Below are 54,100 nucleotides of genomic sequence, written 5' to 3' on the forward strand. Positions count from 1 at the left end.
GCTTGCGCCTCATTTTTCGGCAAGGAGTCAGCAGTCAGCAGTCAGTAGTTATTTGTTATTTGTTGGTTGTTAGTTTTAGTTGTTGTTTCTAATAACCAATAACTAATAACCACTAACTAATGACCGATGACTGCTGACTAATGACTGAGGACTATGCTTATTTTAAATCTCAGCGACAGCTCGTTCAATCAAACGGTGGGCGAGAGTTTGAACGCCGGTGTGTTCGTAGTAATTGGTAGTCATGTCGAGGAAAGCGCCCACGTAGTCCACTTTGTCGGCAGAAATTTCGACAAAATTCTGCAAGTGGCCGAGGACGTTTTGGGGAGTCAAACCTCGATCGCTCACAAAAGAGCCCATCCAGCCGGAAACCGAGCTAAAGCTTTCGCCGATAAAGCCGAGTTGGCCTGCGGGATTACCACCAGGAATCATAGAGCCGATCGACTTAAACGCCGGATTGTCTTGCATATCGCTGGGGGACAGCTTGGCAATCCAATCCTGAGTCATCAGGATAAAGTCTGGGCCCAGGGGAATCAAGCCGTCAAAACAAACCAAAGCAGCCATCCGCATCAGGGATTCACCGCCGTAGTCGCCCAAAGCCCCGGCAAAATCGCCGATGCTGTCGCCAGGAATGCCGTTAATTTGGCAAAAAGCGAGCAATTCAGTGACTAACTTTAGAGAAAGGTCGATCGTCTGAGCTTTTTCAGGCTTGGGGGTGAGATTTCCCAGCACGGACAAAAACGGCACATTTTGGGCGACTTTGTTGGCGAGGGCTGCTGTACCGAGGGCGCTAGAGGCACTGTCGATCGTTTGGTAAAGCCACAGAGCGCGCTGGTAGCCTTCCGATTTATCGTTGTAGAGGGTGATAGCACGATCGCCAATTTGCTGGATCATATCTTCGTCAGTTTCCCCAGTAACTGTACGAATCGTATTTTCAAAGCCAACTAAATTGTTCCACTCACCTGGAACCACAAAGTCAAGCGCTCGTAGGGCTTTGACAGTCATGTTGTCTTTAGGCAATTGATCGACTAATTCAAAGACTGTTTTGCTCACAAAAAACTCCTTGTTGAACAGAAATCAAAGGTATTACTTTTGGTAGATGGCAAGAACTTCACAGTCTGATTCTGGCAGACTTAGTTTTGATAGCACCAGAGCTAGAGTCGGGGGAGAAGTTCGATCTCAGACACTGCTATTTCACACTAGCAAGGCCGCCCAGGTTAAATTTTGACAGCCAAGCTTCGCGTTCGCTAGCGGTAAAAGAGGGATCGCGGGATTGAACTTTCACCTGATAGCGGTTTGCCACTAAAACAGCAGTGATGTTAGAACCCTGACTGACGGCGGGATAGCCGCTAATTTGCTTGGTACTTTCCTTAAATTTTTCCCCAGCGGTGGGGTTGCCGGCGATGTCATTAATCGAAAGCACCGCGACATTTTTGCCGCCTTTGTTTAGTTTAGCTTCAGCAAAACCGGATTTTTCTTGAGCGAAAACGCGATCGAATCCGCCGCCAGCAGAAGGGAAGTATTTATTTAATTTGCCACCTGCAACTGCCTTTTTGGGGAGGTTTTGACTTTGAGCAGTTGATTTGTCAGCATTTTTCTGCTTGGTTTTAGCAGGTTTTTGGGTGCTTTCCTCCTGGGCTTTGTCCCAGCGGGATGGGGGCTGAGTCTGACTGCAGGAAGTCACGAGCAGCAGTACCGAGATCAGGAATGGAGCTAAGATTCGGCGTGCGGGGGGAAATTGCATTGCTCTCTCCTCATTAGTAGGTTTCCTTGACACTCCCCGACCTAAAGGTACGAGGATTCTTAAGACTTTTGGGTCAAAATATCCCTATTGCTAGGGTTCCCAGGCTGACCACGTTTGCACAAAAGAGTGCGCAGTCATATCTCCTAAAAAATGTTTTGGGCGTAGACTTTCCCACCGGGAGGGGGTAGGTTTTTACATCTTGTCTGATGTGGTTATTCTACCATATTCATTTGTGGAGATGGATTTGTCATTGTACTTAACAATGGTAAAAAGCCGTCCTGAAAGGACGGGGTTTTTAACCCAATTTTCTGATAACAAGTGTGGCTCACGATTTACCAATTTGTCTTCCCCCAGCGAGTGATTTGTGTTCTTTGCCAAAAAATCCTCTGCCCGCAGGCAGAGGATTTTTTGCAATTGCGAGTTTTGAAGGAAGAAGAAAGAAAGATTGCTCCACAGATCAATTCTGGGGATGGGGTAAAAGAAACTAAGTTTTTTGATTGCCAGCAATCTCAAAACAATTTTCGCTGATTTTCCCTAGATTTATCTAGAGGTTTCAGAGAAATTGTCCGTCAATCATGTTATTTCGGCATTCCAACTTAGCTCTTGCTTTGTGGGTAAAGCTCAGGCGTCGCTTTCAATGTGAATAAACAACAAACCCATTACCACAACCGGCATCAGCCAGCAAACTACCGGAATCAAAATCCAAGGCAAGAAAGAAGCAGCGTAGGAACCTGTCATATCAAATTCTCCAAACTAAAGTTAGTGCGTTCCAACAGGGATATTTGGGAGTGGAGTCTAATTGTTGACTAAACCCCGGAAAATGGCATCAATGCCGTTAAAGTTTTCGAGTAAGAAGTAGGCAGCAAAGACGCCGCTCATCCCGCCAATGAAGAAACCAGCAGTGAGCTGGCTCCAGCCTTCGCCGGTTTTCAGGGCTTCGGGAGTCATGGGATTGGCGCTTGGGTAGCTGCTATTGTCATTTTTGAAAGAGACTAAACCGTAGGCAGACATACCTGTTGTGCCGAGCAGAACTAAGACGAGGGCTGTAATTAATCCGCCGAGATTAGCTGCTTCTGGATAATCCCGCAGTGGGCCTAAGACGATTTGGGGGCCGACAAGGAAATAACCGTGTGCCAAACCGATTTCTAAACCTCGAACTAGGGGTGAGAGTCCTTTGCGGTAGGCGGGCAAATTCCCAATGAATGCTTGTGTGAAATCAGAAGCACTGATGGGAGTTGCGAGATGACCCGTGAAGGGGTCGCCGTTAAAGGGTTTAATAAGCTCTGCATCTCTGGGATCGGCCATATTCTCTTTTTCCTCGCTGTGCGTAAAAATTGAGGCGTTCAAGTCATATTTTACGCAGGGACGTGTTTCCTATTTGCATAATTGGCTGCTAGCTTTAGAAAAGTTCACTATTCTTTAGTTTTGGGAAGAATTTTTCTTTTGTCTCCTATACCAGAAAGCGAGTCGATCGGGCGACACTCCGAAAAAATAAGCAATAATTACTATTTGATTGATGGCGGTGGTTTTGAGTACCCCAAGCTGCTGCCAGCGGCGGGCGGATGTCAGGACTTGTTGGGGTACGATTTGGATGCGGCCTTGTGTTTTCAACCTCCGCACGAATTCAAAGTCTTCCATAAGGGGCAAGTCAGGAAAACCGCCGATTTTGTCAAAGGTAGATGAATAAAGAAAAATGGCTTGATCGCCGTAGGGCATTTGCAGAAAGTGCGATCGGCAGTTTACCCCTATTTCTACCAGCCGCAGAGAGAGCGTACCGGCATCAATCTTGAGTTGAAAGGCCCCGGCGACTGTTTGGGGTTTGGCTAGTGCAAGGCGTGCGCCAGAGTCGTAGCCGGGAGGCAAAAGAGTGTCTGCGTGGAGAAACAGCAGAATATCTCCAGTAGCCAAGGCCACACCTGCATTCATTTGAGTGGCGCGGCCTTGGCTACTGGAGACAACTCGGACGCCCAAAGATGTTGCTATTTCTGCGGTACCGTCGTTGCTGCCGCCGTCGGCGACGATAATTTCGACATTTTTGGCATTTTGGGCGGTGGAGATGACTGAGGCAATTGTAGCTGCTTCGTTTAAGACAGGAATGATAATGGAAATTTTGAGATTGAGATTTTCGGGCGGCATAGAGAATCGATCACCGCTGGAGAGAGAGAGGGCGGGTTTTGTACAAAGCTTATCTGTTATTTCAACAGGTAGCGACAGTTTGATGGCTGACACATGGGGCGGATAGAAACCGGGTTTCTACGAATTTTACTCTCTGGTCACGATAAATATACGAAGAAACCGGGTTTCACTCTTGTCGCAAAGTGCGATCGCGAACTTGCCTTTTGAGTTCCGCGTCTGATAACCCTTGATTTCCCGCAGGTAATTCCTGTGTCTGGCAAGCGTTGCCCTCGTTCTCGATCGCCCTGAAACCCTGATTCTAAGATTGACAATCAAAAACTGTCCCTAGTTTGATTATTTACTAATTTATTTGCTTTTATTTGCTAATTTTTGGCTTTTTCTCGCGCTTGCGACTATTGTCGCAAGCGCTGTCTAACCGCTGCATTTGGTTAGACAAATACAATTACTATATTATGACCTTGTGGTTTCACAATCAAGTATTATTTATAAATAAAAGATCAGAATTTCTGATCGATCGGATCGCATGAATATAGTTTATTTATTTAAAATACTAAGATCTAAACGAAGTAAATCCTCCGGTAAATCGATATCGGCAAGAGTGGGAAGATAAGCAATATTGAGGTCGAGGTTTTGGGCGATCGCCCGCGTAGAAGCAAATACCTCACTGGTTCCCCACTTAATTCCGTTGAACAATTCCGGTATCGATCGGCGCAGCCCGATCAGATAATAACCTCCGTCTGTTGCTGGGCCCAAAACTAAATCGTGCTGGCTCAGTTTGTCAAAAGCTTGTGCCATGATTTCTACTTTCAGGGCGGGACAATCTGTTCCTATAATTGCAGCTTTGTCAATCCCGGAATTAAAAGATTGTTGAAACGCTGCTGTCATTTTTGCACCCAAATCGCCTTCTATTTGATTTTGATAAATAATATCTGTTCCCAACCATTCTTGCATCTGTTGCTGGTTGCCGCCTGTGTAGTGAATTTCAACTGATAATCGCCCGGAGTTTTGGAGGGAGAGGGCGCGGGCGCGGGCGATCGCCTTTTGTGCCATCAAGCGGTGCAGGTTGGCAGCACCTGTTTTTCCTAGCACAGGAATTAGTCGAGTTTTGGCTTTGCCCGGTTCAGGATAGCGGGTAAAAACAATCAGTTTTTCGGAAATCATACAATGTTAGATGTTAGATTTGGGAATGATTTATGAGTTAAGGATTTGGAGTTAGTCCGCCAACTCCAAGTCTGCTAGCGCATTCTTACTTGAATGACCTCTGGAGCATCTCTGTTTTGCATTTATAGTGCGAGCTTAAGATATCGCGAGTTGTACAATACGCTAACTCTTAAGCTCGCATTTAAACAAAGAAATGCTTTTTACAAAAATTAGATTTCCCCAATTGCCTCAGTGTTTAATACAATAGGAAACAGCCAATGAATGCACATCAATGCTAATATTTTATGGGTGGGAGATCTGCTGGTGGAAAAGAGACCTCTTGTATCAGTCTTTGATTGATACAGAAACGGCATATCTCAGACATACAAACACATATAAAGGCAGATAAACGCAGATAATTTCAGGGTGTTTTCCGATTTTTGCAAGAGGTATAATGGAGTCTGTAAGTCAGAGGGTCTTTTGTCAAGTGCCTCCGATTGCGATTAAAAAAGTTGGTAGTAAAAACGAATAATTCTAGTAATTGATGCGGACTCGCATTCCTCACTACTAACCTGATGCGGACTCGCATTCCTCACTACTAACCTGATGCGGACTCGCATTCCTCACTACTAACCTGATTGACAATTATTTATTGATTCTTAGCTCATTTCTAGCATTCGCTGGATAGGTTGCAAGGCGGCTCGTTGCAGGTCTTGAGACATGGTGATTTCGGGGGTTTGATTTTTCATAGCTAGATACAATTTTTCCAAAGTATTTAATCTCATGTGGGGGCATTCGTTGCAAGCACAGGTATTATTGTTAGGAGGAGCGGGAATAAAGCGTTTGTGCGGTGTTTGCTTTTGCATTTGGTGAATGATTCCCGGTTCGGTGGCGACAATAAAAGCTTGGCGATCGCTCGATTGAGAATATTTGAGCAAAGCGGTGGTTGAGCCGATATAATTGGCGTGGCGAAGTACCGGAGGTTCGCATTCTGGATGGGCGATGATTTCGGCTTCGGGATTTTCGATTTTGAGTTGAACTATCTTTTTTTCTGAGAAGTTTTCGTGGACGATGCAGGCTCCTTGCCAGAGTTCCATGTGTCTGCCGCTTTGTTCGATGACGTAGCGGCCGAGATTGCGATCGGGCCCAAAAATTATCGGCTGATTTTTGGGAATTTGGTTGACAATTTTGACGGCGTTGGAGCTGGTGCAGATTATGTCGCTCATTGCCTTGATTTGGGCGGTGCAGTTAATGTAGGAAATAACTAAATGGTCTGGGCGATCGGCTTTGAAGGCTGCAAAGGCTTCGGGCGGGCAACTGTCGGCGAGGGAACACCCTGCATTTAAGTCGGGTAGCAATACTAATTTGTCGGGATTGAGGATTTTTGCGGTTTCCGCCATGAAATGAACTCCGGCAAAAACTATGACATCGGCGTTGGTGTTGGCTGCTTTGCGAGCAAGTTCGAGGGAGTCGCCAATGAAGTCTGCGATGTCTTGAATGTCGGAGTCTTGGTAGTAGTGGGCGAGAATGACGGCGTTTAACTCTTGTTTGAGGGCGTTAATTGCTGCGAACAAGTCGTCGGGCAGTCTGGTTTGGGTCAAGTTTTGAGCAGGTGCGGTGGTAAACACAGTTAAAATATTCCGGGGAAGGTGGCGGCTGGACTTAATATTTTGAATTATAGTTGAATTCACCAAAAACGGTGGTAAGCGGGTGTTGGGTTGAAATAATCTAAAATCTAAAATCTAAAATCTAAAATTGGCTGGGGGAGAGTGCAAAAATTGGTCGCTGTTTCTTATGCTGAAGAAGAAGGGGCTAGGGATCGATCGCGCATGACAAATCAAATGAATCAGACTAAATCTATCAAAATTGCAGTGGTGGGGGACGTTCACGATCGGTGGGAACCAGAAGACGGCGAGGCCCTGAAGCATCTTGGCGTTGATTTGGTGCTGTTTGTGGGAGATTTTGGGAACGAGTCGGTGGATGTGGTGCGGGCGATCGCATCTTTGGACATTCCGAAAGCAGTAGTGTTTGGAAACCATGACGCTTGGTACACGGCGACGGAGTGGGGCCGCAGTCAGTGCCCTTACGATCGCACCGTTGAGAATCGGGTAAAACAGCAGTTAGATTTAATGGGAGAAGCCCACGTCGGTTATGGGAAACGGGATTTTCCCGAATTGGACATAACCGTGGTGGGAAGTCGCCCGTTTACTTGGGGGGGGTCGGAGTGGAAGTACAACGATTTTTATTCGGAGTGGTTTGGTGTAGAAAGTTTTGAGGAGTCGGCGAGGCTAATTGCAGGGGCGGCGGCAGATGCGGACTGCGAAAATGTGATTTTTCTTGGTCACACGGGCCCGACGGGGCTGGGAGAGGCTGCTGAAGACCCCTGCGGCCGTGATTGGAAGCCGCTGGGAGGGGATTGGGGCGACCCAGATTTTGGGGAGGCGATCGATCGAACTCGCAATTCTGGTAAGCGGATACCTCTGGTAACTTTTGGTCATATGCACCATCAACTGCGACACACTAAGCACGAGTTGCGGAAGTCAGTGGTGAGTGCGAAGGGTACGGTGTATTTGAATGCGGCCAGCGTACCGCGAATTGTGGAGAAAGAGTGCTCGAAATTGCGGAATTTCTCGATCGTCCTGCTGGAAAAAGGAACAGTGTCGGAAATGTCTCTAGTCTGGGTAGGGGAAGATTTCGCGGTGCAAAGAGAACAAATTCTTTATCGGCAGACTGAATCTGCAACTGCTTGTAGTTAGCGGCAATTGCTGGTATGATAAAATCTATGCGCCTGGAGAGGTGGCAGAGTGGTCGAATGCGCCTGACTTGAAATCAGGTGAACCGCAAGGTTCCGTGGGTTCAAATCCCACCCTCTCCGTTGTTTTTATCTCTTTTCTATCAAGGCTTCTGGGTTAATTCTATAGTTAGACAAGAATTTTTTCGCTCAATTTTCGCGCTAATGGTTTTCTAGTCCCACCCTCTCCGTTTTTGAGAACTAGCAAAAAAAACACCCCCTCAGGGGCGCTTTTGCTTACCAGGTAATTTTTCTAGCCAACTTACTCCATTTAAGCGGTTTCCTCATCCGCCGGGTCGCCGTAGGGGTCTTCGCTGGCGGGGGTCAGGTTGCCGAACTGTCCGGCATCCGCATAGGAGTCGGCGGGGTCGCCGTAGGGGTCTTCGCTGGCGGGGGTCAGGTTGCCGAACTGTCCGGCATCCGCATAGGAGTCGGCGGGGTCGCCGTAGGGGTCTTCGCTGGCCGGGCGGGCGTTAGCAAAGTCTCCGTAGTCGGCGGGGTCGCCGTAGGGGTCTTCGCTGGCCGGGCGGGCGTTAGCGAAATCTCCGGGATTTGAGGGATCTTCATAATTGGTGTCAGGATCGACTTGCTCGCTGTCTGGCCCGACGATCGCATCTTTTAACTTCCGAAAAAATCCGTCTACCATGATAAAGTTCCTCTGTTTTATGTGTTGAAAAACTGTTGTTTTAGATTGGGAATACCAGAGTTAAGGGAAAATCATGGAACCTGCAATCTAAAATCTCCAATGGTGAGGCTACTGTGCCGGAACAGGACTTGTAGCTTCCGGCAAGCCTTTCAAGTCTCGACCGGTAGTTTGGTTGTTGTATCCCTGGAATTCCCGGTAACGCGCTGCTTCGGACTCAGGAACATTAACCTTAATTCCTTCAGGCGGTGGCGTTACCCAGTGAGCGCGATTTTGGGCATCGCGGTAGTAAACCCGACCGTTTTTGGAAAGGTAATGTTTTCCCTGCGCCCCCTGTTCTTGTTTATTTTTGTGCTGATTGTAGATGTAGTAAAGGGCGGCCGCTCCTGCTAAAGTAATCGCTACTTTTTGAGTATTGCTCAATCCTTTTTTTGCTTCGGGCGTAGGAGTGGCGCGATTAGTTTGCACTGATCCAGCGCGAGTGTCGTCAACGGTCGGCGGGGGAGCCGAACTTTCCTTGCTAGAACCGCAAGCACTCAAAAACGGAAAGGTCAGCAGCGTTGTCAGCAGCAGAGCCATGAAGCGCGATCTTCTGGTTTCGGGTTTGATTGTGTTCATTGCCGCTCCGAATTGTCGGGATTACAGGTAGGGTGTGTTCTGGCGAGGTTGAGGAACCTGAGCTGCTGCTAACCGTTTTGTAAGTACATTAATTACTCAAAGCAATTGTGACAAAAGTAGTTGCCCAGAACTTACAACAGCGCAGGTACGGCATTGCATTTCTCTTTGATCATCCGCAAATTTTTCTAAGATTGGCTCATGCTAGGGATATAAATAAGGTTTCTTTTTTTTCAGCCCGCAGGTATATGCGCATACGTTGCCTGAGGTAAAAAAAGTTTGTTGGTGGGCTGCCCAAAGCGAAGTGAAGCAGACCGACGGGCGAGTCCGAAACCAAAAGCGGCACAGCCGAGGGAGAGAAGGCGGGATTTAATTGTGCGAACCGGCTTATCTGAAATACAGACAATTTTGTTGTGGAAATTCAGGAGAAGTCGATCGCGCTGCTGTATTAATAATTAACCGAGATAGAAAGCCACAGTGGCTTTTAAGAATTTTTATGAAAATCCAAAATATAGTTACTGCTGGATTGTCGATCGCCGTTTTATTGGCTGCGGTCAAATACATACCTGATTTAAACAAGCAAAACCAAGTCAAGCAATTGCTGGAGACCAAACAGTGTCCCGAATGCAATCTCAGCAATGTCAACTTGAAGGGAATGGACTTACAAGGATTTAACTTGCAGGGAGCCAACCTAGAAGGTGCTAATTTGTCGGGAGCAAAACTGGCGAATGCCAACCTCAAAAATGCCAACTTGAATAAAGCCAACCTGACTGGTTCTGATTTGGGATGTAGCGGCATAAGTTTCAATCTTGATACTAACGGTCAAGCAGCAAATATGGATTTTAAAGTCAGTGCCGTACCCGAAAAGAATAACCCAGAAAATGCAGTAGTTGGTTTTAACATGAAATCAACAGACCGAGGAGCCACAATGCGTTTCAATCTTCCGGGATGCGCGGATTTCGAGAATGCTACAATGCAGGGAACTAAAATGCCCGATGGCAACATTCACCCTTAATTCCAGCAAATATAGCGATCGTCAATGAGATAATATCTGCTGCGAAATCCTTTCCTGCTTCTGCTCTTATCTTCCTTCGCGTACTTTGCGCCTTCGCGGTTCAATAATTACATATTCATCCACCGCGTGGCATACACCCAAGACATATAATTGCTTGACAATGCGCTCAAAAAAACAAAAAACCGTCGTCTGAATCACAGGCGACGGTTTTTTTAGGCCAGTAATTGCCAGCTAAAATTAGTGAGCAGAACCGTTACCGTGATACTTGTCACTATCGTAGAATCCGTTTTTTGTGCCGAAGAACAAACAGCACACGGTGAAAACTGCTGTCAAGACTGCTAAAACTAACTTAACGTCCATAATTTACTGTCTCCTGTTTGATGAGTGCAAATACTCAGATTGTAGAATCTTTTTGGCTGGCGCGGCCATCTACCAGCGTAGCGCCTGATTTGCTGGGCTGTACTCTGGTGCGACAGTTTCCTGATGGGGAGATTATTCGGGGAATGATTGTGGAAACCGAAGCTTACGCCCCCGGAGATCCCGCTTGTCACGCTTACCGACAGCAGACTCTTCGCAATCAGGCGATGTTCGGGCGTGCGGGTATCGGCTACGTTTACTTTATCTACGGGATGTATCACTGTTTTAACGTGGTGACGGATGCGGAGGGAGTGGGTAGCGCTGTGCTGATTCGAGCTTTGCAGCTAGATGCGCCTCCTGTCAAGTTTGCTGCTATTCCCGAAAAAAAGCAGTTGCGCCTCGCGGCCGGGCCTGGGAAGCTGTGTAAGGTGCTGGAGATCGATCGAACTTTTAGCGGTTTACCCTTGGATTCCGACCAAGCGCTGCGGTTGGAACACCGGAGTGTCCAATTTCAGGAGGCGATCGAGTCAGGTACGGTTAATATTGTGCAAACTACGCGGATCGGGATTTCGCAAGGGATGGATTTACCTTGGCGTTGGTATATTGGGAACTGTGCGGCTGTATCTACATTCAAGTAATGTCAAAGATGTCACTGTAAATTTTGTCACTTATCTCAATCAAATTATGGCTTATTCTTCTGAAAACCCGATCGTACAACTCAAAAAATGCCTGACACTCGCTCAGGATGTTGGGAGTCACGCCGAAGCTAACCGAGCTTTTGAGCAATTGTGCGGGATTATCGATGCTGAAAATCCGATGGCGGCGCAACTTTTGGAGATGTTGTGGGAAGATGCAATTCTGGCTAGGCGATCGGCTGTATTTTGGCAGCAAATGAGCGAGGTTGAGAAAGATATGGCTAATAGAATGATGGAAAATATGACGCAGATGAGACAAAATTATTTGCGCTTGATGCAAGAAATGTAGGATTTGGGAATGGGGAATTGGGCAAAGAGGGCATGGGGCATTGCTAATTGCCCGGACTTTACCAACAGGCGTAGGGTGCGTCAGTCCAGATATTTAACATCGAGCGAACAGTTGGTTTCTGACCGAATAGCCGGGGTTTGAAGCCCTTACTCAGGTCGGCAGATTGTGATAAGAACGGAGTTTAAATCTCCGTTCTTATCACTTCGCTCTCAACTGTCAACTGTCAACTGTCAACTGTTTAAGCACCCTACGATCAATTTTCCTACTTCATTAAAGCAGCGCCGCGGTTGTAAAGTTCCCGGGCGTAATCAGTCCAAGTTCCCTGTCCCCAATAGCGGAAACAGCTTGTTTGTACCAATAAGTTGTAAAGCAAAGCTTGCTGGTATTCAAACTGCTTGGTAACTGTGGCATCTTGCTGCACCAGCCGATCGTACTTTTGGTGAAATGCGGCGCTGAGTTGATTCATCGGTTCCAGGACGTTTTCGTAGCCCTTCACCCAACTCAAATCGTTTGTCCAAGAAGCACCATCCATGTGAAAATTGTGGTCGGTTTGCTTGAGTTTGGCGATCGCACTTTCGACTTTTTCCGGTGTCGCACTATCAGCATCGACTAACTGCCAGATTTTGTGCTGGTTGATTCCCTGACAAATCGGATAATCATCGGGATTAACCCCCGCCGCTTCAATTATCTCCAAATATTCAGTGCCGTTTAAACCGACAACACCGGATTTTCCGCCACCTTGAGAGCGGTTTTCGTGCCAAGCTTTCATAAAGGCGCTGGGAAATTCATTCATCATCACGCCGCCATTTTCACCGTCAGCAATTTGCGTCACCAAAGAAGGAATCGTGACATTGCCAATTTGCTGTTTGTTGCGGACTTTCGCTTCGTAATAAGGCTGCATTTGTCCAACCAATTTTGTATCAGAACCTTGAGTTTTAATCAAAGCCGTAATGCTGATGGTTTCGCCGCGAGAATTGCGGGCTTGCAAACGGTTGGGAATGTATTTTTGGTCTTGCGACAATCCCGAACCATCGGGGTTTTCCACAGAATGTTCCTGCACCATTAGCCAGCGGTAGCCGCATTCTTTCAAAGCTTTGATGTATTCGTACAGTGTATCGGGGTGATTGGGAAAGTGCATTTCTGGTGGCGAAAAACCTTTAACGCGCTTCAAAGCATCCAAGCCAAAAATTGCCGCAAAATGATGTTGCCATGCTTGAATTTGGAGTTTAATGTCGGGGATTGGAGTTGAGGGAATCACGGCGTGACTCCACATTGTCCCCAGCCATTCTACGTGGGGTTGGTATTGAGGATCGCAGGTAATTCGCTTGAGATTGTTGAGTACATCATCGCGTCCCATTTGGCGCAATCCCCACAATAAATTGCCCGAATAGTCGAGCATAATTCGCGGGTTGCAGCCTTCGGCTATCAATTGGGGAATGAATTCGCCCATGCGGGAATAGCACCAAGCAAAGACTCCGGCGTTATGATTATCTCCTTGGTTGGGATTTTCAAACATATTCTGGAGATTGCAGATTAGTTCGCCGTTTGCACCGGCTGGAATGGTTGGTTGGTGCATATGGAGGGCGCAGGCGAATCCGGCTTGAATGTTTTCGAGGCGCAGATTTGTGGTAGGTAAAAAGACTGGTTCGTTGCTGTTGGTAGCGGCGCTGATTTCTGCTTCGGAACCGCAAATGTTGGGCAATCCGGAGCGAAGTTCTTCTAAAACGGGTGGGTTGGGGGATGGTGCGATCGCAGACATAAGTTTTTCTCAAGAATTGTGGAGGAACGCGGTCTGCTATTTGGTAAGATAGCTATATGCTTTTAGGGTAGCAGAAAAGGTAGCAGATTTAAGTAAGTATCGAAAAGTTAGGAATAATCTTTGAGTTAGTTATGCGATCGATATTCGGAAAAAGACGAGACAACTGGCGATTTGCATCAAGAAATTGAGTTGACAAAAGCGATCGAATGAGTTAGGTTTTTCGGAATTTGTCACTTAGTTGCAGATATTTCGACTTGGGTTCACAATGATTGATTATAAAAACCGCAGATAAACACAGATAAACGCAGATAAAAGTCTGCCATGATTATTGTCAGGTTGCTGTGCGATCGCCCTGAGACTTTGTACCTCTACCTCGCAGATAGTTTATGAATGAAAAAAAACTGCTCTTACAGCAGGCGGCGATTAATTTGCTGGTTGCTGTCACAATTGTTCAACCTGGATTGGCTGCGATGCTCGCGGATTCATCCGAGTCACCGCATTTGCAGCCGCAGGTACTGGCTTACGAGCCGCCCGCGCGGGGAGCACCGGGCGATCGCGGAGATGCAGGTAGCCGCGACGATCTTCACCACTTTTTAGCTTTAATTCCGGCTCTAAATTTAGGATTGACTGCGATCGCACATCCGACTTTTTGGCTGTACTTGCCGGCTCCATTTCCCGATGACATTCCCTTGGAGTTTGTGCTGCGAGACGAAGAAAATCAAGAAGTAGTTTTCCGAACATTTTTTCAGCTTGCAAAAACAGCGGGACTTGCGAGTTTTTTCTTACCACCCAATGCACCTCCTCTGGAAATTGGCAAAAAATATCGCTGGGATTTTTTCTGCGACAATATCTCTCGCTACGGGTGTGTTGAGCGAGTGAAATTGGCACCAGAAATCTTAGTTCAGCTAGAAACCGCATCGCTGAGGCATCGCGTTTTACTGTTGGCCAAACACGGTTTGTGGTACGAAACTATTACTGAATTAGTTGCGTTGCGGGACAAACTTTTGAGTCAATTACAGGTAGCTACTTTAGAGGAAAGGCTGCTGATTTATGCTGAAAATGATTTGCGGTATGAAGCGCTAGCCGAGTTAAGTGGATTTGAGAAAATATCTTCTCTGGCGACTTTGGAGGCTGATTGGGAGGCTTTATTGCAGCATCCATTTGTGCTTTTGGATGGGATTGTTTTATAACTGTTTGTTTGAGGTAGGGATGAATATTAAAATAGGATTTACGCAATCCCAGGAGTAGGGGATTTTTAAGGTGATTGGTGTTGACAAACACGTTACACCCGCAGTCCGGCAGGGGTTTAAACCCCTGCCTCATAGCAAAAGTCGGTTGAAACCGACTGTTAATTACGATCGAAATTACGGTCTATTTTAGTCCTCTTTTAGAGGACTTTAGCTATGAGACAGGGGTTTTTAACCCCTGTCGGACTCTCGGAACGATCGAGAAAACTGCGTTAACTAATTACCAATAATTAACCATCAATTATCAACTGATGAAATACCCGATATTAAGCGTCTATAACACTTTCAATACAGCACCGATCGCCCTTTGGTCATTTGATGCAGCAGGAAACTTGGCGAGCGATCGCCCGGATCTCCCTCCAGCACTGCTAATTGACAGCGTTTGCCGTGCTGTTGAGCCATCGCAAAACGGGCCACAAGAAAGCCTGCTGCTGACTGGAGGTTACGTTACTTTCCCAGTCACTCCTCTACTGGATCTCGGCACGGAAGACTTTTCTATCTGTGCGTGGATTCGCACGGAAGATTACGGTATTGTCAAAATTATCGATAAGCGGATTGAAAATTCCGGCCCTATTCAGGGCTGGAGTTTGTTTATTTATCAAAGTAAAATTAACCTGCAAATAGCGGATGTAAAAGGTTGGCTAAACTGTGGTGCAGATCGTCCAGAAAAAATGGCTCTTTTCCCAGTTGTCAGCGACAGCCAATGGCATCACGTGGCGGTTGTTGTCGATCGCGATCGAGTGGATGGAGGGCGCTGGTATGTCGATGGCAAGGAAGTAGATGACCGATTCAGACCCATATACCAACAGGGTTCTCTCAGCAATAATATGCCCCTGACTGTTGGCAGGCGATCGGACGATTTTGGTGGCATTTATCGAGGCAATATTGGAGATATTCAGCTCTACAAACAGGCGCTGTCGGCGGCAGATGTGTTGTCGATTTACCGATCGATTCAGTCTCCTATTAATAATAAATTTTTTGTTAATATTCTGAAGAGACCAGAAATAGCGCACCCCGAGCAAGATTCCTTCTCGGACAGTGATAATAATACCCTGGAAAGATACTCGCAGGCGATCGAATACTATCAGGAGTCGCTAAATATTCATAGAAACAACGGCAACGGCTACGGAGAAGCGAATTCTTTGAACAATCTAGGCAATATTTACAGCGCGCTGGGGGAATACTCGCAAGCAATTGACTCTCACCAGCAAGCGCTAAATATTCAGCGAGATATCGGCGACTGCGCTGGACAAGTGGATTCTTTAAACGCTTTGGGCAATATTTACAATGCTTTGGGGGAATACTTGCAAGCAATTGAGTGCCACCAACAGTGTTTAAAGATTGAGCCGGAAATCGGCAACCTCTATGGAGAACCTAATTTCTGGCGCGATTTGGGGAGTGCATATCATTCCCTGGGCGAATACCAGCAGGCGATCGAATGCCAACTTCAGTCTTTAGATATGGCAATAAAACTCAACTCTAAGCATAGAGAATTGAACTCCTTAAACGCTTTGGGACGTACCTATGTTTCCCTGGGGAAAAATCAATTGGCGATCGAATACTGTGAGAAGTCCCTGAATCTTGCACCGAAAATTGACAACCGCTTTGGGGAAGCTAATTCTTTGGTGATTCTGGGTAATGCTTACAGTAATTTGGGGCATTACTTGCGGGCGATCGCATTTTACAAACAATCCTTAGATATTCAGCAGGAAATTGGCGATCGCTCTGGGGAAGCAACTTCCTGCCGAAATTTGGGCAATGCTTACCGCTGTTTGGGGCAGTACCAGCGGGCGATCGAATACAGCCGCAAGAGTTTGGAGATCGCGCGGGCGATCGGCGAAACCGCATCAGAAGGGGCAACTCTCAACAATTTAGGACTTGCTTTATTTGACTTTGGCAAGTTTGCAGAAGCTGAAACAGTCCTGGGCGATGCAATTCAAACTTGGGAATCGCTGCGGGTCAAATTGAGCGATCGCGATAACTTTAAAGTATCTATTTTTGAAACCCAAGCCGCAACTTACCGCCATTTGGAAAAAACCCTGATCGTCCAGAACAAAATAGAAGCAGCACTGGAAATTGCGGAGCGATCGCGCGCGCGAGCTTTTGTAGAGTTACTGGGTGCTCGGTTGTCGGCAAATTCAGATGCGATACCCGATATTAAGCCGCCTAACATCGATCGCATTCAAGAAATTGCCAGAGCCCAAAATGCAACTTTTGTCGAATATTCGATTTCTTTTTTAGAAGAACTCTTTATTTGGGTAATTCAGCCGAGTGGTGAAATCGCATTTCGCCAAGTTGATCTCAACTACGAACATACTTCGCTTAAAGAATTGGTTGCCGATTCTCGCGAGGCGATCGGCATCAGGAATCGCGATTTCAATCCCACTCTAAAAATGTACCCGGGCGATTTAGTCAAACTCCACGATGATGCGCCGAATTGGGAACCTTGGCAAGTAATATCTGTCGATCAAACTCACAACATTCTCTCCCTCTCCCAATCCTCTTGGCCCGCAGGGTTGACTATTAAGAGACCTGCAATTGATGTAGCAACAAAAGTGGAATCGAGCCTCACCAATCACCCACGCTTGCAAAAACTTCATCAACTGCTAATCGAACCGATCGCCGATTTGTTGCCGACAGATCCAGCAGCTAAAATTATCTTTATTCCTCAAGGCGAACTGTTTTTTGTGCCGTTTCCGGCGCTGCAAGATGCTGCTGGGAAATACTTAATTGAAAAACATACTATTCTGACCGCTCCTGCAATTCAAATTCTGGAATTAACCAGTCAAAAACGGCAAGAAAATTCTAATTTAGCTGGGGATATTTTAGTAGTAGGAAATCCGACGATGCCTGAAGTTGCTCTGGTACCGGGCCAACCTCCGCAGCAGTTATCTGCTTTGCCGCATTCAGAAACCGAAGCTAACGCGATCGCCCAATTGTTCCAAACCCAAGCCCTGACGGGGAAATTCGCTACCAAATCTGCCGTGCTTCAGCGGTTGTCAGACGCCCGCATCGTCCATTTTGCCACCCACGGATTGCTCGATCGCACTCGCGGACTCGGCAGTGCGATCGCCTTTGCACCCGATCGCACCGATAGCGGTTTGCTGACGGCTGAGGAAATTTTGCACCTGCACCTCCAGGCGGATTTGGTAGTTTTGAGTGCTTGCAATACCGGCATGGGGCGGATTACCGGTGACGGGGTTATCGGCTTGTCTCGCGCTTTAATTTCGGCTGGTACATCCAGTGCGATCGTGTCTTTGTGGGCGGTGCCAGATGCTCCTACAGCCGATTTGATGGTGAAATTTTATCAAAACCTCGATCGAACGGGCAACAAAGCTCAATCGCTACGAAACGCCATGTTAGAGACAATCCAGCAGCACCCAAACCCCAGAGATTGGGCAGCTTTCACGCTAATCGGCGAAGCCTAATGGGGAGTTTCGGTTAAATTTTGTAAAGAATTGCCAAATCCCGCGAAAAAATTAGTTTTTTGGCTGAAATCTTCACAGAAAGGCGATCGGGCCTGGATAAGTCATTTCGATTTTCGATTGGGAATGACTTAAATCATGTTCAGTCAATCAGCAGCAACAAAAACGGTTTGTAGTGAGGACTTCAGTCCTCATAATCAGAGGACTAAAGTCCTCACTACGAACTAAAATCCGGTTTGTAGTGAGGACTTCAGTCCTCATAATCAGAGGACTAAAGTTCTCACTACGAACTAAAATCCGGTTTGTAGTGAGGACTTCAGTCCTCATAATCAGAGGACTAAAGTTCTCACTACGAACTAAAATCCGGTTTGTAGTGAGGACTTCAGTCCTCATAATCAGAGGACTAAAGTTCTCACTACGAACTAAAATCCGGTTTGTAGTGAGGACTTCAGTCCTCATAATCAGAGGACTAAAGTCCTCACTACGAACTAAAATCCGGTTTGTAGTGAGGACTTCAGTCCTCATAATCAGAGGACTAAAGTCCTCACTACGAACTAAAATCCGGTTTGTAGTGAGGACTTCAGTCCTCATAATCAGAGGACTAAAGTCCTCACTACGAACTAAAATCCGGTTTGTAGTGAGGACTTCAGTCCTCATAATCAGAGGACTAAAGTCCTCACTACGAACCCAAATCATGATAGTTGTTTGACCGGACATGATATTACTAATTAACTTTGCACCATTAACAATTGAGTTAAAAATTATGAAAATCTCTGCCGATAAAAACACCAAAATTCTAGTTGTAGAAGACGACGCCCCCGTCCGCAATCTAGTCTATCGCTTTCTGAAGCAGAGATATGAAGTACAATTTGCAGCCGACGGCCAAACAGCATTAGAAATATTTGATGAATTCAACCCAGTGCTCGTGATTTTAGATTGGAATTTGCCCGATACTACAGGCTATAAACTTTGTCAAGAAATGCAAAAGCGGACGAATGTTTTAGTCGCGATTCTGAGCAGCCGCACCGCCGAAGAAGATCGAATTAAAATCCTGAAAGCAGGTGCTGACGATTTTATGTGCAAACCCTTCAGTATTGAAGAACTAGCAGTTAGAGTAGAAGTCTTGTTGCGGCGTGGGAGAACCGTCAACCCGCCCCGCCTTGTCTGCGGTCAACTAGAAATTGATTTAATGAGTAGGGAAGTAAGATTGCAGGATAAAACTTTGACTCTAACCAAATTAGAATATGAGATCTTGTGTTTTTTGGCAACTCATTCAGATGAAGCTTGGACTCGCCAACAGCTAATCGAAAAAATTTGGGGCTGGAAATCCAATTACGCATCAGAAGAGCGAGTGGTGGACGTGCATATCGGCCAGATTCGCAAGAAAATGGCTAAAGTCGATCGGGCTGTGCCAAATTTTATTCAAACAGTTCGCGGATACGGTTACACATTTGCTCCGAATGCTCGCAATCACAGGATATTTTCCAATTAGGATTGAATTGCCAAAATAATTTGGCAATACAAGTCTATTGAATAAATAAATTCAAATCCGCTCTTCATAGGAATGATAATTCATCTCTCTATACTCTCCCTCTGTGTCCTCTGCGCTCTCTGTGGTTTAACAATTCCGGTACAGCCAGATGTGATATAATTTAAAATCCCAAAAAAAAGGTATGTAGTTGCGCTTCAGCGCTCCGATCGTAGATATACTAAGAGCGCTCAAGCGCAACAACGTACCTATCTAACAGAGACGGTTCTAGATTCGCTTACAAAAAATCGCAATACCACACGCCCCCAACATTGCCACAACCGACGGTACCAAAGGCACCCACCAACCCTGGATTAGCAAAAACCAGCAAACTCCGCCCAAAATCCCCGCAAAAGCGATCGCCCGCAACACCGCAAACAGCCTGCGCCGGCTGAAAATTGCGATCGTGCTACCAACTGCTGCGCCGCCCAAAATCCACAGCATTTCCTGCCACAGAGGAACAATTTGCAACAGCGGGCGCCCATCCAAAGCAGCACTGATAATTTGACTCGACATTTGTGCCTGAAGTAACACCCCCGGCATTTTCTGGTAAGGTATTTCTCGCGCGCTGTAGGGTGTAAAAAAATAATCGGGATTGGAAATCGGCGCCGTCACACCTATAAAAATAATTCGGTCTTTAATCAAATTGGGACTGACTTTTCCTTCTAACAGTTGTGTCAGGCTAACTCGCCGAATAAAATTTTGGGGCGATCGATAATTGAGCATAATTTGAAAACCGCGATCGTCCAGGTTGTGATAAGCGCCTGTACTGCCGTGAATCGGTGCAAAAACCGCCTTTCCCAGCTCTATCTTATCTCCTGGTAGAGTTTCTGGTGTGATGCCTTTTGCTGCTAGGTAATGGAGCGCAGCCCTCATGTTTAAAGAATGTTCTGTAGCACAACTATCGGTTCTATGCGGCTGGATAAACAACAAGTGGCGGCGGAGAGTGCCATCGGCATCAGCCACCACATCGCTGAACCCGAGGCGCTCTTTTGGCAGTGCAGGCGGCGGTTTGATGCCGCATTTGTTCGGTTTGCCGCTTTCTTTGACGCTGCACAAACCAATTAAACTTCGATCGCTCTTAAAGCTAGCAGCCAATGCCGCATAACCGACTCCGGAGGGGCGAGGGCGAAAGATATCCAGGGCGATCGTTTGCGGCCGATACTGTGCTAAATTTGCTACTGCTTTGGCGATCGTCCCATCCGGCAGCGGAAAGCCGTATTTTTCGATATCCGTTTCCGTTGCTTCCACCAGCAACAAACGCGAATCCGAGCTTTCGGGGGGACGCAGGCGCATCAATTCGTCAAAAGCTTGCAATTCCGATACTTGCAGCCAGCCCAGCGATCGCATTCCCAGGACAAAAACAGCAGCAATTGCGATCGACAACAGCCCGCTCCCAAAACGGCGCCGCCAAGATAAAGATGGCGAATTACTGGCATTTTTCACCTCGGGTTTGTGCAGCAACTCTTGCCAAGTCGGCGGCTGGGATGCCGGATTTTGACAAATTACCGGCAGCCAATCCGCGCCCGGAATTTCTGACTCTAATTCTGCCAATCTTTGCCTCGCGAGGCGCACTGACACATACAAAGATTCCCCGCTGCAAAAAAATTGGAGAAAATACTTCAAAAAATCTTGGGCAACTCGATCGCACACCGGTTCCCGCATCACGATCGTTTGCGGGATTCCCAAATCTTCTAGCTGTCGCGCTAGGCCCAATCCGTCGCAGGAATTCACAACAGCCAATTGCAAGCCGCTGTTAACTGCTAGCCTGAAACCGTGTTTCAGTTCCTCAACTGTTAAACTCTCGGTTTTATTGATATAAAATTTACCACTTCGACCGTCGCTGTCGGTAGAACTGTGTCCGGCAAAAAATAAGATATCCCAGTTTTTTTCCCAAAGCTGTTCGCAGATTTGGCGGCGGCTTGGTTCGACTAAAAATGTAATTTCTGCTGATGGCAATTCTGCCAAGATTTTGCAGTCTTGTTCAATATCAATATTTTGACTGTTACCCAGTATTGCTAAAATTCTGACGAGATTTTTATGACCTTTTCCAAAACTCTCCGATCCCCCCCAGCGGGCGGGCACGGGGGCACCGCCCCTACAAAGGGGGGAGAATTCACTCAAATTCCACCTTCTTAAAGGGGATTTAGGGGGATCTGAAATCGGAGATCCCCCCCAGCGGGCGGGCACGGGGGCACCGCCCCTACAAAGGGGGGAGAATTGTGTCAAATTCCCCCTTCTTAAAGGGGATTTAGGGGGATCCCAAACCTGCGGTTTTATAGAAGTGGCGCTTAAAGCAATTTCTGCTTGCGGATAGCGATCGAAAATATCCCAACAGTACCAAGGCAGCCGCCGCAAAACAATGTCGTCAGTTTTGATTAAAAATCGAACTGTGTCCAACGGGCTTAATTGTGCGAGCAATGTTTCTCTGAGTTGGCGAAACGATTCGGAATAGAGCCAGCTATTGATTTGCTGGCTTAATTGTGCTGCCAAATCCCGGCATTTTGCCAACTGTTCCGCACGAGAGCTACTAATGGTAATTGCGATCGGCTTAATGCGGAAATCTCCCAAACTGCGGTACACTGACTGCCAGCGATCGTAGTTGTCAGCTATTTCTGGTTGCGGAGGCAAGAAACCTGGGATTTCTACTGCGGCCCGTTCTCCTTCCGGGCCGATTTCCAGAGTAGCTCGCACGCCTTTTGTCAAGTTATCATCTAGCTTTAAGACAACTAATTTTTGCATGGTTGACACTCTCAGGTCTTTGATACACTGAGATTTTTGATTCCTCAAGCTAACTTCCTGGTAAAGGTTCAATTTTAATGCTGAACAGCTTGTAACCAGCGGGCAGATTTAAGCGACAAAATTCTCTGCTATACATATTTCTTTCAGTTTTACCACAACGCTGAAACATTCTCCGCGATCGGCAGCAAATTCCAGCGTCATGTAGCCGTTGTCTTTTTTGACGGCACAAGCTTCCATGACAGTGGTGCCTTCGGCGTCGATGAGTTTCAGAGTCAGGTTGAGTGGCAAGCTGTCTGCTCCGGCGATCGGATGCACCTGTACTTTAATATTAATATCACTATCAGTCGTTGGTGCGATCGCCACCAGCAAAGCTACAGATTCGGCGGGTACTCCTACACCCCTATCTAAATTAGGTTTTCCCCGAAAATAGTTGAGGGTTGTTGATACTGGTTCCGAGATATCTGGTGTCAGATGGATCGTCTTAGCCCGCACGACTGCGCTGCCGTAACGAAAAGCTAAACTAGGTTCTGGTGGCGCTAAAACTTCTGCTACAGACTGCCAACTGGCCTCGAAAATATTGTGCAGCCACTGACTGAGTTGTACAGCTTTTTTGCTTCGTTTCAGACTATCCAAATGTAGCAGCAATTTTTCAACACTTTGTAATTTGTCGATCGCCAACTCGCCAGCACTTGCAGTTGCCATAAATCCCAGCAAAGTAGCTTCTTGCCGCTGTGTATCGATTTCAACTGCCACTAAACCAATGCGATCGTCAGGTACTTCCAGCGGAATGTCACAAAACTTGCCAGACTTCACAGGGCGGCATTCCAAATAGCCAAATTGAGTTAATTTCAAATCTGCTGCATCGGTGTAAAGGCGCATGGCAGGGTTCCAACTATCGCTGGCTTTCAAATCTGTAGGAATATCCATCATTTCCATGTAATCTTTCACTGCACATACAGCTAAAGTGTTGAAATAAACTTGGTCTCTTTTTTCTGCTGTACTCAATCCTTTAATATTTGAAAAGTTCTCTGCCAGCCGCAGCGCTGCGGTGGTAATGGGCAGTGGAATAGATGATTGCCTGATATTGTTAAGGTTGCCATTCATCGGGATTCTCCTCTTTGAACTATAGTTTTATGATGAAAATTCAAAAACATACTTTTCTCTAGCCTTTCTCAGTTCAACAGTTGACAGTTGACAGTTGACAGTTGACAGTTTGAGAGCGATCTCTACCTATAAGGAAGAGGATTGGAGTAATGAATAGTCTGATTTTATTTTCTCCCTCAAAGGGTTACGGCTTTAAACCAATTCTTTCTGGTAAGTCAGTTACAGATAGTGGCTATTACTAATTACAAATTACCCAAGATTAATGGTTGTTAGCCCCCGCCATGAAAGACTGATTGTTTGGAAAACCAGGTTTAAATACTCGCCTAAAAAACCTCGCTGTCAACTGTCAACTGTCAACTGTCAACTGTCAACTGTCAACTGTCAACTGTCAACTGCCAACTGTCAACTGTTATTCTAGATATCCTTGCTTTTTGGCAAAATTTCGCAAGCGGGGCAAACACTCTCTTTTATAAAAGTTGGGCGCGGTTGACGGTGGCAAGTTAAATTCAAGAGCAATATTTTTCCAGGGAGTCTCCGGGGGAAGACGCTTCAAAATTAAGATTTGGCAAGTGACATCGGGGCGTTCTTTGATGTAAACGCTTCTTAACTCTCCCTCTATATCTGCCAGCACCCATTTTTTAGTCTCTTCTAGAATAACTAGCGGACTGTCAGAATGAGTCGGCGGATTTTCGACATTATTTATCGGGTTAATTAGTTCTGAATCGTCTAAATTTGTCGGGAAAATAACTCTATTTTGATCCTTTGCTTCTTCGATACAAAAGTCTCTCAGCCGCATCATGAGATAGTTGCCTAGCCAAGTAATGAGACTGGCTCGATTCGGATCGAAAATTCTTGTGGTGTTCTCTTCGCAAACGCAAACATTGCGACAAAAATACACCCAAGTTTGCTGTAGGGCATCGTTATAATGAGGCGTGTTTTCTTGCCAAAGTTTGCCGGATCTCACGATCAGCCTCACTATCTCGCTGAGTTTTTGCCGTCGCATCAAGCTTTTGGGCGGATGCGAACAGGCTTCAGCAACTAGCTGTTTGAGTTGTTGGTTTAAATTGTTCTCCCTATTGTTGGTGTCGGGCATCGGCGAGGGCCTCCTGAAGAGTCTCTGGATGAATGCTAGACACGGCATTTGCTGGTTGAGTTTCCACAATAGAATCGCTGAGTTGATGTTTGGTAGCCAAACAAGTGTTGTCTGATAATCAGTTATCAGCATCCTGCGAGAAATTTTCGCGAAAATTCCACAAAAATTTTTGAAATATTTAGTTGACAAATGCGATCGAATAAGGTAAAAGTCGATTTTTGAGGCTGTGCCGCGGATGTGTCCTTTGTCTTCTGTGCGTTTGTGGGCCACAGCCCCGAATTCTGCTAGCCGGAAGCGCGATCGCCCTTTTATGTCTAACGAGCGACTTGCTTATTTGGCGAGAAATCATATACTTTGTCAAGTTAAGAAAATATTTTTTGATTCAGCCAGGAGTAAGCAAAAAAATGTACATCGTACAAATTGCCTCAGAGTGCGCCCCCGTCATCAAAGCAGGCGGTTTGGGGGACGTAGTTTATGGGTTGAGTCGGGAGTTGCAGAATTCCGGCCACGCCGTCGAGATTATTCTGCCCAAGTATGACTGCATGAGGTACGACCACATTTGGGGGCTGCACGATGCGTATCGGGATTTGGCGGTGCCCTGGTACGGTGGCGAAATCCTTTGCGATGTGTACTGCGGCTGGGTGCATGGGGTGTTGTGTTTTTTCATCGAACCTCGATCGCAAGATAACTTTTTTAACCGCGGCTGTTATTACGGTTGCAATGATGACAATATGCGGTTTGCGTTTTTTAGCAAAGCTGCTTTAGAATTTTTGCTAAGAAGCAACAAGCGCCCGGATGTGATTCACTGTCACGATTGGCAAACTGGCTTGGTTCCAGTCATGCTGTTTGAAATTTACAAATACAATTGGATGGAAAATCAGCGAGTCTGCTATACCATTCACAATTTCAAACATCAAGGCATGGGCGGAAGTGAGATTTTGCAAGCAACGGGTTTGAATCGAGATGAGTATTATTTTCAGTACGATCGCCTGCGAGATAATTTTAACCCCTTTGCCATCAACTTTATGAAAGGTGGCATTGTGTACTCGAACTTTGTGACGACGGTTTCGCCGCACCACGCTTGGGAAGCTCACGTCGGCGAGTTCGGCTACGGTTTGGGCCACACTTTGCATATATATCAAGACAAATTTCGCGGGGTGCTCAACGGCATCGATTACGACGTGTGGAATCCCGAGAGCGATCGCTATATTCCGCAACACTACACTCAGGAGGATTTGGCAGGAAAAGCCGAAACTAAAACAGCTTTGCGCGATCGGCTGTTAATGCGCGATGCTGACAAGCCTCTGATTACCTTTATCGGTCGTTTGGACGACCAAAAAGGCGTTCACCTCGTCCACCATGCAATTTATTACTGTCTGAGCAAAGGCGCGCAATTCGTACTTTTGGGTTCGGCGACGGAAGCGGGAATTAACGCGCATTTCCAGCACGAAAAATGGGTTTTAAATGACAATCCCGACTGCCATTTGGAACTCGGTTTTAATGAGGAACTGTCGCACTTAATTTACGCGGGTGCGGATATGATTGTGGTGCCGAGCAATTACGAACCCTGCGGGCTGACTCAGATGATCGGGTTGCGGTACGGTACGGTGCCTGTGGTGCGGGGCGTGGGCGGTTTGGTGAATACGGTGTTCGATCGCGATTACGACACCAACCACTTACCCGAAGAGCGCAACGGCTACGTATTTCACCAAACAGACTACTACGCTTTAGAGTCGGCGCTCGATCGGGCGATCGGATTGTGGTATGACTATCATGATGACTTTGAAAAGCTGATGATTCAAGGTATGAATTGCGATAATTCGTGGAAATATCCAGCTAAAGACTATGTGGAAATTTACGAGCTAATTCGGCACAAATAAGTTAGTCATTGGTCATTAGTCATTAGTCATTAGTCATTAGTCATTGGTCATTGGTCATTAGTCATTGGTCATTTGTCAACTGATTAACGCTGTCAACTGTCAACTGTCAACTGATTAACGCTGTCAACTGATTAACGCTGTCAACTGTCAACTGTCAACTGTCAACTGATTAACGCTGTCCACAGAGATAATGTTTTGGGTGAAAAGGCGGGGGCGGAAAGTACGAATGCAGCTTGTAGGGTTTTCTTGCCTGTCGGTGCGAAGTGCGATCGCACAAGATAGAAGTATAGAAATTAAACGGCTGGTGTTCGCCCGCCCTACACAAAATGAACTCACAACAACTAGAACAACAAGTAACAATCCTCCAAGACGAAGCAGCAGCCGGAAATTCAGCTAACCCAACAGTTGAAACTCCTTTATTCACCTCAGAGTTCGTAACAGAGGAAAAAGTTAGAGTGGAAGAATTTAAGATTAGCGCCGACAGTTTAATTGGTAAAGTCAAAGAACTAATTGAGCAAGGAAAACTCCGCCGCCTCGTCATCAAAAACTCAGAAGGGCGGATTTTAGCAGACATTCCGCTGATGGCGGGATTGGTAGGTGGCGTTGCAGGGAGTGTAGTCTTTCCAATTGCTGCTGTATTGGCAACAGTTGGGGCAGTTGTCGCTCATTTGAGTGTGGTTATCGAGCGAAAAGAGTAGTAAAGGTACGTAGTTGCGCTTGGGCGCTCTTCTCTTATATATTCAAAAGAGCGCTGAAGCGCAACAACATACCAGAGTCATAAAAGGTACGTAGTTGCGCTTAAGCGCTCTTCTCTTATATATTCAAAAGAGCGCTGAAGCGCAACAACATACCAGAGTCATAAAAGGTACGTAGTTGCGCTTAAGCGCTCTTCTCTTATATATTCAAAAGAGCGCTGAAGTGCAACAACATACCAGAGTCATAAAAGGTACGTAGTTGCGCTTAAGCGCTCTTCTCTTATATATTCAAAAGAGCGCTGAAGCGCAACAACATACCAGAGTTATAAAAGGTACGTAGTTGCGCTTTAAAAGAGCCCCCAAGCGCAACTACATACGCCTGCACCCGTAATTTTTATTATTTTCTTTGAGAATATTTGGTTGCCGGGAATTATATTGCATCCGGTTATATTAAACCTGTTTATTCTCGTCTTGCGTAGATCGGAAAGTTCATTCAGTCGGGAATTATTGTTTCCTCGGCGCGAGTTGTATTTGTGTTAGAGTACAAATTCTAGTTGTGCGATCGCGCGATTTCTGGCATCTTCGATGGAGTCGATCGCACTTTTGGCAAAAACTTGGCTTTTGGCAACAAATCGGCGATCGTTCAAATGGTCGTAAGCTTCCCAATTACCGCTAACTTCGCGATCGTGCCACAGAAACCAGCCGCGGTAGATTTCCCCGCTATCAATATCATCGCACAGCACCAGCCAATCATCACCCGTGAGAGCGCTGTTATCTAAGGCTACCAATTCAACCCACGCTAATGCAGTGCAGGCATCGATCGCATCAGCATCAACGGAGTTAGATTCTGTAGCGGTAGATTGTGGCGAGCAAAGTGTAGACTTCATAAATTCTCCTGAATGAAATAAATGGATTTATGCTATTTATGCAACTGATGGGGGACAGCAATTGGAAAAATCGTATTCTGATGAATTTGCGGTTGGTCAAATTTACCAGCGGCCGATGCTTCTGTTAAATTATTAAGTGTATTAATTGTCACAATTGAAGCAGTTCCTAAGGCGGCCATTGCCAATCGGTGTAGAATTTTGTTCATGGTGATGCTCCTGGGTTTTCCTTGATGTATCTACTCTAAAAAAAATCAGTGGTTGCTCGCAGGGGAGATTGGGGAGTTAAGATTTTTTTTTCTTTTCAAATATATTCACAGGTTGAAGCCGTTATCAGGACAGAGTTTGAGAAAGTCGATCGCCTAAAAACCCTCTACAAGTAAAATTACTTAAATTCCGGCGGGCTGACTATCTCCCTTAAAATCGCTTAAAATAGGAACTTAAGGTGTTAAAGTTCCTAGATTCCTTCCCATTTCAGTGCAACAGAAGTGCTCAAGTCAAAACGCGATCGCGGTCGAATTCTCACAGCCCCTGGCTTAAAGAAACTTAATGAGGCGCTCCAAGAATGGTCTGACCGATATAACATTAGAGGTACTCTGACGGAAATCGAGGCCGAGTCGGGCGTTGGCGCGGATACAGTCAGCAAAATTAAGCAGGGTAGAGAAGGTGCGGATCTCAGCAAACTGCGACAGTTGTTCGCGGCGTTTGAGCTGACTCTGACGAATGGCGACCATCGATCGGCTAAACTAGACGATGCCGAAGATGTCGCTGAGTCGGACAATTTACCCGTTGCCAGGGAAACCGCCAGCAGCAGCAACAGAAGTGTTAAAGTATTTGTGAGTTATCGCAGCGCCGAACCCGATCGCGAGTTGGGAAAACAGTTGGAAACGGCCTTAAGTGCGATCGGTCATACAGTCTTCACCGCCGAAAATAACATTAGATTGGGAGATAATTGGTTCGATCGCATAAACTACTTCCTCAAAGAATGCGATTATTTGCTATTGCTATTGCCGCCAACAGTCAGCCAAAGCGAACTGCTAACCTATCAAGTCCAGCAAGCCAAAGAACTGCAAGACTCTCGCCCTGACAAGAAACCAATAATTTTACCGATTCGCGTCGGTTTTCCCTTGAACGTACCTCTAAACCACGATTTGCGGGGCTATCTGTACCGAATCGAACAGAGGGAATGGCAAAAGGACGGCGACACTCCAATTTTGATCGAAGAAGTGTTGAAATTGCTAGCAGAAACTCCCGCACCAGTCAAAGAACAACCGGAAGATTTAACAACAAAACAAATATTAGAAATTAGTAGCGACGAAATACCTCTACCCGCCGCCGAACCGGAATTACCGGGAGGACAAGTCGATGTCGCTTCTCAATTTTATGTAGAACGCCCGCCCATAGAAGAACGCTGCTATCAAACTATTGTACAGCCCAGCGCCTTAATTAGAATCAAAGCACCGAGGCAAATGGGCAAAACATCCTTAATGGCAAGAATTTTGCATCACGGAGCCCGTCAAGGTTATTGCACAGTGCCGCTAACTTTTCAGTTAGTAGATAAAAGTGTATTCGCCAACTTAGATAAATTCTTAAAATGGTTTTGCGCTTACGTCGGGCGCGAATTGCACTTAGCCAATCAATTAGAGGATTATTGGGACGATATTTTTGGCAGCAAAGTCAACTGCAAAGATTACTTTGAGAAATACATCTTACCCCAAATCGACAGTCCTCTAATTTTAGGATTAGACGAGATCGATCGCGTTTTCCAATATCCCGACATAGCCGAAGACTTTTTGGGACTGCTGCGGGCGTGGCACGAAGAATCGAAGCGGCGGGATATCTGGAAAAAACTGCGGTTAATTGTGGTTCACTCCACCGAAGTTTACATCCCCATGAATATCAATCAATCGCCCTTCAATGTCGGCTTACCCGTAGATTTGCCCGAATTCAACGCTGGGCAAATCCAAGATTTAGCAGCGCGGCACAATTTAAGTTGGTCAGATGCCGAAGTTGAGCAACTGATGGCAATTGTGGGCGGTCATCCATATTTAGTGCGAGTTGCATTATATCACATTTCGCGAGGTGATTTGACACTTGATGAATTAAAAGAAAGTGCGTTAGCGAAGCCCTCGAAGAGGATCGCCGATGCGGGAATTTACAGCGACCATTTGCGCCGCCAACTGTGGAATTTAGAAGAATATCCAGAATTAGCTGCGGGGATGAGAGAGATTGCGGCGGCGGATTCTGGGGTGCAATTAAAGGCGATTCAGGCGTTTAAGTTGGACAGTTTGGGGTTGGTGAAATTGCAGGGAAACGAGTGCGTGCCTAGGTGCGAGTTGTACCGACAATATTTTCGATCGCACTTGAGCGCGATCGGGTAAAATATTGAGCGATTAGGTATCATATAATTCCAGATATTGTAGGGGCGGGTTCACCGACAATAATTGCCTAAAACCGACAAACTCATAAACCCACCCCCACCAAACTGGTATCATATAATTCCAGGTATTGTAGGGGCGGGTTCACCAATAATAATTGCCTAAAACCGACAAACTCATAAACCCGCCCCCACCAAACGACAAATCATAATCTACATTTTTTTAGATTCAAAAATCCCATGAACGATCTTTTTTTGATAACTTCCGACAATTGGCTAGATTGGATAACCGTGTTTGGCTATCTAGGTTTTACTGTTTTCGTTATGTGGCGCATTTTGGCTGCGAAGTAGATATATTATAAAATTACCTTCTTCTTCCTTCTTCGCGTCCTTCGCGCCTTCGCGGTTCGTTTAAGTTGTATGCTATGTCATATCGTTGACTTTTGTATTGGAATGATTTAACCACAGAGACCGCAGAGAACACAGAGAGATCGGAGAGATGAATACGGGATGATGCTTTAGTCAAAATAATTGAAAGTTATAAAATGTTATCTGAAATTATCTTCTTCCTCTTGTTTCTTTCCTTCTTCGCGTCCTTAGCGCCTTCGCGGTTCGTTTAAGTTGTATGGTATATCATATCGTTGACTTTTGTATTGGAATGATTTAACCACAGAGAGCGCAGAGAGCACAGAGGGAGATCCCAGAGATGAATACGGGATGATGCTTTAGTAGAAATTATTGAGAGTTATAAATTAAGGTAATTAAATTTACTCTTGCTCTCTCAACTTTCGCAAAATCGGAATTTGTTCCAACTGTTCCGATCGCAAACTATCCCAGTTTAACCCAGTTGGACGCGGATAACTCGTATTAGTCTCAATTACCTCGTCAGCAGTCACAATCCAATTCAGCGCCCAATCGTGAGCCTGCATCGGCAAACGCGAATCTTCTACAATTTGCAAAGGATGCACTGTTGTCACAATCGGCGTATCGATTTCTACTAACCCGAATTCTGTCAGCATCGCCAACTCCAAATCGGCAAATCCTGCACCTTTGCCGGTTCTTCCCCCGTTGCGCGTCACGGCTACACAGCCGACTATTGCTAAGTCGATCGCCTCCATTTCTGCAAAACTGACCAATTTTCCGCAACTGAGGGCTTTACGGGCGATCGCACTTTCGGCAATAGATACACTTTGTCTCTGCAAATCCTCGGCTGTTAACTCCACAAAACAGCGATCGTCTGTTAAGCGCGGTACAGCCATATACAGGCGTTTTCCGTCTTGCAAAGCCCGCATCCGCACTGGAATTTGCGCCGCATCGGGATTGCATTTAATCGTTTTCGCCTGTTGCCAAATCGGTAAACTCGCCAATTTTTCAGCCGCCAACTCGGCACCGACAAAATTGGGAATATGACCAAAAGAATCGCCAACAGATGCGGTTTGATCTTTCAGTAAAGACCAAATTTCCGTCCTTAACTTATCTTTGTCGTGGTGATATCCAATCCAATCTGTTTTCATGCTATATTATGGTACAATATATCATCCAAAATTTTAATTACATTCCTCAGTCGGCGAAGGCCGACTTCGTTCGTGTAGACGCGGTTTCAACCGCCGAATGAATTAAATGAATTATATGAATTTTACCGCAAAACCCAGTTACTATCAAGTCGGTGGCAGTCTGACAAATAACGCTCCGAATTATGTGAAGCGTCAAGCAGACGACGACTTTTATAACGGATTGAAGGCGGGGGAGTTTTGCTATGTTTTGAATTCCCGCCAAATGGGCAAATCTAGCTTGCAGGTGCGGACAATTCAGCGACTGAGAAATGAGGGAATTGCTTGTGCTGCGATCGACATTTCGGAAATTGGCAACCGCGGCGTGACTCCCGAACAGTGGTATGCTGGGTTGCTACGCATTCTCGAAAATAACTTTAATCTGTCGGATATTGTCAACGTGCGGACTTGGTGGCGCGATCGCAATTTTTTAACTCCGGTGCAAAGATTGAGCGAATTCATCGAAACCGTACTGTTAGCCAATATTTCCACCAATATTGTGATTTTTATCGACGAAATCGACAGCATTCTCGCCCTGGATTTTCCCGCCGATGATTTCCTAGCCCTAATTCGATCGTGCTACAACAAGCGCGCCAATAACTCGGAGTTCGATCGCCTAACGTGGGCTCTCCTAGGTGTAGCATCGCCGACGGATTTGTGCCGCGACAAGAATCTGGGCAGCAACACGCCTTTTAATATCGGTAGGGCGATCGAATTAACTGGTTTTGATGAAACAGAAGCTCAACCGCTAGCAGCGGGGTTGGCAGAGCTGACAGACCGCTCTGCTGAAGTTTTGAGAGAGGTTTTGTATTGGACGGGCGGGCAACCGTTTTTGACTCAAAAGTTGTGCAAACTGCTGTTTGAAAATGCACATTTAACCCCGGATTTACCCCCCCCAGCCCCCCCTTGTCAAGGGGGGGAGCAAGAGCGCATTCAAAATCCCTTTGAAAATGCACCCCCCCCAGCCCCCCCTTGTCAAGGGGGGGAGCAAGAGCGAGTCAATAATCCGCGAGAATGGGTTGAGGAAGTGGTACGGTTGAAGATTGTTGATAATTGGGAATCTCAGGATGTGCCCGAACATTTGTCCACAATTCGCGATCGGCTTTTTCGAGAAAACCAGCGGATTGTCAGAAGACTCGGATTGTACCAGCAAATTTTACAGCAAGTTGAAATCGTCCCCGATGGTAGTGCGGAACAAATGGAATTGCGATTAAGCGGATTAATCGTCAAGCGCCGGGACAAATTAACTATTTCTAATCCTATTTATCAAGCTGTATTTAACAAAGACTTAATCGCCAAAAACTTAGAAAAACTCTTACCTTACTCGGAATCTATCAAAGTCTGGCTGAATTCAAACTCTCAAGATGACTCCCAACTGTTGCGAGGCGAAGATTTGCAATCAGCATTGGTTTGGGCGGCAGACAAAAGTTTGAGAAACGAAGACTTTCAATTTTTGACAGCCAGCCAAAAACTGATTTTGAGCGACCAAAATCAACTGCTGCTGGCAGCTAAACTAGAAACCCAAACAGCGACGCGCGATGCCGAAACAGCTTTGGGTGAAGCTAAAGCAGCCAAGCAAAAAGCCCAACAGTGGATCGGCATCGGTTCGGCGGTACTCGTTGGATCGTTGATTGGGGCGATCGGCTTTTCAACTCTCGCTTACCAGCGGTTTAAACTAGCACAAGCCAGTATTGAAATCGAACAAAATGGCAGCGATGCTTTACTATTGGCGGTATCTCAAAAAAACGAGAACAGCGAAGCTTTATCGGAAGCTTTGCTGAGGGCGATCGCCTCTGGGAAAAAATTAAGAACATTTGTTGAAAACAAACAACATCTCGAACAATATCCTGCAACTAGACCGCTGTTAGCCTTACAAGTTATTCTTGACGAAATTAGCAAAAAACAGCAGATTAAAGCACCATCACTTCCACCAAGAAAGATGAATTGGCAAGCTCATACAGGTGCTGTTACCAGCATCTGTTTCAGCCCTGACGGTAAAATTTTGGCAACCGCAGGAATAGACGATAGAGTAAGAATTTGGAACTTTTACGGGCAGAAAGTTGCTGAATGGAAAGCTTTACAGCAGTCAGTGAATATGGTAAGCTTTAGCCCAGATGGTAAATTTTTAGCGACTGCCGGAAGCGATAGCACAGTTAAGTTCTGGAATTTGTCAGGGAAAAAGATTTCTCAGTTGAAAGGAATTGAAGGCTCTGTTAACAGTATTAGTTTTAGTCCGACAGAAAAGTTATTTGCAGCAGCAGGAATCGATAGCAGTTCGGCAATTTGGAACTTGTCAAAACTCTCAAAAGTAATCTCATCTAGCATAAAGCTTCCCGGTCACAATGGTTTAGTGAGAAGCGTTAATTTTAGCCCCAGCGGCGATTTTTTGACGACTTTAGACGGAAAATCTACGGTGCGAGTTTGGGATTTGTCGGGAAAACTGGAAAAAACGCTGCCGGTGCAAGCAATTGGTATCAGTTTCAGTCCAGATCGACAGCAGTATCGCTTTGCTACAGTAACATTAAATGGCAAGGTCGGGCTGTGGAATCTGTCAGCCAAAGAATTAGTTAGTGAATTTGAAACCTTGCATTTAGATGCCAAATTAATTAGTTTTAGTCCCGACGGAGAAAGGCTGGCTACTGTGGGAATTGATAAGACTGTGCGGCTGTGGAATTTAGCGGGGCGCCCGGTTGCTCAATTTACCTTTGAGGAGAATGTTGTTAGTGTCGGTTGGAGTGGAGATGGAAAGCAAATTGCTGTAGCTGGAAGCAATGGTACTGTCTGGTTGAGGCAGGTTGAAGGGTTGGAAGAATTGTTGAAGCAAAGCTGCGATTTTCTCAGCAGTCAACCGGAGTATTTGAGAAGGGTTTCTACTATCTGCAAGTAAGGTGTACAATGCGCCAATTGGTTTGTAGTGAGGACTTTAGTCCTTCCCTTTCAAAATCAGAGGACTAAAGTCCTCACTACAAACCTGCCAATTAGTTCGTAGTGAGGACTTTAGTCCTTCCTCTTTAAAATCGGAGGACTAAAGTCCTTACTACAAACCTGCCAATTAGTTCGTAGTGAGGACTTTAGTCCTTCCCTTTCAAAATCAGAGGACTAAAGTCCTTACTACAAACCTGCCAATTAGTTCGTAGTGAGGACTTTAGTCCTTCCCTTTCAAAATCAGAGGACTAAAGTCCTTACTACAAACCTGCCAATTAGTTCGTAGTGAGGACTTTAGTCCTTCCCTTTCAAAATCAGAGGACTAAAGTCCTTACTACAAACCTGCCAATTAGTTCGTAGTGAGGACTTTAGTCCTTCCCTTTCAAAATCAGAGGACTAAAGTCCTTACTACAAACCTGCCAATTAGTTCGTAGTGAGGACTTTAGTCCTTCCCTTTCAAAATCAGAGGACTAAAGTCCTTACTACAAACCTGCCAATTAGTTCGTAGTGAGGACTTTAGTCCTTCCCTTTCAAAATCAGAGGACTAAAGTCCTTACTACAAACCTGCCAATTAGTTCGTAGTGAGGACTTTAGTCCTTCCCTTTCAAAATCAGAGGACTAAAGTCCTTACTACAAACCTGCCAATTAGTTCGTAGTGAGGACTTTAGTCCTTCCCTTTCAAAATCAGAGGACTAAAGTCCTCACTACAAACCTGCCAATTAGTTCGTAGTGAGGACTTTAGTCCTTCCTCTTTAAAATCGGAGGACTAAAGTCCTTACTACAAACCTGAATTACGGGTTGGGTAACTGATAAATATCAATTTACCTTGACAGGCGAAACACTTACATTAGGATTTTTCACTCTTCTTAAAAGTTCTTGTCTGGCTTGTTCGGGATTTTGCCCTTTTGGGACTTGATATAATAATCTACAGGAACCGTCTTGAGGATTAGCTGCACAAATAATTAGTTGACCGCTGCCAGATGCACCTGCTGTGAGAATATTGTCCCAGCTTCCTTGGCCTTGCGAGTTGTTGAGAATTCCCGAGACTCGGGTGCAGCGAGTAATGGCGTCTTCTCCTGATTCATTGAAATAGTTATCAGCTACCCACAGAATAACGGGAATATTTTTGCCTTGTTGGACAGCAATTGTGGCCGGGCGGCCACCAGCAGCGCCACAGAAAAATGACGGAGTTTGGGCAAAAGCCTGACTGTTTGCTAAAATCGGAGCTGCAATGGCAATAATTGACACACTAAAAGCTGACTTTAAAAGCCGAAATTTCATGGGCGGTAATAAGCTTTTTCATTTATGGTTACTAATACTCTAAAAAGTTAGACTGCTGCTTGCCGGGAAGATTAGGCATTTAGGGAAAAAAATAAAAATTATTCTGTCAAGTTTTGCCGTAAGCGTTGCCCGGGCGAGACGATCGCCCATACTACCATTATCCAGACCAAAACCCACGGAAAATCCCTCGCTGACAAAGGCTGTGGCAAAAAATAGGTGCGATCGCAGGGGCTCGATCGCGAAGGTATAGGGTAAAGGTAAGGTTCTTAGCCGTTTTTGGCGATCGCCCCGTCCTTCCTCAGTCCGCCCCCCTAAATGGGAACCTGTGTTAGCATCAATAAAAATCTTCTCTTTAATAATCAACAATGGGCAATGTTCTGGTGCTGAATGCCTCCTACGAACCGCTCAACATCACCAATTGGCGAAGAGCGGTAGTTTTGTTGCTGAAAGGAAAAGCAGAACAGGTAGAACATAACGGGAAATTTATTGCGCCAAACTTCCCGCTACCAACTGTGATTCGACTGCGGCATTACGTCCGAGTTCCCTATAAGGATATTCCGCTTACCCGCCGGAACATCTTGCACCGTGACGCCCACTCTTGTCAATACTGTGGCTACACCGGGGACGATTTGACCCTGGATCACGTCATTCCCCGATCGCGCGGGGGAGGCGAAAGTTGGGAAAACCTCGCTACCGCCTGCGTGCGCTGCAATGTCAATAAAGGCAGTCGCACCCCGAAAGAAGCAGGAATGCTGCTGCGGTATCCGCCCAGGAAACCTCACAGCGGTCTTTATTTTGAAGTGACTAGGCACGTTAAGAGTGGTATGCACCAAGAATGGCAAAAATATGTAATCGGCCTTTGAAACCCCTGTCGCAAGAAAGCGCGGGGGTTTTTTGCGGAAGTTTTGAGTTGCAGGCGTGGCGCCATGAGTGCGTCGGGCCAATAGTTTTGAGTTGAAAAGTTAAATAGTAAAGACTCTTAACTCCGGTTTCTGTTAAGGAATATTGGGTTTGACAGCGCGGCATCTACAAAGAAACCGGGTTTAATTGGTTTTGGCGCGCAAATCCTGAAAGAATTAAATTGTGTATTTTTAACAATGAAAGACCACCAGCCTACCAATTCAGATGAAGTATCTGACAACCACGAAGCTGAGGTTGTACCATCCGCGAGTGTACCTGGGAAACGGCGCAGCAAAGCCGAAGTTGCTTCGGAAGACGATCGCGCCAGTCTGCGCGGGGAATTACTCGATCGCAAAATCGAGCAATTGCGCCAAATGTTCGATCGGCACAGAGGCGATCGCCAGTTAATATTATTGCAAGATTTTCCCGACCCCGACGCACTTTCGAGCGCTTGGGCTTACAAATTAATCGCCGAACAGTACGATATTCAATGCGAGATTATCTACGCCGGCGCCCTCAGCCACCAAGAAAATATTGCCTTAGTTAAATTGACAGGCTTACCGTTGCAGCGGTGGACGCTGGAAACGACAAAAACGAAGGATTTGTCGGCGTATCAGGGCTGCGTTTTTATCGACAACCAAGGCACGACTTGTAACTTAACTGAGTTTATTTTAGGGGCAGGAGTGCCGATCGCAGCAGTAATCGACCACCACAGTTTGCAGGGGGAAATGAACGCAGAATTTACGGATTTGCGTCCGGATATCCGCGCTACAGCCACGATTTTTACCGAGTATTTGCAGGCTGGAATGGTGGCTTTTGACGGTAGTGTCAGCCAGCACGTCAAGTGTGCTACGGCTTTGATGCACGGTTTGCGATCGGATACCAATGCCCTCAGACAAGCACAGGAGGAGGACTTTTTAGCTGCGGCTTATTTGAGCCGATTTTATGACCCGCAGTTGCTGAATGCGGTGTTACAGTCCTCTCGTTCTAAATGGGTGATGGATGCGATCGAGCGATCGCTCAAACACCGCATCGTCAAGAACAATTTCTCGATCGCGGGCATCGGCTACCTCCGCTATGACGATCGCGATTCCATTCCCCAAGCAGCGGACTTTTTGGTAACAGAAGAGAACGTACATACAGCCGTTGTCTACGCAATTGTGCACGACAAAGACGAAGAAATCGAAGTAGTAATCGGATCGCTGCGAACGAACAAACTGACTCTTGACCCCGATGAATTTATTAAAGAAGCCTTCGGTCAAGATGCTCAAGGACGCTTTTTTGGCGGTGGCAGAAGTCAAGCGGGCGGTTTTGAAATTCCGGTAGGATTTCTTTCAGGTGGAAATGAGAATAGCGATTATGCAAGGCACAAATGGGAAGTATTCGATTCTCAAATTAAGCAAAAATTAATGAGTTTAATTAGTCCTACCGATAATCCAGTTTACGATCGTTAAAGTTTGTATAGCCTTTCTCTCCAAGACTAAGGTACGTTGTTGGGCTTCAGCCCTCTGGTGGTGATGCTACACTCAGCTCGCGGAAACACCAAAAACTCCAATAACAGTCATACTTCATCTTTTTGAGAAGGTACGTTGTTGGGCTTGAGCCTCCTTGTGGTGATGGTACACTCAGCTCGCCGACGCAGCAAAAACTTCAATAATACTCATACTTCATCTTTTTGAAAAAGTTTATAGCCCTTCTCAAAAAGAAGAAGTATGTCTAATCATGGGTGATTGCTAATTGCTAATCGATATTCACTAAATGAACAAATAGTTATATAAGATATCCCTCGAAAGTTTTTGTCGGATTATCGCTAAAGAATTCGGTTTATTCATATTTTTTATACAAAAAAAGTACGTTGTTGCGCTTTAGCGCTCTATTTTAGACTAATAGAGCGCTAAAGCGCAACAACGTACCTTTAACGTACTTTTGAAGTAAACCTGACGACAGCGCAGGATTGTAAGGCAGTTGTACAATGAATAGGGCGAAAATGCGATCGCACCAAATCTCAAAAAAAGTGCGATCGCAAAACTATCAAAAAGGACAGCGACAGTGCATCTCTACCTAGTCCGTCACGGCATCGCAGCGGAACCCGAAGAATATGATACAGACGAGGAACGGCCCCTAACTAAAGAGGGCGATCGTAAAACCCGAAAAATCGCCCAGCGGCTGTACGAGATCGAAATTCAGTTCGATCTGATTCTTACCAGTCCCCTACTGCGCGCCACACAAACCGCCCAAATCCTGCTGTCAGCGGGTCTGAGTTCCCAAATAGAAGAATCCATCCCCCTCGCACCTTCAGGAGACATCGGGGACTGGCTGAGGTGGTACAAGCAGTGGCAGGAAACAGGGAACCGCAGCTTGGCCCTAGTGGGCCACCAACCAGATTTGGGCAATTGGGCTGAAACTTTACTTTGGGGTCGATCGCACGACGCGCTGATTGTCAAAAAAGCAGGTATCATCGGCTTAATTCTCCCCGAAACTGGCTCCCCAGTCGGCCGCAGCCAAATGTTCTGGCTGACTGGGCCCAAGTTTTTGCTCTCCTAGAAACGGCGAATCGCCCTCTTAAACCCAGATTTTCGGGCGCAGAAAGCGGGTGGGAGGGGCGAAAATATCTAGCGGTGCGATTGATAACTCCGTTGAAAAATCCCGTTTCTGAGCGGCGGAGTGCCTGAGTCGCGATCGAATTATTCTTGGTCGAGACGGTGACACGATCTTGCTTTCTGCTAATGTAATTTGATTAGATTCAACTCACACAACACGGTATCGCAATGGTCGTCGGCGAATTCAAACCAGGCTTAGAAGGTGTTCCCGCCACCTTGTCCAGTATTAGTTACGTAGATGGACAAAATGGGGTGCTGGAATATCGCGGGATTAGCATCGAGGAACTAGCACTCAAAAGTTCCTTTGTGGAAACGTCATATTTATTAATCTGGGGTGTACTTCCAACAAAGGAAGAACTAGAAGCTTTCGAGCATGAAATTCGCTATCACCGCCGGATCAAATATCGCATCCGCGACATGATGAAATGCTTTCCCGAAAGAGGACATCCCATGGATGCCCTGCAAGCTTCAGCAGCGGCTTTAGGTTTATTTTACTCGCGCCGAGCTCTGGCTAACCCAGCATATATTCGAGAAGCTGTAGTGCGGCTGCTAGCTAAGATTCCCACAATGGTAGCAGCCTTCCAGCAAATGCGGCGGGGTAATGACCCGCTGTTGCCGAGGGACGACTTAAACTACTCAGCTAACTTTCTGTATATGCTCAACGAGCGAGAACCAGATCCGCTGTTGGCTAATATTTTTGATGCTTGTCTGACTCTCCATGCGGAACATACTATCAATGCCTCTACATTTTCGGCAATGGTAACAGCTTCGACGCTAACAGATCCTTACGGGGTGATTGCTTCAGCAGTTGGCACTTTGGCGGGGCCGCTGCATGGGGGAGCGAATGAAGAAGTGATTGAGATGTTGGAGCAAATTGGTTCTGTAGAAAACGTGCGGCCTTTTGTCGAGAAGTGCGTTGAAAATAAGGACAAAATCATGGGTTTCGGACACCGAGTTTATAAGGTGAAAGATCCGAGAGCAACTATTCTTCAAGGGTTAGCCGAAAAGTTGTTTGACAATTTTGGTCGCGATGATTATTACGACATTGCTGTCAAGTTGGAAGAAGTCGTTGAAGAGAAATTGGCTCACAAAGGAATTTATGCTAATGTAGATTTCTATTCTGGTCTGGTTTACCGGAAAATGGGAATTCCGACGGACTTGTTTACACCAGTTTTTGCGATCGCCCGAGTTGCCGGTTGGCTTGCCCACTGGAAGGAACAGCTAGAGACAAACCGCATTTACCGCCCGACTCAAATCTATACGGGGACTCACGGTGCTCCTTATATTGCGATCGAGGAAAGACTGCCATCTTAACCTCAAAGCTGTAGCCGTAGGGTGCGTGGCCTTGCAAAAATCTGTCAATAAAAATTGACTTTTCGAGTAGCGACGCACCTTACCAAAATTTTGGGTTTGTTTCCTCATCTCTGGAAAAAAACAGGTGCGTCGCCATGAGATTGTCGCTGTTGATGAAGGATTGTCGATGGCGACACACCCTACGGCTTGACTTATTTATCTCAACTCCCGGTAGATACTTGGGACAAACCATTAAAAACGGTGATTACAGAGAACGGATGAGGTAATTATTAAATTATCTAAAGGTGGAAGAATAAGTAACATCTTCTTGGTATTGTAAATTTACAATTATTTTATAATTATAATTATAATTATGCGTATTGAAGAACTACATTTACAAAACTTTCGAGGTTTTCGAGAACTTAAATTAACACTTCCCTCTGATTTGGCTGTGTTCATTGGATCTAACGGTTCAGGTAAATCATCTATTTTAGATAGTATTGCTATACTTTTATCTCAATTTGTATCTGCATTTAGACGAAAAGATTCACAAGGATTCAAAGGAAAAGGATTAAGGGATGATGATATTAATATCAACTCAGATATGACCTTCAATAATATTTGTGTTGTTATTGACTCCAATAATACGCTATCATGGAATATCATACGTTTTAAATACGGAGAACATTCAAATAACACAGAAGCAATTAAAGAGTATGCTGTTCAGATTCTTCAAGACCTTGAAGATAAACCTGATTTAAGTATACCAATATTTGTTTATTATCAAACTCAACGTATAGTAATAAACTCTTCATCTGGCAAATATATAGCCACAAATCAATTTGATGCTTATAGAGCTTCCACAAGTACTATAACTGATTTTAGAGATTTCTTCGAGTGGTTTAAAGAAGAAGAAGAATATGAGAATGAAATTAGATTAAGAGAAAATATTGATTTTAGAAATAATAACCTAGAAATTGTGAGAAAAGCATTAGAAACATTTTTAGAAGGCTTTCCTGATACCGAGTTTTCAGATTTACATATAGTACGTGTAAGTTCTAGTAGAGAAGGTGGTATTCGTCATTTAAGTAAACCTTCATTAGTTATTAAAAAAAATGGTGAAAACTTTAAAATAGATCAACTTTCTGACGGTGAAAAAACTTTACTAATGATAGTAGTTGACATTGCGCGACGGTTAGCAATATTGAATCCTAGTATTACAAATCCTTCAGAATTACTAGAAAAAGGAACAGGAATAATATTAATTGATGAAATAGATTTACACTTACATCCTCAATGGCAAAGAATTGTCATTCCCAGTTTTAGAAAAACCTTCCCAAATTGTCAGTTTATTGTTACAACTCATTCACCCCAAGTCTTGAGTGGAGTCAACCGAGAAAACGTATTTATTTTAGAAGATTCAAAAATACTAGAATTTACACCCCACACTTTTGGGAGAGACAGTAATTCAATTCTGTTTGAAGTTATGGGTGTAGAAAAAAGACCTGTAAAAATGCAGGAAAGAATAGACAAATGTTTTGAAATGATAGATAATGATAACTTAGAGGAAGCTAAACTAGAACTACAAAAGTTATCTGAATTATTGGGAAATAACGATCCAGAATTAGTAAGAGCTTATACACTTATAGATTTTTTAAACAGGGTAGAATGAAACGTATTATCAAAGGTTCTGAACCTCCATGTCTTTTACAATATCGTCAAACAAACGACGCAAAATATGATAATTATCGTCCAAAAGAACCTTTAAAAAAGGCATTATTGGAAGAACAAGGTTATATTTGTTGTTATTGTATGCAACGAATATCTATAGATGATATGGAAATTGAACATAACAAAGCTCAAAACGAGAATTGCTATCCAGAGTTACAACTAGACTACAAAAATTTACTAGCTTCTTGCACTGGTAATAGAGGTAAAGGATTAAAAAATTTTCATTGTAATGCAAGAAAGGGATATTACGAAGGAAAGAATATCAATTATACAATAACTCTTAATCCAGCAGATAGTAATAAAAATTGTGAACATTACATCAAATATAGTTCAACTGGAAAATTATTATCTGCATCTGATGATGAAACTATTAATCGTGAACTAAATGAAATTTTAAATCTGAATCACCAAAATCTTATAGATAATCGTAAAATAGCTTTAGATGTTATTATTCACGTATTAAATAAAAAGTTTTCCAATAAAACTTGGTCAAAGGAAGCTATCAAAAAGAAAGTAGAAGAACTGAGTAGCAAGGATGCAGAAGGCAAGTATAGTCCGTACTGCCAATATATTGCTTGGTATTTAACCAAAAGATTAAATAACCCTTAAACCGTAATTTAAATATTATTAGTGCGATCGCCGATCTTGTAGAGTGTGTTAATGAAATGTAACGCACCTTGTTTGTTTCTCAGCAGCAATTCCAAATTCCAAATCTGCTACTGTTGAAAGCCTTACGCCAAGAAGATTTTTAAATTCTTGATAGTTTGAGCGATCGCTGAAACGGCGCAAAATTATTCTGAATTTATTTTTGCTGAACCTTATCGCTTTTAACAATTTTTTAAAATATGCTAAATATTAGATCGGTCAACGTAGTTTTTGGAGAGGCAGATGATGCAGGCGATGCAGGAAATCGCCCTCTAAAACACATCAAATCATTTGAGAATATTTGTTGTTGGGTGAAATAGCGATCGCCCCTTACAAACTTGAGAAGATGAATGTTGAGGCGATCGCTATTTCATATTTTATGGTGGCTTGCTAGTAGTTGCACTTCTGCTTCTTGTAATTAGAGCATTAAGTTGAGAATGGAACTTTGGCAAACTTTATAAAGCCAAACGGTGCGTCAGAAATATGCTTTCCGTACAACTTGAAAATCTCAAATCTGACGCACCCTACTAGACATCCCAAGAATTGCCTGTCTTGAACAGGCAGGATGCCTGTTCCACAATAATTATGGGAGATGTCTACTAGCTAAATCTAAACAGATTGAGTTACATGATGGCGGCTAGTCAACTTATCCAATTGATTCACCAACAAACTCAGGAACAATCCCACATCGGTGACAACTCCAGTAGATTCGATCGACCCCCGATCGCTCAATTTCGTCACCACAGCCGGATTAATGTCCACACAGACCATCTTTACACCCGCCGGAGTCATATTTCCCACACCAATGGAATGCAGCATAGACGACAGCATTAACACCATATCCGCGCCCCGTAACAGCTCAGTATACTCTTCTTGAGCCTTCACCAAATCCATTTGCGTGTCGGGAAGCGGCCCGTCATCGCGGATCGAACCAGCCAGAGAATACGGTATATTGTGCTTCACGCACTCGTACATCACACCGCTAGTAATCACGCCTGCTTCCACGGTTTTAGCAATACTGCCATAACGGCGCACAGTGTTAATCATTTTCAAGTGGTGTCGGTGTCCGCCGCGCACAGCTACGCCACGTTTCATGTCAACTCCCAAAGAAGTTCCCATGCTCGATTGTTCCATGTCGTGAACTGCGATCGCATTTCCACCTAACAATGCTTGCACGTAACCTTCGCGAATCAAATGCGCTAAATGTTCGCCACCGCCGGTGTGGATCACAACAGGCCCCGCCGTCACTACAACTTTACCGCCCCGATCGCGAATTTGGCGCAATTCCCACGCTACTTGTTCCACTACCAATTCTACCCGGCGCTCGCTAGAAACGCTACCGGACATGAAGCTAAATTCTTGAGAATTGCGCTGTTCCCGCGATTCTGTTTTGCGGATAGTGCGGATACCGACGACATCGACAACGACTTTTTCACCTATTTTTAAATCGCGCAACAATTTGCACGTAGCCACCGGGCCTTCTGCGGTTTCAGTAATCGCAACTGCACCATCCATCCGCTGATTTCGTGCTTTCACCCACTGACCGTTTACCCGCACTTCTGTAGGATAAATTGTACTAACGTAAAAGTCGTCTGGGCCGACACCATCTTGCACGACATCTTCTAAAATAGCGTCGCAAATCTCTTGCGGCGGTGGCACTGCACCCAAGTCAATCAGCAATCCCATGATTTCTTCCATCACATCGTGGGAAGGTGCCGAAACTTTCACATCCGCAGATGATGTGCTTTGACGCTGTTCTCCTAAATTGAAATTGAGCACTTGGAAACTGCCGCCGTTTTCGATAATTAAGTCTAAAGCACGACTGATTAAACCAGCATCGAGCAAGTGGCCTGCCATGCGAATGGTGCGGCTTTCTACCATCACGTTTGCCGATCGATCTTCTTGCACAGGTTCATTCACCCGCAGCGTCAAACACTTACAGGCACCGCCCGCTTTCAAAAATTCGCTCATCGGGGTTTCAATGACTTGGAAGCCGGCTTGAGTGATGCGCGTTTTCAAGCCTTCGCTCACCTTGTTCATTACCACAACTTTGTCAATATTGACAGCATTGCAAGCAAAATTAGCGGCATCTGCTTCTTCGATCGCAATCCGTTTTTCCGGCGCTACTCGCATTTCAATTAAGCGGTTCGAGTAAGAGTCAAATGCTGCGGGATAGTAGAGCAAATAGCCGCCTGTGAGCGGACAAAAACAGGTGTCTAGGTGATAGAAACGTTCGTCTACTAAACGCAGCGACAGCACTTCAATATTCAGCCAGTTTGCTAGCAATGGGTGCGAGTCGAGTTCGGAACGGAAGCCGTATCCTGCCCACAACCAGCGTCCTTCGCGATCGAGCAAAGCATCGCCCGCACCCTCAAACGGCAAATCTTTGGGGAGTTCGTGCACGGTGAAACCTTTGCTTTCAAACCATGCTTTAAAATAGGGTTCTTCGCCTTGGCGTTCCTTGTGATAGAAGCGGCTGAGGACAAAAGTATTGCCTAAAAGTAAGCCAGCGTTGGCGGTGAACACCATATCCGGCCAGCCTTTTTCGGGCGGTACCAAGTCTACAACGGCGTTGTCTTTCAACACGTGGTAAAGTTTCTCCCACTGTTCGACGGCGCGATCGCGCGATGATTTGTGGACATTTCCCTCCATCCAAGGGTTAATCACGTAATCTACATCGTAGTGGTCGGGAGCGCACATCAGGAAGCGAATTGAGTCAGTCATAATTCAGTTAAAATGTGGTAGATGCTACAGACTTAAGTTGAGATAGTATGTATTAAATCAACTCTCAAATTCACTCCCAAGAGAAAGAGTGAAACGTCTGGCAGCGAAAAAAGTAGCTTTTAATTATATCACAGTTAGGTTAAAATCAAACTCAACCACAGAGAGTTTGCATGAAATATCGGAGAAAATTTCAGGTTTTGACATTATTTTCGGTCAATTACCTTTCATAAAAGGTTCGTAGTGAGGACTTTAGTCCTTCTTTCTGAGGACTAAAGTCCTCACTACAAACCTATTTTACTTTTGACTTTTTGCGAAATCGGTAGTTCGATCGCAAATTCTGTACCTCGGTCAACTTCTGAATGACACCACAAATTACCGCCGTGGCGGTCTTTCACAATTTGGTAACTAATCGACAATCCCAAACCAGTGCCACTGCCGATCGGCTTTGTACTAAAAAATGGGTCAAACATCCTTGACTGAACCTCGGGACAGATACCGGGCCCGCTGTCAGCAATCCGCACGCACACTTGATTTTCGCTGCTGACTTCCGTAATAATGCGAATCTGACTAACTTTGTCATTACAGGTTGCTGATGACTCTTCCACAGCATCGATCGCATTTGACAGCAAATTCATAAAAACTTGGTTTAATTGCGCCGGATAACACTCGACATTTGGCAGTTTGCCATAATTTTTGACAACTTGAATTTCCCGACCTTCTAGCTGTGACTGCAATCGATGCTGCAAAATCACCAAAGTGCTCTCTATCCCTTCATGAATGTCGGTGACTTTGCGCTCTTTTTCATCGAGTCTCGAAAAGTTTCGCAAGGACAACACGATCTGCTTAATTCTGTTAGCACCTGCTTGCATTGAAGCCAGCACTCTGGGGAAATCCTCAGCGATAAAATCCACTTCTATTTCTGCCAATTCTTCGGCAATTTCTGGCACTGGTTCGGGATAATTTTGCTGGTAAAGCTGGATCAATTTTACCAAATCTTTAGCGTACTGTGCGGCGGGAATAATATTGCCGTAGATGAAGCTGACGGGGTTATTGATTTCATGGGCAACTCCCGCCACCATTTGCCCAATACTTGACATTTTTGCGGCTTGAATCAGTTGTGATTGAGCATTTTTTAAGTATTCCAGAGTTTGTTCTAACTGTTGGGCTTTTTCTCGTTCTCGCTGTTCGCTACTTCGCAAACTTGCTTCGGCTTGTTTGCGATCGCTAATATCGATATGCGTGCCCGTCATCCGCAAAGGATTTCCCGAATCATCACGTTCCATCACCTTAGCTTGAGCCAAAATCCACTTCCATTCGCCGAATTTTGTCAGCATCCGAAATTCTGCTTCGTAGGTCGGTTTTTTGCCTACCACGTGAGCATTTATCGCTGCTGTAGCCAGAGGCAAATCATCTGGATGTACAAGTCTTTCCCAGGCTGCATAACTATTTTCTATTTCCTCTACTTCATATCCCAGCATCGTCTTCCACCGTGAATTAAAATAGACTTCTCCCGTGGCAAGATTCCAATCCCACAATCCCGTCGCACTGGCTTCAAATGCCAGGTAAAAACGTTCTTCGCTAATTTGCAGCGCTGCTTCCGCTTCTTTGCGATCGGTGATATCCATTACTGTTCCAAACAGTTTAATTACTTCTAGGGATTTGTTAAAAATAGCTTCTCCCCTTGTTTCGAGGTATCTGATTTGACCGCTGGGATGCAAAATTCGCAACTCTTTTTTGTAGGAAGTTCCCTGTGAGATACCAAGGCTGACAGTTTGTTGAAACAACTCTCTGTCCTCTGGATGATACATCTGTAAAAGTTCGATATATGTCGGTTCAGGTGCGGCTGAGTCCAGACCAAAAATGCGAAATACTTCTTCCGACCAAATATTTTTATTGGTGACGATATCGAATTCCCAATTGCCGATATGGGCAATTTTCTGGGCTGCTGCTAGACTAGCTTCGCTTTTTTGCAATTTAAGTCGCTGCTCTTTATCTTGTTCCAGAAGATTGGCTTGAGCGATCGCAATTCCCATTTGTGCGGCGACAGCTTTCAATAATCTGATCTCATTTTGCGTCCAGTGGCGGGGGAGATCGTACTGATGCAAGCAAATCATGCCGTTAGCTTTTCCTTGGTAGGAAGTCCGGATGCACATCATCGAATTCAAACCTATTTGACAGCACAAATCTCGGTATTTTTCTAGCAGCGGTTCTGCAAAAACATCGTCAGAAACTACAACTTTGTCTTGGGACAATACAAACTCAGCATGAGGATTGTCTATCAAGGTAATTCCCAAATCTAAAAGCGATTTAATTTCAGATTTTTTGTACTGACCTACACAAGAAAGGCGGGGAATTGGGTCTTCTTTGTAGGTATGAATTGAGCAGTAATCGGCATTAAAAATCCGACCTATTTGGGCAACCGCTGTTTCAAAAACTTGATCCTGCTTTAAACTATAACGAATCTCCAGACTAATTGTTTCTAGCAGAAATCTTTGCTTGATTTGCCGCTCCAAAGCAGCCAAAGCTGTTTTAAGCTCGAATTCTGCTTGTTTGCGATCGCTAATTTCAGTAGCAGTTCCCAGAATTTTCCAAGGTTTGCCCTCCACCGTCCTTGAAAACACCGTATCCCGGCTAAAAAACCAGCGAAATTCACCATTTTTGTGTTCTATTTGGTATTCAAACTCAAAGCTTTCACCATCTTTTGATGTCTGAATCCTCCTCATGTGTTCTGAGAATGCTGGCAAATCGTCAGGGTGTATTAAGTTAGGAAGAAATGCTGCTGGCATTTGCTGTATTTCTTCCAGCGAGTAGCCAAGATCGATATATAGTTCGCGATTGAGATACAGAATTCGCTGTTCTATCACATCGTAAACGTACAAAACATTAGGATTCATTTTAATTACTGCCGACAGCCATTGCTGACTTTCTCGCAGTTGTGCTTCGACCCGCTTGCGTTCTTCTATTTCTGCTTCCAGGCGCGCATTTTGTGCTACTACTTGCCGAGAAAGCCTGCTCAGATGCATTTGACTTTCGACGCGCGCGACCAATTCTTCTATTTGAAATGGTTTAGTAATGTAGTCTATAGCTCCCAGCGAAAAAGCTTTAACTTTATCAAAAGTTTCATTTAAAGAGCTGATAAAAATTACAGGAATATCTTTGGTTTCAGGAGCAGCTTTTAGCTGTTGGCAGACTTGATAGCCATCTAGACCGGGCATCATAATGTCCAGCAAAATTAAATCTGGTGGAGTCGATCGCGCAAACTTAAGGGCTAATTTTCCATCTAGTGTTGGCCGCACTTGATATCCCCGGTCGGACAACAACTTGGATAAAAGACGCAAGCTTTCTGGGTGGTCGTCAACAATTAAAATGTTTTGTTTTAAGCCAGATATTTCAGATTGTTTTGTTGTTATTTTGGCGTATTTTTGGTCAAATTTATTCACGATAACCCCTCAGAGTCTTAGGAATATCTACGCAGCTTTTCTATCTATAGCGTTTACTATTTTGTTTTCATATGATAATTTTGCTGCGTAATATAGTGTGTATTAATCAAATTGTAAGAATCATTAAAGCGCAAGTGCTTATAGGTGGAACTATGAGCTTGCGGCAACAATAAAATTGGGTAGATGTTGATTTATGGCGCGAATTTGAGCAGTATAAGTTTCTATCAGCTCCGCATCCTGTTTGTCAATCGCTGGTCATTCTATTTGAGATTGGAGATTTCGGGGTCAGACGTTCGGCTAGGGCGATCGTCCAACGATTTTAGATTTACAAGGGTAGATGAATCTGGGAGATTGAACTTTTATCTAAAATTTTGGGATGCTCTTCAACAGTTGACAGTTGACAGTTGACAGTTTGAGAGCGACCTCTACCTATAGGTCAGAGGATTGGAGTAATGAATAGTCTGATTTTAATTTCTCCCTCAAAGACTTGGGGCTTTCAACCAATTCTTTCTGGTGACAGAAGAATGTGAGACGGTATCCGTTTTTGGACAGGAGTCATTGAGTGGCTGTATGCGATGCTTTTATTAGCTATGGCAGCATAAATCAGACACACAGCTTCCCTTTTGTGCTATGCCAGTGGCACTGTCCGATCGCCTGCCAACATAACGCACCCCTTAATTTCTATTCAGTCTATCAAAAATGTCTGCATCTTTAATTTTTTGTTTCAGCAAATTATTGCAGGCGATCGAGAAAACAGCCGATATTCCTCAAATAACGCATAAATCCGGCAAATTTCATTAAATATAAAATTCAAACAGTGATTAGAACGCGGTTTCGCTACTATTGGGCTAGTTCCTCAATGTTTGTTTTTAAGTATATCTACCGGCTCTGCACGGCAAGCAAATCGAGCCTGACAACCGGCTACCGTATCTTAAGTTTTGTTGAGGCGTTGGCGCGATCGGGGCGATCGCCTGTACAGCATCTAGATTGTCTGCGATATTAGAGGAGGAGAGGATTTGACGAGTAGGGAATAGGGCCTTGAAATCTACAATTTAAATGCCGTACAGCTTACTCATCAGTCAATATCAATCTAAAATCTAAAATCTAAAATGGCACGATCTATGGCATCTTTGTGGGAGCGTGCAATTCATCGCAAGCAGCATACACGGCTTTGACATTATACCAATTCAGAAAAATTCGAGCAATTTCTAAAGCTAACTGCGACTTACCTCGGTCAATCAACCACTGCAAAAAAGGTTTCATAGTGCGCTCGTTCAGCATCCCGCCCAAAGATAAAACTCCCCACAGTATTTGGTGCAAAACAGTCATTTGAATCATCAGCCGCACTTCCCAACTCGGGTGTTTTTGATAAAACAAAACTCCCATTCTCCCGCGCTGAATTTCCCTGTCAATCATCCCAGGAATTTGGTCTAAACTAAAAGGTGGATGCCAGTGATAGCCGACAGCATCCGGACATTTAATCAATTTTAAATTTAATTTTTTTAACCTAACTCCCAATTCCAAATCTTCCCATCCGTAAAGTTGAAAGCGAGTGTCAAACAGTCCAGCTTCCAGCAGCCAGTGACGGGCGATGGCGACATTTCCCGTAGCAAAATAAGCAGCCGAAAAATCAGTTATTTTGTAAGGTTCCGCAGTGGGATTGTCGAAATTGCAAGTATTAATCACACTGCCGTAAGTAAAAACCGCATCAGTATCTTTGTAAGCCTGTAACAAAGCATCTGCGTGTGCTTGCAAAAAATCCTTTGTGACGACTAAATCGCTATCAATAAAAATAATTGTCTCGCCTTTAGCATCTTCAACGCCCAAATTCCTGGCGGCGGCGGGGCCTTGGTGAGATTGACAGATCGATCGCACGTGCGGCAAAAACTCGGCATCTGCGGCCAACCACTCCAGCGTGCCATCTGTCGAGCCGTCATCGACTACAATTACCTCATAATCTGCGATCGTGCTACCAAACTGCTGGTTTTCCAAAGCCAGTAGACATTTTGCCAAAATCGGTTTACGATTGTACGTCGGAATCACAACACTAAAAAACACGGCTTTTCCCCATCGCCACAGTTACCGTATCCCACGGTAGCAGATTTTTCGCAGCAAGTCCTCATGGGAAATAGCAAAGTTGAGCAAAAAAAGAATATCTAAATCTGTACTATTTCTGACAAGAATTGATCTCAATTAGGTGCATAATAAAAAGTTGGTTAAATTCCAATACGGTTGGGTTAACACTGTTTATGACCCGGAGATCCCCCTAAATCCCCCTTAAGAAGGGGGACTTTGAGAAGAATCTTGTCCCCCCCTTTTTAAGGGGGGCTAGGGGGGATCGGGCTCGGGCCCAACCGTATTAAGTTAAATTCAGGATCTAAATAGCAATGAGTCGCGCTAAAAAAGTTGTGCTAGCATATTCAGGCGGAGTCGATACCTCCGTCTGCATTCCTTACCTCAAAAACGAGTGGGGAGTCGAAGAGGTAATTACTCTGGCGGCGGATTTGGGACAGGGAGACGAATTAGAACCAATCCGCAAAAAAGCTTTAGCATCCGGTGCTTCGGAATCGCTGGTAATCGATGCTACCGAGGAATTTGTCAAAGATTATGCCTTCCCAGCCATTCAAGCTAACGCGCTTTACGAAAACCGCTATCCGCTTTCGACGGCTCTAGCTCGCCCGCTGATTGCTAAACTGTTAGTAGAAGCTGCCGAAAAGTATGGTGCAGATGCGATCGCCCACGGTTGTACTGGTAAGGGAAATGACCAAGTACGGTTCGATGTGTCGATCGGCGCGCTGAATCCCAAGATCAAGATTTTAGCACCAGCGCGGGAATGGAAAATGAGCCGCGAAGAAACAATTGCTTACGGCGAAAGATGCGGCATTCCGTCGCCCGTGAAGAAGTCTTCGCCTTACAGTATCGATCGCAATTTGTTAGGAATGGCGATTGAAGCCGGCATCCTCGAAGATCCTTGGGCTGAACCGCCGGAAGAAGTTTATTTGATGACAAAGGCGATCGAAAACACCCCCGACAAACCCGAATACCTAGAAATTGGTTTTGAGAGCGGAAATCCTGTCAGTTTGAACGGCAAAGAATTATCACCAGTCGCCTTAATTACCCAACTCAACGAAATAGTTGGAAATCACGGCGTCGGACGGATTGACATGATTGAAAACCGCCTAGTTGGGATTAAATCGCGGGAAATTTACGAAACACCAGCAATTTTAGTTTTGATGCACGCCCACCGAGACTTAGAAAGTTTGACTCTGACAGCAGATGTGACTCGATACAAGCGCGGCATCGAAGAAACCTACAGCCAAATGATTTATAACGGTCTTTGGTACAACCCGTTAAAAACTGCTTTAGACGCATTTATTCAGGACACGCAAAAGCGAGTAACTGGAACCGTGCGCCTCAAACTGTTCAAAGGAAATGCCACAATTGTCGGCCGCAAATCCGAGAATTCGCTGTACAGTTTCGACTTAGCAACCTACGGCGCCGAGGATGAATTCGACCACAAAGCCGCCGAAGGATTTGTCTACGTTTGGGGACTGCCAACTCGCGTTTGGTCGGAGAAAAATCGGGGTTAGATATTGGCTGAAAAATCAGCCCACCGAATAGAATTCGGGGAGTTTACGGGCACACAAACAAAGTCCGGATGGTGCGCGGACTAAGAATAAGGTGGGCAATGCCCACCTTATTTGTTAAAGTAGGGATAAAATAGTTGAAAATCTTATAAACTGCCATGACAGCCTCAATTGCGACAGTTATCGAAACGAATATTACAGCAACTTCATCCCACTGGACAACCGCGACTTGGGAAGACTACCTGGCTGTTCGCGACGATCGCAAAAATGATAATATCGGATTGTTCTTTAATTGCGATCGGCTCTTGGTCATCGATATGGGAAAAGAAGGAATCAATCACGCCAGCATCAATAACTTGTTCACCATGTTGTTTGCTTTCTGGTTTAGTCAAGTACCAGGACTGATATTCAGTTCCCTGGGCGGCTGCTTGCTGGAAAAACCGAAAAAGCAAGCTGCTTCGCCAGATTTAATGCTTTATATAGGTAGCGAATACCCAACTTGGCAAAGAGGAGAACGGCGTTACATTAATTTAGAACAGTGGCGAGTACCGGATTTAGTAGGCGAAATTTCTGACACAACTTTAACAATAGATTTAGACGAAAAAAAATATCTCTATGCCGATTTGGGGATTCCTGAATATTGGGTAATTGACGTTAAAGGTTTGCGAGTTTTTGCCTTTCAGTTGCAGTCAAACGGCAAGTATCAGGAATGTGAAACTTCTCTAGCACTGTCAGGGCTGCCAGTTTCTTTATTGAATCAAACTTTGGAACGTTTGAATGAAGAAACAAATGGCAGTGCAGCTATGTGGTTTGCTCAACAGATTGCGACCTTGAAAACAGAGTGAGCGTGGTATAATAAAAGTGGTCGGAATCTACAATTATCAAAAACTCCATATAAAGCCAATGGTTGCAAATCAAAGCCCAAATTACATCTCGCCGGAAGAGTATCTAAAATTAGAAGAACTCAGCCAGATCAAACATGAGTATATTCAGGGCGAAACCTACGCAATGGCAGGTGCTACTGAATCTCATGTGACAATATGTGTCAACTTAGTCAAAACACTAACCGATCATGTCCGGGGCAATGGCTGTAAGCTCTACACTGGAGACATGAAAGCTAGGATTGAATCTAGGAATATTTGTAATTGCTCAACTAGGGGAAAAAATGGAGCCATCAATAGAGAGAGCTTGTTGAATAGATTGATAAGCAGTTAAACCCTGACGCTTGCCAGTATTAACAACCGAACGAACTGCTGCAAACAAATCTC

The 54,100-nt window shown here is 45.0% G+C and carries 45 protein-coding genes and 1 tRNA gene; 22 read left to right on the forward strand and 24 right to left on the reverse strand.

Annotated features, from left to right (window positions below):
* Positions 1–162: 162 nt before the first annotated feature.
* The 8 genes from QZW82_RS12345 to nadA all read right to left on the reverse strand — a co-directional run bounded on the left by QZW82_RS12345 (position 163) and on the right by nadA (position 6,645).
* Positions 163–1,050, reverse strand: a complete 888-nt coding sequence (locus QZW82_RS12345) for a hypothetical protein (protein ID WP_293148476.1) — start codon at positions 1,048–1,050, stop codon at positions 163–165.
* Positions 1,051–1,186: 136 nt separating this feature from the next.
* A complete protein-coding gene (locus QZW82_RS12350; RefSeq protein ID WP_293148477.1) occupies positions 1,187–1,741 on the reverse strand; it encodes a hypothetical protein in 555 nt (184 codons plus the stop codon).
* Positions 1,742–1,933: 192 nt separating this feature from the next.
* Positions 1,934–2,254 carry a hypothetical protein gene (locus QZW82_RS12355; protein WP_293148478.1) on the reverse strand — a complete coding sequence of 107 codons (321 nt, stop codon included), beginning with the start codon at positions 2,252–2,254 and terminating at the stop codon, positions 1,934–1,936.
* A 108-nt stretch (positions 2,255–2,362) separates the two neighbouring features.
* Complete coding sequence (locus tag QZW82_RS12360) at positions 2,363–2,479, reverse strand: photosystem I reaction center subunit VIII (RefSeq protein WP_293148481.1); 117 nt, start codon at positions 2,477–2,479, stop codon at positions 2,363–2,365.
* A gap of 57 nt (positions 2,480–2,536) precedes the next feature.
* A complete protein-coding gene (locus tag QZW82_RS12365) occupies positions 2,537–3,046 on the reverse strand; it encodes a photosystem I reaction center protein subunit XI (RefSeq protein WP_293148482.1) in 510 nt (169 codons plus the stop codon).
* A gap of 114 nt (positions 3,047–3,160) precedes the next feature.
* Positions 3,161–3,877, reverse strand: a complete 717-nt coding sequence (locus QZW82_RS12370; RefSeq protein ID WP_293148484.1) for a TIGR04283 family arsenosugar biosynthesis glycosyltransferase — start codon at positions 3,875–3,877, stop codon at positions 3,161–3,163.
* 534 nt (positions 3,878–4,411) lie between these two features.
* Complete coding sequence (locus QZW82_RS12375) at positions 4,412–5,038, reverse strand: TIGR04282 family arsenosugar biosynthesis glycosyltransferase (RefSeq protein ID WP_293148486.1); 627 nt, start codon at positions 5,036–5,038, stop codon at positions 4,412–4,414.
* A 638-nt stretch (positions 5,039–5,676) separates the two neighbouring features.
* Positions 5,677–6,645 (reverse strand): quinolinate synthase NadA, encoded by a 969-nt coding sequence (nadA, locus tag QZW82_RS12380; protein ID WP_293148561.1) that lies wholly within the window; start codon positions 6,643–6,645, stop codon positions 5,677–5,679.
* Positions 6,646–6,858: 213 nt separating this feature from the next.
* Here nadA and QZW82_RS12385 point away from each other — a divergent pair, with 213 nt between their 5' ends.
* Together QZW82_RS12385 and QZW82_RS12390 are read left to right on the forward strand one after the other, a co-directional pair.
* Positions 6,859–7,773 carry a TIGR04168 family protein gene (locus QZW82_RS12385; protein WP_293148563.1) on the forward strand — a complete coding sequence of 305 codons (915 nt, stop codon included), beginning with the start codon at positions 6,859–6,861 and terminating at the stop codon, positions 7,771–7,773.
* A gap of 34 nt (positions 7,774–7,807) precedes the next feature.
* Positions 7,808–7,892 (forward strand) — tRNA-Ser (locus QZW82_RS12390).
* A gap of 187 nt (positions 7,893–8,079) precedes the next feature.
* Here the strand turns inward: QZW82_RS12390 and QZW82_RS12395 are convergent.
* A complete protein-coding gene (locus QZW82_RS12395; protein ID WP_293148488.1) occupies positions 8,080–8,454 on the reverse strand; it encodes a translation initiation factor in 375 nt (124 codons plus the stop codon).
* Positions 8,455–8,562: 108 nt separating this feature from the next.
* Complete coding sequence (locus QZW82_RS12400) at positions 8,563–9,069, reverse strand: hypothetical protein (protein WP_293148490.1); 507 nt, start codon at positions 9,067–9,069, stop codon at positions 8,563–8,565.
* A 493-nt stretch (positions 9,070–9,562) separates the two neighbouring features.
* Here QZW82_RS12400 and QZW82_RS12405 point away from each other — a divergent pair, with 493 nt between their 5' ends.
* Positions 9,563–10,081 (forward strand): pentapeptide repeat-containing protein, encoded by a 519-nt coding sequence (locus QZW82_RS12405; protein ID WP_293148492.1) that lies wholly within the window; start codon positions 9,563–9,565, stop codon positions 10,079–10,081.
* 237 nt (positions 10,082–10,318) lie between these two features.
* Here the strand turns inward: QZW82_RS12405 and QZW82_RS12410 are convergent, their stop codons facing one another.
* Complete coding sequence (locus tag QZW82_RS12410; protein ID WP_096830678.1) at positions 10,319–10,441, reverse strand: hypothetical protein; 123 nt, start codon at positions 10,439–10,441, stop codon at positions 10,319–10,321.
* 20 nt (positions 10,442–10,461) lie between these two features.
* Between QZW82_RS12410 and QZW82_RS12415 the strand changes: the two genes are divergently transcribed.
* Positions 10,462–11,076, forward strand: a complete 615-nt coding sequence (locus tag QZW82_RS12415; RefSeq protein WP_293148496.1) for a DNA-3-methyladenine glycosylase — start codon at positions 10,462–10,464, stop codon at positions 11,074–11,076.
* A gap of 46 nt (positions 11,077–11,122) precedes the next feature.
* Entirely contained in the window at positions 11,123–11,422 is a 300-nt protein-coding gene (locus QZW82_RS12420) for a hypothetical protein (RefSeq protein ID WP_293148499.1), read from the forward strand.
* A gap of 262 nt (positions 11,423–11,684) precedes the next feature.
* Here the strand turns inward: QZW82_RS12420 and QZW82_RS12425 are convergent, their stop codons facing one another.
* Positions 11,685–13,181, reverse strand: a complete 1,497-nt coding sequence (locus QZW82_RS12425; RefSeq protein WP_293148501.1) for a glycosyl hydrolase family 57 — start codon at positions 13,179–13,181, stop codon at positions 11,685–11,687.
* A 386-nt stretch (positions 13,182–13,567) separates the two neighbouring features.
* On the opposite strand from QZW82_RS12425, the gene QZW82_RS12430 reads away from it, so the two are divergent.
* Positions 13,568–14,371 (forward strand): DUF928 domain-containing protein, encoded by an 804-nt coding sequence (locus tag QZW82_RS12430; protein ID WP_293148503.1) that lies wholly within the window; start codon positions 13,568–13,570, stop codon positions 14,369–14,371.
* Positions 14,372–14,679: 308 nt separating this feature from the next.
* Positions 14,680–17,856 carry a CHAT domain-containing protein gene (locus QZW82_RS12435; protein ID WP_293148505.1) on the forward strand — a complete coding sequence of 1,059 codons (3,177 nt, stop codon included), beginning with the start codon at positions 14,680–14,682 and terminating at the stop codon, positions 17,854–17,856.
* 147 nt (positions 17,857–18,003) lie between these two features.
* Here QZW82_RS12435 and QZW82_RS12440 read toward each other — a convergent pair whose 3' ends face one another.
* Positions 18,004–18,549 carry a hypothetical protein gene (locus QZW82_RS12440; RefSeq protein WP_293148507.1) on the reverse strand — a complete coding sequence of 182 codons (546 nt, stop codon included), beginning with the start codon at positions 18,547–18,549 and terminating at the stop codon, positions 18,004–18,006.
* A gap of 67 nt (positions 18,550–18,616) precedes the next feature.
* Here QZW82_RS12440 and QZW82_RS12445 point away from each other — a divergent pair, with 67 nt between their 5' ends.
* Positions 18,617–19,345 carry a response regulator transcription factor gene (locus QZW82_RS12445; RefSeq protein ID WP_293148509.1) on the forward strand — a complete coding sequence of 243 codons (729 nt, stop codon included), beginning with the start codon at positions 18,617–18,619 and terminating at the stop codon, positions 19,343–19,345.
* Between the two features lie 264 nt (positions 19,346–19,609).
* Here QZW82_RS12445 and QZW82_RS12450 read toward each other — a convergent pair whose 3' ends face one another.
* Positions 19,610–22,123 (reverse strand): CHASE2 domain-containing protein, encoded by a 2,514-nt coding sequence (locus tag QZW82_RS12450; RefSeq protein WP_293148511.1) that lies wholly within the window; start codon positions 22,121–22,123, stop codon positions 19,610–19,612.
* A gap of 108 nt (positions 22,124–22,231) precedes the next feature.
* The gene (locus QZW82_RS12455; RefSeq protein WP_293148512.1) at positions 22,232–23,227 is read right to left on the reverse strand and encodes a DUF1822 family protein; all 996 of its coding nucleotides are present in this window, start codon (positions 23,225–23,227) and stop codon (positions 22,232–22,234) included.
* Positions 23,228–23,489: 262 nt separating this feature from the next.
* Here QZW82_RS12455 and QZW82_RS12460 point away from each other — a divergent pair, with 262 nt between their 5' ends.
* Positions 23,490–23,645 carry a hypothetical protein gene (locus tag QZW82_RS12460; protein WP_293148514.1) on the forward strand — a complete coding sequence of 52 codons (156 nt, stop codon included), beginning with the start codon at positions 23,490–23,492 and terminating at the stop codon, positions 23,643–23,645.
* On the opposite strand, the gene QZW82_RS12465 is transcribed toward QZW82_RS12460, so the two are convergent.
* On the reverse strand, positions 23,637–24,590 hold the full coding sequence (locus QZW82_RS12465; RefSeq protein ID WP_293148516.1) for a sigma-70 family RNA polymerase sigma factor: 954 nt from the start codon (positions 24,588–24,590) through the stop codon (positions 23,637–23,639). The two genes, QZW82_RS12460 and QZW82_RS12465, sit on opposite strands and share 9 nt — an antisense overlap.
* 134 nt (positions 24,591–24,724) lie before the next feature.
* Between QZW82_RS12465 and glgA the strand changes: the two genes are divergently transcribed.
* Complete coding sequence (glgA, locus tag QZW82_RS12470) at positions 24,725–26,200, forward strand: glycogen synthase GlgA (protein WP_293148518.1); 1,476 nt, start codon at positions 24,725–24,727, stop codon at positions 26,198–26,200.
* 326 nt (positions 26,201–26,526) lie between these two features.
* On the forward strand, positions 26,527–26,898 hold the full coding sequence (locus QZW82_RS12475) for a DUF4342 domain-containing protein (RefSeq protein WP_293148520.1): 372 nt from the start codon (positions 26,527–26,529) through the stop codon (positions 26,896–26,898).
* Between the two features lie 533 nt (positions 26,899–27,431).
* Here QZW82_RS12475 and QZW82_RS12480 read toward each other — a convergent pair.
* Positions 27,432–27,782 carry a hypothetical protein gene (locus QZW82_RS12480; RefSeq protein ID WP_293148522.1) on the reverse strand — a complete coding sequence of 117 codons (351 nt, stop codon included), beginning with the start codon at positions 27,780–27,782 and terminating at the stop codon, positions 27,432–27,434.
* 32 nt (positions 27,783–27,814) lie between these two features.
* On the reverse strand, positions 27,815–27,988 hold the full coding sequence (locus tag QZW82_RS12485) for a hypothetical protein (RefSeq protein ID WP_293148524.1): 174 nt from the start codon (positions 27,986–27,988) through the stop codon (positions 27,815–27,817).
* Between the two features lie 279 nt (positions 27,989–28,267).
* On the opposite strand from QZW82_RS12485, the gene QZW82_RS12490 reads away from it, so the two are divergent.
* Entirely contained in the window at positions 28,268–30,160 is a 1,893-nt protein-coding gene (locus QZW82_RS12490) for an AAA-like domain-containing protein (RefSeq protein ID WP_293148525.1), read from the forward strand.
* Between the two features lie 763 nt (positions 30,161–30,923).
* On the opposite strand, the gene QZW82_RS12495 is transcribed toward QZW82_RS12490, so the two are convergent.
* Entirely contained in the window at positions 30,924–31,670 is a 747-nt protein-coding gene (locus QZW82_RS12495; RefSeq protein ID WP_293148527.1) for a 5-formyltetrahydrofolate cyclo-ligase, read from the reverse strand.
* Positions 31,671–31,785: 115 nt separating this feature from the next.
* Here QZW82_RS12495 and QZW82_RS12500 point away from each other — a divergent pair, with 115 nt between their 5' ends.
* Positions 31,786–34,593 (forward strand): AAA-like domain-containing protein, encoded by a 2,808-nt coding sequence (locus QZW82_RS12500; protein ID WP_293148565.1) that lies wholly within the window; start codon positions 31,786–31,788, stop codon positions 34,591–34,593.
* An 854-nt stretch (positions 34,594–35,447) separates the two neighbouring features.
* On the opposite strand, the gene QZW82_RS12505 is transcribed toward QZW82_RS12500, so the two are convergent.
* The gene (locus tag QZW82_RS12505) at positions 35,448–35,912 is read right to left on the reverse strand and encodes a COP23 domain-containing protein (RefSeq protein ID WP_293148529.1); all 465 of its coding nucleotides are present in this window, start codon (positions 35,910–35,912) and stop codon (positions 35,448–35,450) included.
* A gap of 39 nt (positions 35,913–35,951) precedes the next feature.
* Complete coding sequence (locus QZW82_RS12510) at positions 35,952–36,278, reverse strand: hypothetical protein (protein ID WP_293148531.1); 327 nt, start codon at positions 36,276–36,278, stop codon at positions 35,952–35,954.
* Between QZW82_RS12510 and QZW82_RS12515 the strand changes: the two genes are divergently transcribed.
* From QZW82_RS12515 to QZW82_RS12540, 6 genes are all read left to right on the forward strand, one after another.
* A complete protein-coding gene (locus QZW82_RS12515) occupies positions 36,278–36,775 on the forward strand; it encodes an HNH endonuclease (protein WP_293148535.1) in 498 nt (165 codons plus the stop codon). The two genes, QZW82_RS12510 and QZW82_RS12515, sit on opposite strands and share 1 nt — an antisense overlap.
* A gap of 234 nt (positions 36,776–37,009) precedes the next feature.
* Positions 37,010–38,266 (forward strand): bifunctional oligoribonuclease/PAP phosphatase NrnA, encoded by a 1,257-nt coding sequence (locus QZW82_RS12520; RefSeq protein ID WP_293148537.1) that lies wholly within the window; start codon positions 37,010–37,012, stop codon positions 38,264–38,266.
* Between the two features lie 595 nt (positions 38,267–38,861).
* Entirely contained in the window at positions 38,862–39,356 is a 495-nt protein-coding gene (gene sixA, locus QZW82_RS12525; RefSeq protein ID WP_293148539.1) for a phosphohistidine phosphatase SixA, read from the forward strand.
* A 224-nt stretch (positions 39,357–39,580) separates the two neighbouring features.
* On the forward strand, positions 39,581–40,726 hold the full coding sequence (locus QZW82_RS12530; protein WP_293148541.1) for a citrate synthase: 1,146 nt from the start codon (positions 39,581–39,583) through the stop codon (positions 40,724–40,726).
* Positions 40,727–41,078: 352 nt separating this feature from the next.
* Entirely contained in the window at positions 41,079–42,377 is a 1,299-nt protein-coding gene (locus QZW82_RS12535) for an AAA family ATPase (RefSeq protein WP_293148543.1), read from the forward strand.
* Positions 42,374–43,045 (forward strand): retron system putative HNH endonuclease, encoded by a 672-nt coding sequence (locus QZW82_RS12540; protein ID WP_293148545.1) that lies wholly within the window; start codon positions 42,374–42,376, stop codon positions 43,043–43,045. Before QZW82_RS12535 ends, QZW82_RS12540 begins: the two co-directional genes overlap by 4 nt.
* Positions 43,046–43,690: 645 nt before the next feature.
* Here the strand turns inward: QZW82_RS12540 and QZW82_RS12545 are convergent.
* The 3 genes from QZW82_RS12545 to QZW82_RS12555 form a co-directional block, all read right to left on the reverse strand.
* Positions 43,691–45,805, reverse strand: a complete 2,115-nt coding sequence (locus QZW82_RS12545; RefSeq protein WP_293148547.1) for a TIGR00300 family protein — start codon at positions 45,803–45,805, stop codon at positions 43,691–43,693.
* A gap of 281 nt (positions 45,806–46,086) precedes the next feature.
* Positions 46,087–49,245, reverse strand: coding sequence for a PAS domain-containing protein (locus QZW82_RS12550; protein WP_293148549.1), 3,159 nt, complete (start codon positions 49,243–49,245; stop codon positions 46,087–46,089).
* 1,119 nt (positions 49,246–50,364) lie between these two features.
* Positions 50,365–51,303, reverse strand: a complete 939-nt coding sequence (locus tag QZW82_RS12555; protein WP_293148551.1) for a glycosyltransferase — start codon at positions 51,301–51,303, stop codon at positions 50,365–50,367.
* A 329-nt stretch (positions 51,304–51,632) separates the two neighbouring features.
* Between QZW82_RS12555 and QZW82_RS12560 the strand changes: the two genes are divergently transcribed.
* From QZW82_RS12560 to QZW82_RS12570, 3 genes are all read left to right on the forward strand, one after another.
* Positions 51,633–52,835, forward strand: coding sequence for an argininosuccinate synthase (locus QZW82_RS12560; protein ID WP_293148553.1), 1,203 nt, complete (start codon positions 51,633–51,635; stop codon positions 52,833–52,835).
* Positions 52,836–52,990: 155 nt separating this feature from the next.
* Positions 52,991–53,677, forward strand: coding sequence for a Uma2 family endonuclease (locus QZW82_RS12565; protein WP_293148555.1), 687 nt, complete (start codon positions 52,991–52,993; stop codon positions 53,675–53,677).
* Positions 53,678–53,735: 58 nt separating this feature from the next.
* Positions 53,736–54,047: a Uma2 family endonuclease gene (locus QZW82_RS12570; protein ID WP_293148557.1), complete on the forward strand. Its 312-nt coding sequence runs from the start codon at positions 53,736–53,738 to the stop codon at positions 54,045–54,047.
* Positions 54,048–54,100: the final 53 nt, after the last annotated feature.

Origin of the sequence: Microcoleus sp. bin48.metabat.b7b8b9.023, from assembly GCF_013299185.1 — a bacterium.
Lineage (GTDB): Bacteria > Cyanobacteriota > Cyanobacteriia > Cyanobacteriales > Microcoleaceae > Microcoleus.

What these genes read in the sequence shown, in the direction of transcription:
- QZW82_RS12350 (WP_293148477.1), bottom strand. Translation starts at nt 1,741, where the DNA reads ATGCAATTTCCCCCCGCACGCCGAATCTTAGCTCCATTCCTGATCTCG.
- QZW82_RS12360 (WP_293148481.1), bottom strand. Translation starts at nt 2,479, where the DNA reads ATGACAGGTTCCTACGCTGCTTCTTTCTTGCCTTGGATTTTGATTCCG.
- QZW82_RS12365 (WP_293148482.1), bottom strand. Translation starts at nt 3,046, where the DNA reads ATGGCCGATCCCAGAGATGCAGAGCTTATTAAACCCTTTAACGGCGAC.
- QZW82_RS12370 (WP_293148484.1), bottom strand. Translation starts at nt 3,877, where the DNA reads ATGCCGCCCGAAAATCTCAATCTCAAAATTTCCATTATCATTCCTGTC.
- QZW82_RS12375 (WP_293148486.1), bottom strand. Translation starts at nt 5,038, where the DNA reads ATGATTTCCGAAAAACTGATTGTTTTTACCCGCTATCCTGAACCGGGC.
- QZW82_RS12385 (WP_293148563.1), top strand. Translation starts at nt 6,859, where the DNA reads ATGAATCAGACTAAATCTATCAAAATTGCAGTGGTGGGGGACGTTCAC.
- QZW82_RS12395 (WP_293148488.1), bottom strand. Translation starts at nt 8,454, where the DNA reads ATGGTAGACGGATTTTTTCGGAAGTTAAAAGATGCGATCGTCGGGCCA.
- QZW82_RS12400 (WP_293148490.1), bottom strand. Translation starts at nt 9,069, where the DNA reads ATGAACACAATCAAACCCGAAACCAGAAGATCGCGCTTCATGGCTCTG.
- QZW82_RS12405 (WP_293148492.1), top strand. Translation starts at nt 9,563, where the DNA reads ATGAAAATCCAAAATATAGTTACTGCTGGATTGTCGATCGCCGTTTTA.
- QZW82_RS12410 (WP_096830678.1), bottom strand. Translation starts at nt 10,441, where the DNA reads ATGGACGTTAAGTTAGTTTTAGCAGTCTTGACAGCAGTTTTCACCGTG.
- QZW82_RS12415 (WP_293148496.1), top strand. Translation starts at nt 10,462, where the DNA reads ATGAGTGCAAATACTCAGATTGTAGAATCTTTTTGGCTGGCGCGGCCA.
- QZW82_RS12420 (WP_293148499.1), top strand. Translation starts at nt 11,123, where the DNA reads ATGGCTTATTCTTCTGAAAACCCGATCGTACAACTCAAAAAATGCCTG.
- QZW82_RS12425 (WP_293148501.1), bottom strand. Translation starts at nt 13,181, where the DNA reads ATGTCTGCGATCGCACCATCCCCCAACCCACCCGTTTTAGAAGAACTT.
- QZW82_RS12430 (WP_293148503.1), top strand. Translation starts at nt 13,568, where the DNA reads ATGAATGAAAAAAAACTGCTCTTACAGCAGGCGGCGATTAATTTGCTG.
- QZW82_RS12435 (WP_293148505.1), top strand. Translation starts at nt 14,680, where the DNA reads ATGAAATACCCGATATTAAGCGTCTATAACACTTTCAATACAGCACCG.
- QZW82_RS12440 (WP_293148507.1), bottom strand. Translation starts at nt 18,549, where the DNA reads ATGATTTGGGTTCGTAGTGAGGACTTTAGTCCTCTGATTATGAGGACT.
- QZW82_RS12445 (WP_293148509.1), top strand. Translation starts at nt 18,617, where the DNA reads ATGAAAATCTCTGCCGATAAAAACACCAAAATTCTAGTTGTAGAAGAC.
- QZW82_RS12450 (WP_293148511.1), bottom strand. Translation starts at nt 22,123, where the DNA reads ATGCAAAAATTAGTTGTCTTAAAGCTAGATGATAACTTGACAAAAGGC.
- QZW82_RS12455 (WP_293148512.1), bottom strand. Translation starts at nt 23,227, where the DNA reads ATGAATGGCAACCTTAACAATATCAGGCAATCATCTATTCCACTGCCC.
- QZW82_RS12460 (WP_293148514.1), top strand. Translation starts at nt 23,490, where the DNA reads ATGGTTGTTAGCCCCCGCCATGAAAGACTGATTGTTTGGAAAACCAGG.
- glgA (WP_293148518.1), top strand. Translation starts at nt 24,725, where the DNA reads ATGTACATCGTACAAATTGCCTCAGAGTGCGCCCCCGTCATCAAAGCA.
- QZW82_RS12475 (WP_293148520.1), top strand. Translation starts at nt 26,527, where the DNA reads ATGAACTCACAACAACTAGAACAACAAGTAACAATCCTCCAAGACGAA.
- QZW82_RS12480 (WP_293148522.1), bottom strand. Translation starts at nt 27,782, where the DNA reads ATGAAGTCTACACTTTGCTCGCCACAATCTACCGCTACAGAATCTAAC.
- QZW82_RS12485 (WP_293148524.1), bottom strand. Translation starts at nt 27,988, where the DNA reads ATGAACAAAATTCTACACCGATTGGCAATGGCCGCCTTAGGAACTGCT.
- QZW82_RS12495 (WP_293148527.1), bottom strand. Translation starts at nt 31,670, where the DNA reads ATGAAAACAGATTGGATTGGATATCACCACGACAAAGATAAGTTAAGG.
- QZW82_RS12500 (WP_293148565.1), top strand. Translation starts at nt 31,786, where the DNA reads ATGAATTTTACCGCAAAACCCAGTTACTATCAAGTCGGTGGCAGTCTG.
- QZW82_RS12505 (WP_293148529.1), bottom strand. Translation starts at nt 35,912, where the DNA reads ATGAAATTTCGGCTTTTAAAGTCAGCTTTTAGTGTGTCAATTATTGCC.
- QZW82_RS12515 (WP_293148535.1), top strand. Translation starts at nt 36,278, where the DNA reads ATGGGCAATGTTCTGGTGCTGAATGCCTCCTACGAACCGCTCAACATC.
- QZW82_RS12520 (WP_293148537.1), top strand. Translation starts at nt 37,010, where the DNA reads ATGAAAGACCACCAGCCTACCAATTCAGATGAAGTATCTGACAACCAC.
- QZW82_RS12530 (WP_293148541.1), top strand. Translation starts at nt 39,581, where the DNA reads ATGGTCGTCGGCGAATTCAAACCAGGCTTAGAAGGTGTTCCCGCCACC.
- QZW82_RS12535 (WP_293148543.1), top strand. Translation starts at nt 41,079, where the DNA reads ATGCGTATTGAAGAACTACATTTACAAAACTTTCGAGGTTTTCGAGAA.
- QZW82_RS12540 (WP_293148545.1), top strand. Translation starts at nt 42,374, where the DNA reads ATGAAACGTATTATCAAAGGTTCTGAACCTCCATGTCTTTTACAATAT.
- QZW82_RS12545 (WP_293148547.1), bottom strand. Translation starts at nt 45,805, where the DNA reads ATGACTGACTCAATTCGCTTCCTGATGTGCGCTCCCGACCACTACGAT.
- QZW82_RS12560 (WP_293148553.1), top strand. Translation starts at nt 51,633, where the DNA reads ATGAGTCGCGCTAAAAAAGTTGTGCTAGCATATTCAGGCGGAGTCGAT.
- QZW82_RS12565 (WP_293148555.1), top strand. Translation starts at nt 52,991, where the DNA reads ATGACAGCCTCAATTGCGACAGTTATCGAAACGAATATTACAGCAACT.
- QZW82_RS12570 (WP_293148557.1), top strand. Translation starts at nt 53,736, where the DNA reads ATGGTTGCAAATCAAAGCCCAAATTACATCTCGCCGGAAGAGTATCTA.